The sequence below is a fragment of the Rhizorhapis sp. genome (assembly GCF_035276005.1).
Lineage (GTDB): Bacteria > Pseudomonadota > Alphaproteobacteria > Sphingomonadales > Sphingomonadaceae > Rhizorhapis.
In genome coordinates this window covers 1-56,374 of the sequence record NZ_DATEMB010000008.1, presented here as the reverse complement: position 1 = coordinate 56,374, position 56,374 = coordinate 1, and the positions used below count along the sequence as shown (strand labels likewise).

Here is a 56,374-nt window from a genome sequence, read left to right as displayed (position 1 = left end):
TGCTGTTGCAGGAAATAGACGGCATAGCTTTCCCGCTCGGAAAAGAGCGCGACCAGCACATTGGCTCCGGTCACCTCATCCTTGCCCGAGGATTGGACATGGAGGATCGCCCGCTGCACCACCCGCTGAAAGCCGCTGGTAGGGGACGGATCGGTGGCGCCCTCGACCTTCAGAGAGTCCAGTTCATTGTCGAGATAGACGGTCACTGCATCCTGTAGCTCACCCAGATCCACGCCGCAGGCCTGCATCACCTTCGACGCATGTTCGTCATCGATGAGCGCCAGGAGCAAGTGCTCCAGCGTCGCATATTCGTGACGGCGTTCCGATGCATGGGTCAGCGCATTGTGGAGAGTGGTTTCCAGCGCGGCAGCAAAAGAGGGCATTTCTATTCTACTCCTGACGGGCCAAGGCAGGCCCTGCCTGCTCCTAAAAGAGGAGCCTTTGGACCTAATGTCGGAACTGGCGGCCCTGCGATCAAGAACGGCAGAACCGTCACCGGGTTGCCCTCTGGCTTTGGCCTATGGGCAAAATCCGGCCGGCACAGGTTCATTTTCTGAATAACGCCTCGGCACTTGCCTTATGGTTAACGGCGTATTCAATTTTTTTCTTCGTACGGGAAATCTCCGCTTCCAGTGCAGCTACCCTCTCCCGGAGCTCCGAAACGGAGAATGGATCAAGGTCTTGCCGCTGAAGGGCGGCAATGGGATCATCAGCCTTCCGCGGCAGATTTTCGTCCATGTCCATGAGTCGAATGTTGACCCTCGAAAAGCATCTGTCAATAAGGGCTGCGTTCTTTTGTCGCAAAGACGGGCTGGCGCCAGGGAGAGCGGTTTTATGCCGGAAGAGTATCATATTCCCCGGACGATGACGGCCATCGGCTTCGATGCGCCCGGCAGCGCGGACGTGCTGCGGCCGGAGGTCCGGGAGGTGCCGCTTCCCGGTGAGAATGAGGTGCTGATCAAGGTCAGGGCCGCAGGGATCAACCGGCCCGACGTGCTGCAACGGCGCGGCTTCTATCCGCCGCCTGCCGGGGCTTCCGACATTCCGGGACTGGAGGTATCGGGCGTCATAGTGGGGCGCGGTCCCAATGTGGATGATGCGCTGATCGGGCGGCCTGTTTGCGCGCTCCTTCCCGGCGGAGGCTATGCCGAATATGCTGTCGCGCCGGTTGGACAGTGCCTGCCCGTGCCCGACGGCTATGACATTGTCGAGGCGGCGGCGTTGCCCGAGACGCTGTTTACCGTCTGGAGCAATCTGTTCGAGCGCGCCTATGTGATCGAAGGCGACACGGTGCTTGTGCATGGTGGCACAAGCGGGATTGGCACCATGGCCATCTCGCTTTGCGCGCTGTTCGGCATCACCGCCATTGTGACATGCGGCAGCGATTCCAAATGCGAAGCGGCGTTGAAGATCGGTGCGAGCCATGCGATCAATTATGCCACGACCGACTTTGTAGAGGCAGTCCGTGAAATCACGGAGGGCAGGGGCGTTCAGGCAGTGCTGGACATGGTGGGCGGGGACTATGTGCCCCGGAATCTCGCCTGCCTGGCAGAGGAAGGGCGGCATGTGTCGATCGCCACGCAGCGGGGCGTGACGGCGGAAATTCCGCTGGTTGCCATCATGCAGAAGCGGCTGACGCTTACCGGATCGACGCTGCGGCCACGCTCGGTGGGGTTCAAGACGCTGATTGCCGAAGAACTGGCACAGACCGTCTGGCCCTTTGTCGAACAGGGCAAGCTGCGTCCGGTGATGGACCGGACTTTCCCACTCGCCGAGGCCGGAGCGGCACACGCCAGAATGGAGGCTGGGGAGCACATGGGGAAGATCGTGCTGGTGGTTTAGGAGGCGCGAGGATTCAGCCCGGGGGCGGGGTGCAAATGCCGGCTTTCTGCACTTCCCCAAATTACGTGAACTGCTCGTTGGAGCTAATCATCCCCCTGCGGCTGTGGCAGCAGCAGGGCCAGCAGGATTGACCGGCATTCGCCGTCAATGATCCCGTCGATCATTTCGGGCCGATAGCGGCGCTGGAAGGCGCGAATGGCCGCCACCGGATCAGTGATGTCATAACCAAAGCGCTCCAACGCCAGAAGAAATCCGCCGTCGCTCCAATGCGGGTCCATCAGATTCTTCGTCGGCCGGGGCAGGGAAAGGCGCAGCCGGGCAAGGCGGTGCCATGGGAAAAGCTCGCCAGGGTCCTGCTTTCGCGCGGGCGCCACATCGGAATGTCCCACAATATTGCCCCGGGTGATGCCGTGGCGCTTCACTATATCGGCGACCAGCGGGATCAGCGCCGATATCTGCTCCTCGGGGAATGGCCGGTAACCCCATTCATGACCTGGATTAACGATCTCTATGCCGACGCTGGCGCTATTTACGTCTGTAACGCCCCGCCAATAGGCAAGGCCCGCATGCCAGGCGCGCTTGTCCTCATCGACCATCCGGATGACTTGCCCATCCTCGGTCACGCAATAATGCGCCGATACCTTGGAAGCGGGGTTCGTCATCCATTCAATGGCCGAAGCCGCATCCGGCATCCCGGTATAGTGCAAGACGAGCATCGTCACCGGCAGGGTGCGGTCATCGAAATTGGGAGACGGAGTATCGATCATTCCGGGCCTAAACTTCTTCTGCCTTCCTGGCGGTGCGCATGGTGACAATGGCTACCCCGGCCAGCACGATGATGCCCCCCAAAATCATCATTCCCGACACAGGAGTCTTGAAGACCAGGGCGGAGGCAATAACCGATACGACGGGAGCGAGCAGAGTGAAAGGGATTACGGCGCTGATCGGATGCCGCTGAAGCAGCCATGCCATGCCGCCCTGACCGATCAGCGTGGAGCAAATACCGGAAAAGGCAATCGCGACCCAGGCCGTTACCGGTACAGCACCCAGATTTTCCATCTGCTCCGGCTCGAAAATCATCGCGACAGGCGCGGTGAGGCTCGCCCCGATAAAGCCGACCCAGGCATAAATCACCTGGACGGGGACACCCGCCAGCTTGCGTTGAAGCAGTGACGATACCGCCCAGAGCAAGGAACCGCCCGCCGTCAGCAGCAAGGCCGGAATTTCGTGCAGCGCGGCGGGGTCAAAGGCAAGGAGAAACACCCCGCCAAAGGACATGACTATACCCGTAAGCCGGACCACACCGATGCGCTCGCCCAGGAAAACAACGGAAAGGATAAGGGCAAAGGGCGCACCGAGCTGGCCTGCAATGGCGATCGCCGCGGCATTGTCCGCGATCGACAGCGCCAGGTTGAGCGGAATGAAGAACCCTCCTGCAACCATGCCCAGGGCAAGCAATGTGGTCATTCGCCCCGGCACGATCCGCAGCCAGGGCAGGCACACCAGAAAAACCGTTGCCTGGCGCAGGAAGGCCGCGACAAAGGGCGATATGATGTCCACCGACAGCTTCACCGCAATGATATTGAAGCCCCACATCAGGTTGATGAGGAGAAGGACGGTGAGGTCGCCCGTGTCGAAACCCTCTGCCGGGGAACTTTTATGATCGCTCATGGTTGGGGTTGCTCGCGGCTGATCAATGGCCGGTGGGGCTGCTGGGGACGGCTTTTGCCTTTTCTTCGGCGATCAGTTCCCTGCGGCTCAGCTTCCCCACCATCGTCTTGGGAAGGAACTCGCGTATCTCCACCGCCACCACCCGTTCATGCTTTCCAAGCTGGGGATTGAGCCAGGCCTTCAGCGCCTCCCCATCGATGCGGGCGCCCTCCAGAAGAGTCACAAAGGCCTTCGGGCTTTCGCCGCGATAGCTGTCAGGAATGCCGATGACGAGCGCTTCCTTGACCGCGGGGTGCCGGTAAAGAATCTTCTCGATTTCGCTCGGAAATACCTTGAAGCCGCCGACGGCGATCATGTCCTTCAGCCGGTCGACGATACGGATATAGCCATCTTCATCGATCAGTCCCACGTCCCCGGTGCGCAGGAATTTGCCGAGAAACACCTTGGCGTCGGCGTCAGGGCGGTTCCAATAGCCGCACATGACCTGCGGCCCGGCAAACACGATCTCCCCCGGCTCCCCCGGCGGAGCCGGACGGGTGGGGTCCTCCTTGTCGACGAGCTTTACGAGGGTGGCGGGAATCGGCTGCCCGATGGTGCCGCCCTTGTTCAGGCTGGCATAGGGATTGGCGGACACCACCCCGCTGCTTTCGGTAAGGCCATAACCCTCCACGACAACGGCCCCTGTTGCTTCCTCGAACCGGTGTTTGAGCTCCAGCGGAAGCGGGGCGCCGCCCGATATGCAGTGCCGGACCGATGAGAAATCCGTGTCCTCCACCGCCGGATGGTCCAGCAGCGCCTGGAACATGGTCGGCACACCGGGCACGCTTGTGGGACGTGTGCGGGATATCGCCGCGAGCACCTGGCCAGAGTCAAAGCGCGGGAGCAAGATGATCTCGCCACCAGTGAAGATGGTCCGGTTCAGCACCACCGTATTGGCAAAGACGTGGAAAAAGGGCAGAGCTCCCAAAATCCGGTCCTCATGCGCGTTGCGGGGGTCCAGCATGTCGACCTGCCGCGCATTGGCGCTCAGATTCTGGTGTGACAGCATGGCCCCTTTGGGCCGCCCTGTCGTCCCCCCGGTATATTGCAGCAAAGCCAGGTCACGCTCCGGATCGATGGCTGGCGGCACGTGACTGCCATCATTGTGGATCAGCGTGGAAAAGGCGGTCACGCGGGGATCGCGCGGCCGCGTCACTGTCTCTTTCCGGCGGAACATGCGGTACAGAAGCGATTTCGCCATCGGCAGTGCTCCGGCCACCGATCCGACTATCAGCCGTTCGAGGCCGCTGTTCTCCAGTACCGTGAGCGCGGTAGGCAAAAGGGCGCTGGCGGACAGGGTGAAGAGGATCTTCGTGCCCGAATCCGCGACCTGATGCTCAAGTTCTTCGGCCGAATAAAGCGGCGAGAAATTGACCACGGTAGCGCCGATCGTCAGCGCGCCATAATAGGCCGCCACATAATGCGGCACATTGGGCAGGAACAGGCCGATGCGGTCGCCCTTCTGCACGCCCATGGCTTGCAATCCATGGGCCACCCGCCTGACCCCATCCCGGCACTCGGCATAGCTGAACTTGCGCCCCATGAAGTCGATGAGCGGCGCTTCCGGTTTGCGGGCTGCAGTCGCGAAGAACATATCAGGTAGCGACAGCGGTTCGAAATGCTGGTCCCAGGCGATGGGATGATTATATTTTTCATTCCAGATTATGTTCTCGTCCGCCATTGACCCAAACCTATGTCAATGGTTCGCCGGGCGCAATGGTCATGCAGGGCGAGGCATTTGCCTCTGGAGCCAATTCTGACACAGGGACGACTCTAGCCCCCTCCCTTGAGGGAGAGGGCTGGGTGAGGGTGTACAGCGCAATAGTTGGAACGGAACGTCCCCTAAAAAGGGAAATCCGCCACGAACAGTAGTGATTAGAAGCCCGGAAAGTTCCAGTTCACCTATTCTTCTTGCTGAACGGATCAATCCATTCCGCAACCTGTTCGATCGCCTGGGCCTCGACATGATGCGCCTCTTCGATCCGCCGTGCGGCATCGTCGCGCTCGCGGCGCAGTTCCTCGAGCAGGGCTTCCCTGTCTCCATCCAGCCTTGCATCGGCAGGCGCCTCGATCCCGGCCTTCTTCGCCGCGCGAGCCACGAGCGCGTCCAGTTCCCGCTGCGAGCAAAGCCCCAGCGTCACTGGGTCCTTGGGAACGATGTTGGAGATGTTCCAGTGGGAACGATCGCGAATGGCAGTGATCGTTGTGCGCGTGGTGCCGATCAGCTTGCTGATCGCGCCATCGGAAATCTCGGGATGATTGCGCAGGATCCAGGCAATGCCGTCCGGCTTGTCCTGCCGCTTGGAAACCGGGGTGTAGCGCGGTCCCTTTGTGCGGCGGACCTGCTCGGGCCCTTTCAGCATCTTCAATCGATAGTCGGAATCCTTTTGTCCCTTCTCGATCTCTTCCATGCTGAGTTCATGGGCGCGCACCGGATCGCGGCCGGTATATTTGATCGCCGCGGTGTCATCCGCAATCGCCTGTACCTCCAATATGTGAAGACCGCAAAACTCCGCGATCTGCTCGAACGACAGCGCGGTATTGTCGACAAGCCAACTGGCGGTCGCATGAGGCATGAGCGGCTGGGGCACGTTTACTCTCCAGTACAAATAATAAGGGCCGCCCCTCGCAGGACGGCCTTCGCGCGCCATGCTTAGTGCAAATGGCCGAGCCCGGCAAGGTCTATCGCATATATAGCGCTTTTGGCGAAGCCGTGAAAGTCAGGCGGCGTCGCGGACCAGTACGGCTTCAAAGGGTGCAAGGCCGTCCAGGAACTGCCGGGCGCTTGCTTCCCAGGTGAAGCTGCGGCCATAAGCGGCGCAAGCACCCCGGTCGAGCTGCAAGGCGGCGGCGATGGCCTCTTCCAGATTTTCCCGCATCGCTCCTGTCTCTGCCGACAAAATGTCGACGGGACCAGTCACGGGGTAGGCGGCCACCGGCGTGCCGCAAGCAAGCGCTTCGATGATGACGAGCCCGAAGGTATCGGTGCGGCTGGGAAAGACGAAGACATCCGCATTGGCATAAGCGGCGGCAAGGTTGCTTCCTGATAGAGCACCCAGGAAATGGGCGTCCGGATAACTGTTCTCGAGGTGCGTTCGGGCGGGGCCGTCGCCCACGATCACCTTGGTACCGGGATGGGACGTTGCAAGAAATGCCTCCAGATTCTTCTCCACCGCCACCCTTCCCACATAGAGCTGGACCGGGCGGGTCAATCCGGCAAATGCCTCCGGCGCCTGTGTCTCGGGATTGAAGCAGGCCAGGTCCACGCCTCTGCCCCAATGCCGCACCTGCGCAATCCCATGGGCGCGAAGGCTTTCCCTCACGGTCCGGGTGGAAACGAGCACGGCCTGTGCGGGTCCATGGAACCAGCGGATATAGCGCCACACCCATGCCGCAGGAAGGCCGGTCCGCTTCGCGACATAGTCGGGGAAGTGGGTATGATAGGCCGTGGTAAAGGGAATCTGGTTGCGCAGGCACCAGCGCCTGGCGGAAAGGCACAGCGGCCCTTCTGTCGCAAGATGGATGGCATCGGGCACAAACGCCTCGATGCGGCGGCCCACCGTAGTCGCCCTGGCGACCGCCAGCCGGATTTCGGGATAGGTGGGGCAGGGGAGCGAGCCGAATTGATCGGGCGAAATCAGCTCGACCTCATGACCCAGCGCTGCCAGTTCGCGGCGAACCGATTGCAATGTCCGCACTACGCCATTGACCTGCGGCAGCCAGGCGTCAGTGACGATCGCTATTCTCATGCAGCCATCTGCTTGCTGGAAACCGCCGGGGTGTCCCTTGCCGCGATCTCATCGGCCCAGTGGACTATCTCCATCCGGCCGTCCAGATGTTCGACCAGGGCCGTGCAGCCTTCGACCCAGTCCCCGTCATTATAATAATCGAGGCCCGCGATCTGCCGCATCTCGGCGGTGTGGATATGACCGCAAACCACGCCGTCGACCCCGCGTGTTGCCGCCTCATGCGCGACCACTTCTTCGAACTTGGATATGAACTCGACGGCGTTCTTGACCTTGTGCTTCGCCATTTTGGAAAGCGACCAGTAGGACATGCCGAAGCGGCTGCGCACCGCGTTCACCACGACATTGAGCCGCATGAGAAGCTCATAGGCGGCATCCCCTACGAAGGCGAGCCAGCGATGCGCCAGCATGATGGTGTCGAACTCGTCCCCGTGCAGCACCAGCAGCTTGCGCCCGTCGGCGGTCTCATGGATCGCCTTCCGCCTGATTTCAACACCGCCGAAATTAAGGCCGGTGAACTGGCGGAACATCTCGTCATGATTGCCCGGAATATAGACGATCCGGGTGCCGCGCTTCGCCCGTTTCAGGATGCGCCATACGATGTCATTATGGGAGGCAGGCCAGTAGAAGCGCTTTTTCAGCCGCCAGCCGTCAATAATGTCCCCCACCAGATACATGGTCTCGCTGTCGACATTGTCCAGGAAATCGATCAGCATCCGCGCATTGCATCCGCGCGTGCCCAGGTGAATGTCGGAGATCCAGATGGTCCGGTATTTTCTGCGTTCGCCCGAGACCGGCTCTGGATGGTGTGGCTCAGCCGTGGTGAAGTCCTCCACGTCGGCACCAAATGGCAGTCGCGTGATAGCGTTCATGCAAGCCCCCAAGAGCATATCATCTGGAGGGGGCGTGTAGCGCCGGTCTGTTACAATTTGAGTTGGAATATGACGGTTTTGCTACCGTTTGCGCCAGTCACGGGCGTCATGAGCGGAACTGTTTACCTTCCCCGTCCGCCTCGAGAGGCCAAATCCTACCTGTCCTTGCGGAGCGGAACGCCGGGCAGGTTCTTTGACGTGCGGATGGTGAGCGACGTCTTCACGCTCGCGACATTCGGGGCGGGGGTGAGTTGCGAGGTCAGGAACTGCTGAAAGCCCTGAAGGTCCTTCGCCACGACCTTGAGGATGAAGTCGATTTCGCCATTCAACATGTGGCATTCCCTGACTTCCGGGAGTCTCGCCACATGTTCCTCAAAGGCGCGGAGGTCCGCTTCCGCCTGGCTTTTCAGGCTTACCATCGCAAAGACAGTGATGCTGTAGCCCAGCGAGGGCGGGTCGATCATCGCATGATAGGACTTGATCGCCCCGCTATCTTCCAGCGACCGTACGCGGCGCAAGCAGGGTGGAGCGGTCAAGCCGACCTTCTTGGCCAACTCGACATTGGTCATGCGGCCCTCATCTTGCAGTTCCGCCAGAATCTGCAAGTCGATATCATCGATATTGGGACCAGCCATGAGCCTGAAATAACCTTTCCGCTTAATGCGCGGCATCATAATATTGTTTCAGGGAAATGCAATTGTCCCACTATGCGACGTACCAAAGTGGAATATTCCCATTGGCCTTGAAGGAGCATATTCCGAAAGCTTAACGATCCGTTAGGGTTTTGGAGTCGGACGTGCGTTTCAACGACCAGCTGCACACCATCTTGGCAGCGAAACCGCCTGGCGGCGGAGGGTCCGTTACGCGCTGGCGCCAGTGCGTGGACATATTGGCGCAATATGACCGGCCCATCCGGCTGGGGATCAGCGACGCCGATCGTGATGCAGTCATGGCGGAACTGGAAGCGTTGAGAGGCAAGGTCAGCGAAACGCAGCGGATATCCACCGTTGTCGACCTCGGCACACGCTTGCGGTCTCCGTCCCTGGTACGCTTCTTTGGAACGGACCGGCCCTCCATCTGCGCGGCGGCCATGGCGCGCGCGCATTTGCCCGACGGGATTTGGGCCGACCTCATCAGGGATCTTTCGCCAACCGCCCGGGGCGTGCTCCGGCACCGGGACGATATGGGGCCGCTCGCGAAACGGGCGCTGGCGAGCTTTGGATCGCACGATCTGGTGCTGACCAGCCCGGTCCCGCAGCCGATTGAAGAGGCCCCGGAAGAACAGCCTCATGAAGCACAGGAAAAGGCGGATGAGAGCCAGATCCGCAAGCTGGTCGACCGCATCGAGCGTTTCACGAGCGCCAGGCATGGAGCGCCCGCATCTGAAGAAAAGGATGAAGCGGAACCCGTCAAAGCCGCGCATCAGTCCGACCCGGAAGTCCGGGAGTTCAGCTTTGAAACGGATGTCGATGGCATCATCCATTGGGTGAAGGGCGCGCCGCGCGGGCAACTGATCGGCATGTCCATTTCCCAGCCGCCGCCCTTTGCCAATGCCGGCCCCGACGGACATGTCGCCGGCGCCTTCAGGCACCGCAGCGCGTTCCGCAATGCGCGTTTCACCATAGAGGCGGGCCGGCTTGCAGGGGAGTGGCGCATGTCGGCCATCCCCTATTTTCATCAGCAGACCGGGCGTTTCCTGGGCTACAGGGGCAATGCCCGCCGGCCGCATCTGCATGAGGTAACCGCGACAGGGGCGCTGCCGGAGGGTCTCTATGGCTCAACCATGCCGGGCGAGTCGCTCCGGGAACTAATTCACGAGCTTCGGACGCCGCTCAATGCCATTTTGGGCTTTGCGGAGATCATTGATCACCAGCTTTTCGGCCCCGTGAGCGCGCAATATCGCGCCTTGGCGCAGGACATTGTGGGCGATGCCAAGCAGTTGCTCGGTACGTTCGACGATCTGGACATGGCGACCAGGGTGGAACGGGGGGAACTGGAAGGCCGTCCCATCGCCGTCGATCCGGCGGAGCTGGTGCTTGGCCTCGCGGCGCGCTTCAGCGGCCATGGCGCTGCGGGCAGGCTCGACATTGTGGCCGATGAGGACTTGCCATGCCTCAGGCTCGACCGGGTGCAGGCGGAGCGCATGTTCCAGCATTTGTTGCGTACAGTGCTTTCAGTGGCCGAGCCTGGCGAGCAGATCCACGGGCATTGCTGGTATGGCTCAGGGCGTCCCTACCACGCGATCGTCTTTGAAATAGACCGCCCCGCGGCGCTGCGCGGCATGGAAGAGGCTGAGCTGTTCGATCCGGGCTATGGTCCGGATGGCGAGTGGCCCGACGCACCGCTTCTGGGCATCGGCTTTTCGTTAAGGCTTGTCCGCAATCTCGCCCGCAGCGGCAATGGCAATTTCCATATCGAGGATGATCGTTTCAGGCTGGTCCTGCCCGCCATGGTCGAAGCGGACGAAAGCGGCACCGGCGCAAAGTAAGCTTTCCCCGGCCTGGTTAACCAAATTTTCGATCGCCTGCCGCATCTTGCCGCCCTGAATGATTCGGTCGGGTAACGGACAGGGAATGAGCGCTTCTCAGATACAGGCACGCTTGCCGGCGGAAGATGGCGCTTTCAGCCGCCAACCCGCTGCTGAAGACCTGATCGAACTGGCGCCGGAATTCGGCACGCGCTTCACCCTGTTCATCGATACGGAGGAGGAGTTTGACTGGCACAAGCCGTTTTCCCGCACCGGCCACGGCGTGAACAGCCTGAAGGGGCTGGCTGAAGGACAGGCGTTCCTCAACCAGGCGGGCATCAGGCCGTTGCATCTGGTCGATTACCCGGTCCTGGAAAGCCCCGCAGCCGTGAAACTGATGAAGGCATGGCTGGACAACGGGCTTTGCGACATCGGCGCTCAACTGCATCCCTGGGTCAATCCCCCGCATGAGGAGGAGGTGACGCTCGCCAACAGCTATGTGGGCACGCTTCCCGAAACGCTTGAGCGCGCGAAGATAAGGGCGCTGCGGGACCGCATCGTCCAGGAAACCGGCAGGAAGCCCATCAGTTTCCGCGCGGGCCGCTATGGCGTTGGCCCGAACAGCGCCCGGCTACTGGAGGAGGAGGGTTTTCTGCTCGACAGTTCGGTCCGCTCGCTTTTCGACTATCGCGAGCAAATGGGGCCGGATTTCTATCATCTCCCTCTTGGTCCCTATTGGGCGGGGCCAGGGCGCAGGCTGGTGGAACTGCCGCTATCGACCACATTCACCGGTCACCTCCGCTCCTTCGGACGGCCGCTGTACACGCTGGCGCGGCAGTTCGGACCGCTGCCCGGAGCGCTTTCGAAACTGGGCATGCTGACGCGCGTTGCTCTGACGCCCGAGGGCATCCCGGCGAACGATGCAGTGGAAGCCATCGACCGGATGCTCGACGATGGCCTGCGGGTATTGAACCTCTCCTTCCATTCGCCTTCGCTCGAGCCGGGCCACACCCCCTATGTGCGCGACGAGGCGGATCTGCGTGCATTCTACCGCTGGTGGGATGTGGTTCTGGATCATATGGCCCGGCGCGGCGTGCGTGCTGCATCCTTGGATGAGTTTCTGGAGGCTGTGCCGGGACGGGGGTGAGGGCGGTTTGGGTTAAATGAGACGTTCAATCCGACCTTATTTCCGTCGTCCCTGCGCAGGCAGGGACCCCGCTTCTCTTTGGCAGGGTTGCAGAAACAGCAGGGGCCCTGCCTGCGGCTGAAAGCCGCAGTCTATCCTGAGCGCCCTCCCGGCGGGCAATCGAAGGGCAGCAGCGACGGCTCAGTATTTCCTCAACGGCAGCTTCGACCCACGCCCGCCCCGGCCGAAATTGCATAATCACTTGCATTGGCCAGCGCCCCTCCGCTATCGGACGGACCACCGGTGGGGGCCTGTAGCTCAACGGTAGAGCCGGCCGCTCATAACGGCTAGGTTGGGGGTTCGAATCCCTCCGGGCCCACCAAGGTCATTATTCAGGTAAAGACCTTTTCAGTTGCCATCCGGCCAGCGCCGGGGCTAAGGCGCTCATCGGCCTTCGGGGAGTAGCGCAGTCTGGTAGCGCATCTGCTTTGGGAGCAGAGGGTCGCAGGTTCGAATCCTGTCTCCCCGACCAGCCCTTCAGCCGCCCTATCCCTTGACGGGGCACTTACGAACCGAAACGGGATCACCACCGCCGTTCGGGCTGAGCTTGTCGAAGCCCATTCCTTTCTTTGTGCCGTGCCCTAAATCGTCTGTGCCCGGTTCTCATCCCGGTGCTTTTTCAGATAGCGCATGAACGGCGTGCCCCCGGTTCCGACATCCGTGTCATTTCCAGCACTCGCAGCGGCCTGCTTGTTGATGTAGCTCGCCGCATATTCCAGATGCCGGGTGCGGAAGCGGGCGATCTGTTCGACGCAGGCGTTGAACGCGGCTTTGATTTCGGCGCTGCCCTCGGCCACGCAAAAGGCGCGGAGGGTGCTGTCGAGCGCCATGTCCTCGATGAACCGGCGGTGGAGCGGGGGCCGATAGGCGTGCAGTTCCTTCAGGAATTCGCGCAAGGCGTCATTCTCGTGGGTGACGCCAAAAAGCGCATCCATGGCGGGAACGATGGAGCTTTGTGATCCGGTCTGTCCACAAAAGGCCTGCGGCTTACCGCTAAAGCGCTCGACGCCTTCATAAATCAGGCCCGCGCCCAAGGCCGGATTATTCTTCCAGCCATGGATATAGGGCCGCACCCTTTGGAAATAGATATAGGGATCGCACCGCTCGGGCATGCGGTCGAACAGGGCGTTGATGCGTTCCCAAACGCCGTTCATTTCGATCAGCAGGCCGATGACCTTGCGGGCGTCTCCTGCGGCTGAGGCTTCGACAAGCTGGACGCCGTGATCGAGCGCCTGACCGGCCTGCGCCTCGATGGCGACATGCACCAGCACGAACCAGTTCTCATCCTGTCCGCCAAGGAAATTCTGCACCATGCGGATATTGTCAAGCGCGATGGGGCCGCCCTTGTCGATCCTCGACCAATTATCGAGCACATAGGCCGAATAGGGGAGGAGGGGATGCTGTCCCAGCGCGTCGGCGAGCGCCACTATGGGGACGGCCAGATTGGCGGGGAGGGCAGCGGGTGGCTCCTTCTCCCCCCAGACATAGGCCTGCACCAAGAAGGAATAGCGGACCATGGCGACGCGGACCTGCGCCTCATCCGCCTCCGCAATGAATTGCCGAAGGTCAAGCAGGGGAAGAGCAGAGAGCCAATGCCTGACGCGCCCGGTTGTGAGCAGGCCGGAAAGGCTGCCTGCCGCCTCGGCCATGGGCTCCAGCAAAGGAGGAAGCTGCACCCCGTCCGCTTCGAAGGAGGAAAGGAAGCCCCGTTCGGCGCTGAGGCCATAATGGCTGAGAGGTTTCAGGGCCGTAACCATCCATTCCTCTAATCTGTTATTTTAATACGCATTTTTAGCATATTAAAACATCGCGGGAAATGGCTCCGGCCATCCCTCATGCCGGGCCGAATGGCAATATTCCTTCATAATGGGACAGCGGAGGAGCGCCCGGGACCCTTGCTCCATTGCGCAGCAGGAAGATGTGCCGGATGATTTCCGCCTGCTGCTCCAGCCCATAGCGTTCGAGGGTCCATCCCGGTTTCAGGCTGTAGTCATAGCGGCAGAAAGGGTGGCGGCGAAGGATGAGGCTGATCCCTCGCTGGTGCTGCCACACATGGGTCATTTCATGGATGAACAGCCCCTGCCTTTGGATATGCGTTCCGCAGAAATCCTCGCAGAAGAGATTGCCCTTGGGATGAAACCACAAATGGCCGTCCGGCGCCATGGCGACATGCCGGGGCTGGAACCAGAACCATTTGCGGTTGTGCAATATCACCCGCTCATAATCGATCGCACTGCCGAAGATGGAGGCGGCGAGGGCGCGTTCGGCGGCAGTGAGCGGGCGGGAGGTCAATGGCCTTTATGCTCGTCCTTTGGAGCAGGAGCAGCTTCGCTGGCCCCAGGTTGCCGGAGCACGGCGTCATAGATGATCCGGTCGCCATTGGAAAAGATGAAGGTCAGGGGCAGCTTGCCCTGCTTCCGGATGGCGGGATTGATTCCCCAGATCATGAGGTGCTTGCCCCCGGGGCCAAAGACCACATCGGTGCGGGCCGGAATGTCCACGCCGTTCACTGGCTCCATCGACATCATCCCGTTCTTTTCCAGGCTTTGATGCAGTTCGATGCGGAGCACGGTGGGCGAAATGACGGACAGCAGCCGAACATCCTCTTCACCGCCATGCACAGTGAAATAGCCTCCCGAAGGGGTGTCCTGATTGGCGGAAAGCCTGACCCAGGCCTGGTCCACATAGAGTATCTTTTGCTGTCCGCATGCGGCGAGCATCAGGCTCAATCCGACAAGGAAAATAGCGGGCAGGCGCTGGGCGGTATGCGGGATCATGAAGCCTCCGGATCGTTTCATTTCAAGTCGCTGCAATCCTAATCGCCGTAAATCCTTGTGCCAAGGAAAAGCGCTCCTATATCCGCTGGCGAAACGGCCCTTCTTCGGCGCGCACTGCGGGGAGGGGCTTCGGGACCGCTGTTAAAATTCTGGGGTAAAAGAGGACAATATGGGTAAAGTCATTGGTATCGATCTTGGCACGACCAACAGCTGCGTCGCCGTAATGGAAGGCAGCAAGCCCAAGGTCATCGAAAATGCGGAAGGTGCGCGTACCACCCCTTCGATCGTTGCCTTCACCAAGGACGGTGAGCGCCTGATCGGGCAGCCTGCCAAGCGTCAGGCGGTGACCAACCCGGACAACACGATCTTCGCGGTGAAGCGCCTTATTGGCCGCCGCTTCGACGATCCCATGACCAAGAAGGACATGGAACTCGTCCCCTACAGCATCACGAAGGGCGGCAATGGCGACGCATGGGTGAAGGCCGGGGGAGAGGATTACAGCCCTTCGCAGATTTCCGCCTTCATCCTCCAGAAGATGAAGGAAACGGCCGAGAGCTATCTGGGTGAGACCGTCACCCAGGCGGTGATCACTGTTCCCGCCTATTTCAACGACGCCCAGCGCCAGGCGACCAAGGACGCGGGCAAGATCGCCGGTCTTGAGGTGCTGCGCATCATCAACGAGCCGACGGCGGCCGCGCTTGCCTATGGCCTGGAGAGGCAGGACGGCAAGACCATCGCCGTCTATGACCTTGGCGGCGGCACCTTCGACATTTCGATCCTTGAGATCGGCGATGGCGTGTTCGAGGTGAAGTCGACCAATGGCGACACCTTCCTTGGCGGCGAGGACTTCGACTCAAAGGTCGTTGAATTTCTGGCGGACGACTTCAAGAAAGCCGAAGGCATCGACCTGCGTGGCGACAAGCTCGCGCTTCAGCGCCTGAAGGAAGCGGCTGAAAAGGCGAAGATCGAGCTGTCCTCCGCGCAGACGACCGAGGTCAACCTGCCCTTCATCACTGCTGACCAGAACGGCCCCAAGCACCTCGTCAAGACGATCAGCCGCGCCGACCTTGAACGTCTGGTGGCTGACCTTATCCAGCGTACGCTGGAGCCCTGCCGCAAGGCGCTGGCCGATGCCGGGCACAAGGCTTCGGACATTCATGAGGTCGTGCTGGTCGGCGGCATGACCCGCATGCCGCGCGTGCGCGAAGTCGTGAAGGAGTTCTTCGGCAAGGAACCGCATGTCGGCGTGAACCCTGATGAAGTGGTCGCCATGGGCGCCGCCATTCAGGCAGGCGTTCTGCAGGGCGATGTCAAGGATGTGCTGCTGCTCGACGTGACGCCGCTGTCGCTGGGTATCGAGACGTTGGGCGGGGTGTTCACTCGGATGATCGACCGCAACACGACGATCCCGACCAAGAAGAGCCAGGTCTATTCGACCGCTGACGACAATCAGCAGGCGGTGACCATTCGCGTTTTCCAGGGCGAGCGCGAAATGGCGGCGGACAACAAGCTGCTTGGCCAGTTCGACCTGGTCGGCATCCCGCCCGCTCCGCGTGGCGTGCCGCAGATCGAGGTGACGTTCGACATCGACGCCAACGGTATCGTCAACGTCCATGCGAAGGACAAGGGCACGGGCAAGGAGCAGCAGATCAAGATCCAGGCATCGGGCGGCCTTTCCGAGGGCGACATCGACCAGATGGTGAAGGATGCCGAACGCTTCGCCGAGGAAGACAAGAAACGCCGCGAGGCCGCCGAAGCCAAGAACAGCGCTGAAAGCCTGATCCACACGACTGAGCGCCAGTTGCAGGAACATGGTGACAAGGTCGATGCTTCGCTCAAGTCTGAGATCGAGACGGCGATCGCATCTGCAAAGACCGCCGTTGAAAGCGGCAATGTCGATGAGATGAAGAGCCAGACCGAGGCGCTTGCCCAGTCCGCGATGAAGCTCGGCCAGGCGATCTACGAAAAGGAACAGGCCGCTGCGGCTTCCCCCGAGGGCGCCGGTTCTGAGCAGGCCAAGACCGACGACAATGTCGTTGACGCCGAGTTTTCGGAAGTGGATGAAGACAACAAGGCGTAAGAAATGATCGAGGTCCGTCATTCCCGCCTAGGTGGGAATCCATCTCCCGGCCGTTTCGCCAAGTGCAACTCTCTGGAGATGGACCCCCGCCTTCGCGGGGGTGACGTTCTCCTTGTTTCGCCGGGGGTGGCATGAGTAGCGAAGTCGACTATTATGAACTTCTCGGCGTAGAGCGGACCGCCGATGACAAGACGATCAAGTCGGCATACCGCCGCCTTGCCATGCAATATCATCCGGACAAGAATGCCGGATGCAAGGACATGGAGGGCAAGTTCAAGGCGATCAATGAAGCCTATGATTGCCTGAAGGACCCCCAGAAGCGTGCGGCCTATGACCGCTTTGGCCATGAGGCCTTCAAAAATGGAGGCAATGGCGGCGGATTCGCTGGCGGAGGCGGCTTTTCCGATCTGGGCGACATTTTTGAAACCATCTTTGGCGGGAACGGCTTTGGCGGCGGCGGGCGGCAGCAGACCCGCCGTGGCGCGGACCTCCGCTACGACATGGAAATCACGCTGGAGGAGGCCTATCTGGGCAAATCCACGGAAATCCGCGTTGAGGTGTCCGCTTCGTGCGAGACCTGCGACGGTTCGGGCGCGGAGCCCGGAACGGGCGTCAAGAGCTGCAATCAGTGCCACGGTCACGGCAAGGTACGGGCGCAACAGGGCTTTTTCATTGTCGAACGTACCTGCCCAAGCTGCCATGGCGCCGGGCAGGTGATCGAAAAGCCGTGCCGCTCCTGCCGTGGCGAAGGGCGGGTGGACAAGGAAAAGAAGCTCACCGTCAATATCCCCGCCGGCGTCGACGAAGGCACGCGCATTCGCTTGTCGGGCGAAGGGGAGGCGGGGGCACGCGGCGCGCCTGCGGGTGACCTCTATATTTTCCTGCATTTAAGACGGCACAAGATTTTCGAGCGCGAAGGCACGACGCTTTTCTGCCGCGCGCCGATCAGTTTCACAACCGCGGCGCTCGGCGGCACCATTACCGTCCCGGGCCTCGATCGCACGGAACATAAGATCGCCATCCCGGCCGGGATTCAGTCCGGCAAGCAACTCCGCCAGCGCGGAGCGGGCATGCCCATCCTCAACGGGCGCGGCTTCGGCGATATGGTGGTCCAGATCGATGTCGAAACGCCCACGAGCCTGACACCCCGCCAACGCGAATTGCTGGAGGAGTTCCGGGAGACGGAAACCGGGGCCGAATGTCCGCAGTCGACAGGTTTTTTTAGTAAAATCAAAGAGATGTGGGACGATCTGACGGACTGATCCGATGCGCTGGGGCCGCACATTTCGTAGCACTCCGCAGGGGCGAGGGTGATATGAAAGACCTCAGGCAGTGGAAAGAACTCCCCGCTCGCGGAACCTTGCCAAAAACCGGCGAAGGGCTCATAGGGCGGGTCTCATTTTACAGGAGTGCGTGACGTGGCGGCGAATTGGACGCCTGAAGGCTGGCGGAGCCATGAAGGGCGGCAGATGCCCGAATACAGGGACGCGGAGGCGTTGGCCGCCGCGGAGAAGCAGCTTGGCACCTTTCCGCCCCTCGTCTTTGCCGGAGAAGCGCGCAATCTGAAGGCAGAACTGGCGGAGGTCGCCGCCGGCAAGTCTTTCCTGCTCCAGGGCGGCGATTGCGCCGAATCCTTCGCGGAATTCCATCCGAACAACATCCGCGACACTTTCCGCGTGCTGCTGCAAATGGCGGTGGTGCTGACCTATGCGTCAAAGCTTCCGATCGTGAAGGTCGGACGCATGGCGGGCCAGTTCGCCAAGCCCCGCTCTGCTCCGACCGAGGAACTGGGCGGCAGGGAACTGCCTAGCTATCGCGGCGATATCATCAACGACATCGCCTTTGAGGAGGCCGGGCGCGAGCCCGACCCGCAGCGGATGGTCCGCGCCTATAATCAGGCGGCGGCAACGCTCAACCTGCTGCGCGCCTTTTCCCAGGGCGGCTATGCGAACCTGCACCAGGTCCATGCCTGGACGCTGGATTTTATGGGGCGCAGCCCCTGGGCCAAGAAGTTCGGCGAAATGGCGGACCGGATCGGCGATGCGCTCGACTTCATGGAAGCATGCGGAATCAGCCCCGACACCGTGCCGCAGCTCAAGGCGACCAGCTTCTATACCAGCCATGAGGCGCTGCTTCTCCCTTATGAGCAGGCGTTGACCCGCCAGGATTCCCTGACTGGCCAATGGTACGACACCAGCGCGCATATGCTCTGGATCGGTGATCGCACGCGATTTGAAGGCTCTGCGCATGTCGAGTTCCTGCGCGGCATCGGCAACCCCATCGGCATGAAGTGCGGTCCTAGCCTGGAGCCGGACGCGCTGCTGCGCATGCTGGATATTCTTAATCCCGCACGGGAGCCTGGCCGGATGACCCTCATCACGCGCTACGGCCATGACAAGATCGAGGCGGGACTGCCAAAGCTCGTCCGGGCCGTCCAGCGTGAAGGACATCCGGTGATATGGTCCTGCGACCCGATGCACGGCAACGTCGTCAAGGCCGCCAATGGCTACAAGACCCGGCCTTTCGAGCGCATTCTGGGCGAGGTCCGAGGCTTCTTCGCGGTGCACCGCGCCGAAGGCAGCTTCGCAGGCGGCATCCATGCCGAGATGACCGGGCAGAATGTGACGGAATGCACGGGCGGCGCCATCGCCATTACCGACGAGGGGCTGGCAGACCGTTATCACACCCATTGCGATCCGCGCTTGAACGCGGCTCAGTCGCTGGAACTCGCATTCCTGCTGGCGGAGATGCTGAACGACGAACTAGCCGACCGGCGCAAGTCAGCCGCTTGACCTGATTGGGGTGAGAAGTGGTCATAGCCCCTCCCCTTTAGGGGAGGGGGTGGGGTGGGACCTGTAAGGACCCTAAAATGGTTGACGCCAGCCATTGCTTTGCAATGGCACCCACCCCTTCTCCCTTGAAAGGGAGGGGCTGAACGGCAGCAATGACCCATGACCCAATCATAAACCCAACGTCGCGCCGAACTTACCGCTCGTTACGGCAGCTTCCGCAGACGAGGCCCCGGCCAAAGACCTTGTCAGGCCCCCGCTTCCCCAGATCCTTTGCTTCGGCGTTGAGCTTGCGAAGCGCAACGCCCATGTCCGCACCCTGAAGATTCCGGTACAGCCTGCCCGCGACAAAAGGGGCCGCGAAAGAGGTTCCTCGTACCCGGGCGGCCTCGCCATTGATATTGGCGGCGACCATGTCCGCTCCCGGCGCAGCATAATCGAGATGAAGGGCGCGGCCCGCCTCGATCAGGGCGCGGTCCTTTCTGTCCACCCCGGTGACAGCGACGACGCCGTCATAGGAGGCGGGAAAGGCCGGGGGAGCGGCGGGGCCGTCATTGCCGACGGCCGCAACCACGATCATTCCCTTGCGCCGCGCAGCGGCAACCGCTCCAGCGAGCAGCGGATTATCCGGTCCCACCAGGCTGATCGTCACGATCCGTACACCGCCAGCCGCCAGCCACCCCAGCGCCCGCGCGATGGCGATTGCATTGCCGCCCGCCGGGTCTCGTCCGTAAATATCGGCCACCATCAGGGGAGCGCCCGGGGCAGCCCCTTTGACCGCTCCATTTCCAATGATGAGCGACGCCACTGCCGTCCCATGCCCGCTTGGCGCAGGAGCACCCTTCGCAAATCCGCGCTGCTGGATGCGGCTGTCAAGCGAAGGGTGCTGACCCACTCCGCCGTCGATTAGGCCAATGGCCCGGCCCGCTGCGCCCTGGCTGGCGGCAAGCGTTCCCGCCCCCGCCGGCATGTTGCCGCCGCTTTGAAAATAGATGGGATTGCTGCCAATCCTGGCGTCTGGCGCTATTTTCCGAGCCTCACGGATGGCTTTGGCCAGACTTTTGCCTTGAGGAACCTGGAGACGCCGGAAACTCACATCCAGCCCTTCGACCTGTTCATCCTGGACATCGAATCCGGCTTGGCGAAGCTGCTCGACTTGCGGATCAGACAGGCCGGTAGCGACGATCATGCCCCTGACTGCCGGATATTGCCGGTCGTCAAATTCGACCGCCTGCGGATTTTCCCGAACGAGGCTTGTGAGGCGGAGGGCGCGGGCATCCAGCAGCGCTTTCGCGGCCTGAAGCGGGGGAAGGGCGGCAATGTCCCGTACCGGCAGGCGGTCTGTGACGCGATCTACGGTTCCGCCGACGTCGGGCAAACCCAGGCCGCGGGGCAGGCTCAGTTGCGCCGAGCCGGCGACGCCTGCAAGAGCGAAGGCCAGCAAGGCAGCTATATAAAGCATGCGGCGCATGCAACGGTCCTTTTCATTTCGCTTTCAACGCATAGGATGCCACAAAAATCCTGTCTCATGGATTAAACGGCCGAGGGCGTCCGTTTCATCCTCAGGAACAAAATGGAGTCCGGATGGCCTTCGAAAATGAATTGCTTGCTCTTCTGCCTCGTCTCCGCCGGTTCGCAGCCAGCCTTTCGCGAAACGCGGCCGATGGTGACGATCTGTGCCAGGCTGCCCTGGAGCGGGCGCTCAAGTCGCGGCATTTATGGGAAGAAGGCACCAGGCTCGACAGTTGGATGTACAGGATAATGCGCAATATCTGGATTGATGAGGCCAGGGCAAGACAGCGGCGGGCGAAGACCTTTGCTCCAGAGGAGGAGGGCGATCATGTGGGCGACCGCAGCGACCGGCAGATGGAGGCCATTGCCGAGCTTTCGTCAGTGGACCGGGCGCTTTCTCGCCTTCCCGACGAGCAGCGGGAGGTGATCGCGCTGGTCCTGGTGGAAGGGCTCGCTTATAAGGAAGCTGCTGAGATTCTGGACATTCCCATTGGCACATTGACGTCCCGCCTGGTCAGGGGCCGCAGTGCCCTGCTGGCGGAATTGGGAGAAGCGGCGTGAAGATTACTGAGGAAATGCTGGTCGCTTTTGCCGATGGCGAACTGGATGCCAAGGATCGGGAGGCGGTCATGCGCGCTGTCGCGGCCGATCCGGAGCTGCGGCAGAAGCTGGCCGCGCATCAGCGTTTGCGGGAAACATTGTCGAGCCGTTTTGCTGGGGTCGCTGAGGAGCCGGTGCCGGAAAGGCTAAGAGCAATACTCGTGGAGCGTCAGGAGAGTGGCAATGACAATGTCGTAAGCTTGGCGGCTGTGCGCGCGGGCAGGAGGGAGAGAGCGGAACAGGCGCCGAGACGCCGCTGGCTTCCCGCCTGGGGAAATCTGGTTGCGATTGCAGCGACGCTGGTTCTGGGACTCGCCATCGGCCGTACCATGAATGATGGCAGTCCGGTCGGCGTCAGCGGTCCGGCCATGATTGCGCGTGGCGAATTGGCAAAGACACTGGATAGGCAGCTCGCGTCGGCTCAGAGTGACAGCCAGGAGATGCGCATCGGCCTTACCTTCCGGAACAAGGACGGAGAGATTTGCCGCACCTTCGATGGCAAGGCGATGGCGGGACTTGCCTGCCGCGGTGGTGCCGAATGGCGACTGCAGCAGCTATTGCCTGGTTCCGCCGCACCCAGCAGCTATCGCCAGGCATCAGCAGGCGATCCGCGCCTGGCGGCCAGTGTTCAGGACATGATCGCTGGCGCTCCCTTCGACGCAAAGGCCGAGAAGAACGCGCGCGACGAAGGGTGGAAATAGGCTCTACCGGACGGTGAACGCGTTGCCGGGCGCCCGATAACGCTGACCGCCCGCTTATCGAAGGACAGGTCAGGGCAGGGCCAAGGAAAGTTACCGCCGGGAAGATATCTTGCAAACAGAGGTGCTGGCCGGTCGACCGATCGGTGCTCATGACAGCCTAACAGTATTTCCGGATGAAACTCCGTAAGCTGTCCTATATGGCAAGAGAGAATCAAATGTATGGCATTGGGAAGGAGCCGGTTTTGAAGAAGATCGCGGTAATCGGTGCGGGGCAGATGGGGGCGGGTATTGCCCAGGTGGCGGCGCAGGCTGGGCTTTCTGTCTATTTGTCTGACCTGTCGCGGGAAATTGCCGAAAAGGGTAAGGCCGGGATTATGCGGCAGCTTGGCAAGCAAGTGGAGAAGGGCAAGCTGGAGCAGGGCGCAGTTGATGCGGCGCTTGCCAACCTTCTGCCGGTAGCGGGCTATGCCGATATGGCGGATGCCGAACTTGTCATTGAGGCGGCTACCGAACGCGAGGACATTAAGCGGCAAATCTTCGGCGAGGTCGGCAAGATCCTGGCGCCCGGCGCGATCCTCGCTTCCAACACCTCATCCATCTCGATTACTCGCCTGGCTCAGGCGTCGGCGGACCCGTCCCGTTTTATCGGGCTGCATTTCTTCAATCCCGTGCCGCTGATGCCGTTGCTGGAAATCATTCGCGGCATCGCAACCAGCGATGCCACGGCTGCAACCGCCCAAGCATTTGGCGCGGCGATCGGCAAGCAGACCATCGTTGCGCAAGATTCTCCGGGATTCGTCGTCAATCGTATCCTGCTACCGCTGCTCAATGAGGCGTTTTTTGCGGTGGGGGAAGGGCTTGCGTCCATTCCGGACATCGACAAGGGCGTGAAGCTTGGCCTGGGCCACCCCATGGGTCCGCTGATGCTGGCGGACATGATCGGTCTCGATACGTTGCTGAATGTGCTTAAGGTTTTTCAGCAGGATACCGGCGATCCCAAATACCGGCCCGCGCCGATCCTGCTGAAATATGTGGAGGCCGGATGGCTCGGGCGCAAAACGGGACGCGGATTCTATGACTATTCCGGGCCGGAGCCTGTTCCCACCCGGTAGGGAGCCTGCAGTCAGCCGGGTCGCTGCCGGGGGTTCGCCAGCGCCGCGAGGACCCCCCGCAGCGTTCGGATTTCCAGGCTGTTCCAACCGGGCTTGGTAAGCAGGTTGCGAAGCGTGCGCTTGGTCGCGGGTACGCGGTCGGGCGGAAAGAAATAGCCGGCGTCGTCCAGCATGGCATCAATCTGCGCAATCATCCCGTCCAGCTCGGCCTGCGGGGCCGGGGGATCGATTTCGGTTACTGTTGGGCTGGCAAGTGGCTGATATTTTGACCATTCATAGCTGCACAGAATGACGGCCTGCGCCAAATTCAGCGATCCGAATTCAGGATTGATCGGCACGGTCAGGATCTTGCGGGCAAGCGCTACATCATCGGTTTCGAGCCCCGACCGCTCAGGCCCGAAAACGATAGCGCTACGGCCCTGCTGGGCATGAATCTCTCGCGCAGCTTCTTCGGGACTGACGACCGGCTTGGTAACACCGCGCTTGCGTACGGTGGTGGCATAGACATGCTGACAATCCGCGACCGCGTCGGCCAGGCTGTCATAGACCTGGGCCTGCTCCAGCACGACGTCCGCACCCGCTGCGGCCGGACCGGCATCGGGATTGGGCCAGCCGTCGCGGGGCGCCACAAGGCGCATTTCGGTGAGCCCGAAATTCAGCATGGCGCGCGCAGCCTTGCCGATATTTTCGCCCAGTTGCGGGCGGACTAGGACGATGAGGGGAGGATGCTGGGACATCTGCTTATCCTGAGCAGAGCCGGGAGATGAGGAACTGGCACTCATCCGCCGCTATTCCCGTCCGACTTCCTTCACCGAACCGGCGAAATCCTCAAAATCCTTTGCCTCGCGAAAATCCTTATAGACGCTGGCGAAGCGGATATAGGCGACGCTGTCGAGGCCCTTCAGGCCTTCCATGACCATTTCGCCAATCACCTGCGCCGGGACTTCGCTCTCGCCCGCAGTTTCCAATTGCCGCTGAATGCCCGAGACGAGCTTTTCGATGCGAACCGGATCGATGGCGCGCTTGCGGCAGGCGATGTCGACCGAACGGGCAAGCTTTTCCCGGTCGAAGGGCTCGCGGCGGCCCTCGCTCTTCACCACCCACACATCACGCAGTTGAATGCGTTCGAAGGTGGTGAAGCGGGCGCCGCAGCCTTCGCATTGCCGCCGCCTGCGAATTGCCGCGCCGTCTTCGGTCGGGCGGCTGTCCTTTACCTGGCTGTCCTCATGGCCGCAAAAGGGGCAGCGCAATGATCAGACCTCCGGGTAGATCGGGAAGCGTGCGGTCAGAGCCAGGACCCGTTCGCGCACATGGGCCTCCACTTGGCCGTCGCCTTCCTCGCCATTACGCCGCAGGCCTTCCACGACCTGCGCGATCAGGCTGCCGATCTCGCGAAACTCCGCCTCGCCAAAGCCCCGCGTGGTGCCCGCCGGAGCGCCAAGGCGAATGCCGGAGGTGACAAAGGGGCTGGCGGTATCGAACGGCACATTATTCTTGTTGCAGGTGATGAAAGCGCGGTCGAGAGCCTTTTCCGCTGCCTTGCCCGTCGTGTTCTTCGAACGCAGATCGACGAGCATCAGATGGTTGTCGGTGCCGCCCGAGACGATGCTTACGCCTTCCTTTTGCAGTGTTTCGGCGAGCGCCCGCGCATTGGCCACGACCTGATGTGCATAAGCCTTGAACTCGGGCTGAAGAGCTTCCTTGAAGGCCACAGCCTTGGCGGCGATGATGTGCATCAGGGGGCCGCCCTGAAGGCCGGGGAAGATCGCGCTGTTGAGCTTCTTCGCAATGGCCTCATCGTTGCAGAGGATGACGCCGCTGCGGGGACCGCGAAGCGACTTGTGGGTCGTGGTGGTGGTGACATGGGCATAAGGGACCGGGCTCGGATGAGCGCCACCAGCCACGAGGCCGGAGAAATGCGACATGTCGGCGAGCAGATAGGCGCCCACTTCATCGGCGATCTCGCGGAAACGCTTGAAATCCCAGATGCGCGAATAGGCGGTGCCGCCGCAGATGATGAGCTTTGGCTTGTTCTCCCGCGCGATGCGGGCGACTTCATCCATATCAATGAGATGGTCGTCCTGCCGCACGCCATAGGGGACCGGCTTGAACCATTTGCCCGACATGTTGACGGGCGATCCGTGGGTCAGGTGTCCGCCCGCCGCAAGATCGAGGCCCATGAAGCTGTCGCCGGGCTGCAGAAGCGCCAGGAACACCGCCTGGTTCATCTGGCTGCCGGAATTGGGTTGAACATTGGCAAAATTGCAACCGAAGAGCTGCTTGGCGCGCTCGATCGCCAGCGTCTCGATTACGTCCACATATTCGCAGCCGCCATAATAGCGCTTGCCGGGATAACCTTCCGCATATTTGTTGGTGAGGATCGAACCCTGCGCCTCAAGTACCGCCTTTGAGGCGATATTCTCCGAAGCGATCAGTTCGATCTTGTCCTGCTGGCGCTTCAGTTCCCCCCGGATCGCCTCGAAGACTTCGGAATCGGAATCCGCCAGGCCGCGGGAAAAGAAACCTTCCGCACGGATGTCATTGGCAGCGTTTGCAACAGGGGCTGAGCTCATGCTTGGGAGGTCCTTTCGGGATCAGAGCGCGGGATTGGAGAGTTTGTCGACGCGGCGCTGGTGCCGTTCGCCGCCGAAACCTGTGTTGAGGAAGGCGCCGATGCAAGCCTTGGCCATTTCAATGCCCACAAGGCGAGCGCCCATGGCGAGCACATTCGCGTCATTATGTTCACGGGCAAGAAGCGCGGAAAGCGGCTCCGACACCAGCGCGCAGCGGCAGGCGGGATTGCGGTTGATGGCAATCGAAATGCCGATGCCCGATCCGCAAAGAGCAATACCGCGATCCGCCGAGCCCGTTGCGATGGCTTTGGCCAGCTTATAGCCGTAATCGGGATAATCGACGCTGTCCGCGCCTTCGGGCCCAAGGTCGTCGACCTCATGCTCCTGGTCGCGAAGCCATTGGATGAGGGTAGACTTCAGCTCAACGGCCGCGTGATCGGAAGCGATGGCGATGCGCATGGTGGCGATCCTGTGTCCAAAAGGAGAGTCGGGTCTCGCGCGGCTCATAGTATCAGTGGCGGCGAAAGGCCACCACCCATTGCGGCGCTGCGTCATATTTGCGCAATATATATTGCTTTGCGGCTACAAGCGGCCCTATCGGCGGCCGCAACGGAGGATTTTCGTGAGCGACCTTGTACTTTCAATCATCATGCTGGCGGGCCTGATGCTGCTGGGCGGCGGCCTTTGGATGATTTTCAAACGGCGGGACCAGAAGCGCGGGCTGCTCATGCTGATCGCGGCGCTTGTCATGTTCGCCAATGTGGCGGTCTGGCTGGTGCCGGTGAAGGGCGGCTAATCCCCGTCATTTTCGCGAAAGCGGGAACCCTTCTGTCCCTCTTGGCGCAAGGCAAGGGATCGTGATGAGTTGGGTTCCCGCTTTTTGCTGGAATGACGAAGATTGGATCAAGCGGCAGCGGTGCTTTATTTGATCGGCGAATCCGGCGCCAGCCGCATGTCGAGATAATTGTCCACCGACTTCATCAACTGTTCGAGTTCATGTTCGAAGAAATGATTGGCGCGCGGGATTTCGTCGTGGTGGATGGTGATGTGCTTTTGGGTGCGCAACTTGTCCACCAGCTTTTGCACGGCGCCGGCCGTCACAACCTCATCCGAGGCGCCCTGGACGATGATCCCGGAAGAAGGGCAGGGGGCGAGAAAGCTGAAGTCATACATGTTCGCGGGCGGAGCGACCGAAATGAAGCCGCGGATTTCCGGCCGCCGCATCAGAAGCTGCATGCCGATCCACGCGCCGAAGCTGAATCCGGCAATCCAGGTGGTCTGCGCTTCAGGATGGAAGCTCTGTACCCAGTCCAGGGCGGCGGCAGCGTCCGAAAGCTCCCCCACGCCATTGTCGAACGTGCCCTGGCTTCTTCCAACGCCGCGGAAATTGAAGCGCAGAGTAGCAAATCCCCGGCGCTGGAATGTCTTGTAGAGCGCCTGGGTAATGCGGTCGTTCATCGTTCCTCCACCCTGCGGATGCGGGTGCAGGATCATCGCCACGGGGGCGCGAGCGCGAGGGGCGGGGCTGAAGCGGCCTTCAAGGCGGCCTTCGGGACCAGGGAAAATGACTGCGGGCATTAGAACCTTACTGGCAAAATGTGTGCGCCGGCACCTCGGCCCAAGCTTTGGGGTGCGCGCGCGAAGTTATGCCCTATATAGAAATTCGGTTTCGTTTCGCAATAAATGAGTTTTGCAGGTGTCAGAACGCCTCTACCTTGATCATGCTGCCACCACGCCCGTCCTGCCGGAGGCGCGGGCGGCGGTGCAGCGCGGGCTGGAAATCTGGGCCAATCCATCCTCTCCGCATGCAAATGGCCGCGCGGCTCGCGCTGCTCTGGAAGAGGCGAGGGAGCGGATCAGGAAGGCGCTTGCCTGGGACGGGCATGTCATCTTCACCAGCGGGGCGACCGAAGCAATCGCCATCGGTCTGGGCAGGACGAAAGCTGACCGCGTCGCAACATCGCCGATCGAACATGACGCGGTGCTCCGAGTGACGAAGAGCGCCGAACGATTGGCCGTGGATGCCGGGGGGGTACTGGGCTTCCTGCCTGACGGTCCCGGCCTCTGGGTGGTCCAGCACGTCAATAATGAGACTGGAGTGATCCAGCCGCTGGCGGAGATCGGCCAAAAGGCACGCATGCAAGGCGCCATTCTCTTTGCCGATTGCGCCCAGTCGGCGGGGAAGCTGCCGCTGCCCGACGCCGATATGATCGCGGTGAGCGCCCATAAATTTGGCGGCCCCCCGGGCGTCGGCGCCCTGATGGTGAAGGATCTGACGCTGCTTCACCCCAGCGGAGGACAGGAGCAGGGCTATCGCGCGGGGACAGAAAACCTGCCGGGCATCCTTGCGATGGCCGCTGCGTTGGAGATGGGACAGGGCTGGATGGAAGAGGCTCGCAGCCTGCGGAAAATGCTCGACGCCGCCATTGAGAATGCGGGGGGAGAGGTGGTTGCCAAGGACAGCCCGCGCTCGCCCGCCATCGCCAGCTATCGCATGCCGGGGGTTGCCTCTTCGGCGCAGCTTATCCAGTTCGACATGGTGGGCATATCCGTATCCGCAGGCAGCGCCTGTTCATCGGGAACCATCAAGGCCAGCCATGTGCTGACCGCCATGGGATGGGACGCAAGGGCGGCGGGAGAGATCATACGGGTAAGCTTTGGCGCTACGACCAGCGCTGCCGATGTCGAGCGGTTCATTGGCGCCTGGACAGATATATTCGGCAGGGCGCGAAGCTGATGGGGCGGCCGATCTATCTCGACTATCAGGCAACGACGCCCCTTGCGCCCGAAGTTTTCGAGGCAATGCTGCCCTGGCTGCGCGACCAGTTCGCCAATCCGCACAGCGCGCACCGGCCTGGCCGTGCGGCTGCGGCTGCGGTGGAGACGGCGCGAGGGCAAGTGCTGCAACTGCTCGGCAATCATGGGAAACTGGTGTTCACGTCGGGCGCTACCGAGGCCATCAATATGGGGCTTTTCGGTGGAGCCAGACTGATGCGGGCGAGGGATGCTGGGCGCACCCGCATTGTCACGATCGACACCGAGCATGCTGCTGTTCGCGATACCGTGCTCGCTTTGGAGGATCAGGGGTTCGAGGCCATATTGCTGCCTGTTGAACCCGACGGACTGGTGAACCTGGAGCGCGCGAGAGCGGCAATTGATGCACGCACTGCTTTAGTGGCGGCTATGCTGGTCAATAATGAGATCGGGGTCATTCATCCGGTGGGCACGCTCTATGATCTTGCGGAAGAGGCGGGGGCGCTCTTCCTGTGCGATGCCGTGCAAGGCTATGGCCGGGTGCCGCTGCCTCCGGTGGCGGACATGATCGCGATCAGCGGGCACAAGATTTACGGACCAAAGGGTATCGGCGCCTTGTGGCTGCGCGACGGACTTGATCTGCCGCCGCTGATGTTCGGAGGCGGACAGGAACAGGGCATGCGGTCGGGAACGCTTTCGCCGGGGCTCTGCGTGGGATTTGGCCAGGCCGCAAAGCTGATGCGGGAAAGGTTCGAGACGGACGCTGTCCATGTCGGCGCGCTTTGGGAACGGGCAGTGGAGTTGTTCGCCGGCTGGAACATCAACGGCTCCACCGCCCGCCGCTACCATGGCAATCTGAATATCCGCCGAGAGGGGCTGGACGCGGGGCGTCTCATGTCGGAATGCCGGGATATCGCATTTTCGCTCGGCAGCGCCTGTGCGAGCGGGTCGGGGCGATCCAGCCATGTGTTGCGTGCGCTGGGGATTGGCGAAAAAGCGGCGCGTTCCTCTATCAGGATCGGCTTTGGCCGCTATACGACATTGGACGAATTGGAAGAGGCCGCAGCGGCGATCAACATGGCGGCGGATCGGCAATAGATATGACCAGAGTGACCTTCATCAGTGCTGACGGGCAGGACCGGACGATCGTGGATGCTCCGGCGGGCGAATGCCTGCTGGACGTGGCGCAAGCACATGGGCAGCCTTTGGAAGGCACCTGCGAAGGACAGATGGCCTGTTCGACCTGCCATGTCATCGTGGACCCTGAGGATTTTGGCAAACTGCCGCAGGCAAGTGAAAGCGAAGAAGACATGCTGGACCTGGCAGCCGGGGCTACCCGGACCAGCCGCTTGTCCTGTCAGATCAGGCTTGAGGATTGGCTGGAAAGCCTGACAGTGCGGATGCCACAGGAGAGCCGCAACATGCAGGGAGTTTAGCCAGCCAAGTTCGGTCGCCCCTCTATTTCCGTTCGTGTCGAGCGAAGTCGAGACACATTTGCGTCCAGCGATGTCCCTGGACTGCGCTCGCGGCGAACCGGGAATGAACGAATGAAGAGGAAACGCTTTGTCTCAGCCTCTTCCGATCAATTTTTTCGCCATGGCATCGGCAACGTCAGAGGCCGGAACGCCGCTGTTTTCGCTTTCCTGCCAGATGCCGGTAAGGCGACCGGGAATCTGTTCGATGCGGCTGTTCACCTCTGCCCGGTCGCCTTGGCCGAGATATTCGAGCGCAACATTGATGATGCCGCCCGCATTGATGACATAGTCGGGGGCATAGAGAATGCCGCGGTCAAGCACCCTTTCCCCGTCTGCGCGAGTCGCGAGCTGATTGTTCGCGCCTCCCGCGATGATGCGGGCCTTGATCTGGTCGATGCTGTCCTTGTTGATGACTGCACCCAGGGCATTGGGACTGAAGACGTCCGCATCGGTCTCCATGATCTGCTCGGGGGCGACAGCGGTTGCTCCGATTTCCTTTGCCATCGCCTTGGCGCGATCAGCATTGACGTCGGTGATGGTCAGCCTGGCGCCCTCCGCCGCAAGATAGCGCGCGAGGCCGCCGCCGACGCTGCCGACGCCCTGAATGGCGATGCGGACATCCTTCGCGCTATCGGTGCCCAGCCGGTATTTGATCGCTGCCTTCACCCCAAGGAAAACGCCATAAGCCGTGGAGGGGCCCGGGTCCCCACCAGCGCCGCCATCCTTCGGCGGCAGGCCAGAGACATAGCTGGTGGATTGCGAGATGGCGATCATGTCCGCTTCGCTGATGCCGACGTCCTGCGCGGTGATGTAGCGTCCGCCAAGCGACTCGACCGCCTCGGCGAAGGCAGCGAGCAGATCCTGCGTTTTCTTCCGGTCCTCGCTCGCCAGTATGACGCCCTTGCCGCCCCCCATCGGAAGCCCGGCCATGGCGTTCTTGTAGCTCATGCCGCGCGACAGGCGGAGAGCGTCGGTGATCGCTGCATTCTTGTCCGAATAATGCCAGAAGCGAACGCCGCCCGCCGCCGGGCCAAGATAGGTGGAGTGAACCGCAATGATCGCGGTGAGACCGGCATTGGGATCTCGAAAGAGGTGGACGCCCTCATGGTCGTCAAAATCGGGCAGGTCCCAGAGAGCAGGCATTACTTCGTTCCTCGCAATAATATTGCGGGGGATAGTAATCTTATTAGCCTGAGAAGGCCAGCCCCATATTGCTCAATGCCGGGAAAATGGGGCGATCGACGGGATCCGAACCCGCGACCTCTGGTACCACAAACCAGCGCTCTAACCAACTGAGCTACGATCGCCACAAAGCGCCAGGCCGAAAGATGACCAGCGCGGAGGAGGCACATAATGGCGGGGGTGCCCCAGCGTCAAGCGCTGTTGTGGAAATGAGGCGAAAAAGCGGGCGGGTCAGGCTGTGCCTTGCGCCGTTTCAAGGATAATGCTCCCGCAAAGTGCAGGCGAAGTGGCGACCGGGTGGGCTTGCACCCGAGGCGGTTTTCAAGTTTGTTGGACGTCCACCGCTTGCGGGTGCGGGGCGCCGCTATGAGCTGAGGTCAAGATTTTTCACGGCAGAGGCAAGCTCAGCCATTTCCATGCCGATCTTTTCAAGTACGCCTGGCGGTGATGTCTGGGTGCGACCGAAGCAAAGGTCGCCGCGTAGTTTCTCGTGGCTTTCAGCCATCCGAAGAACCGCATAGGCGATAGCAAACTGACCGTCTCCCGCACGTGCGCGGTCTTCAAACTCATCTAAGATATGCTTCGTCATGCCTTGCGCCCCATGAGATTGGCGGACAGGGTGGGATTCGAACCCACGGTGGGCTTGCACCCACGGCGGTTTTCAAGACCGCTGCCTTAAACCACTCGGCCACCTGTCCGCGCCTGCCGGCGGGTCAGACCTCTTATCGGCGATGTTGGCAAATCGGAAGGGCAAAATTCCCATAAAGGGGATTCACCTGCCGGGCGGTCTGTGTCACAACCATGAGCAGCATTTTGATTAAACAAGAATATGCAGGTCAGGGATATGCGATTTCTTGCGATAGCCGCCTTGCTGATGGGCACGTCGACCTCCGCCCAGGTGCCGATGAGCGTGCCGGCGCCACAGGTTCAGGTTCAGGAGGTGGCGGGGTTTCAGGCTTATCTTATGTCGCTCCGGCCCAAGGCGCGGGCTATAGGGGTGAGCGACGCGACGCTGGACAATGTGCTGCCGACGCTGACCTTCAATCCGCGCGTCATTCAACTCGATCAAACGCAGCCGGGCGGCTCCTTTGATTCTCCTATCCCGAATTTCGAGCCCTACCGGCTCCAGCATGTCGACGCGGAGCGGATCGGCCGGGGAAGGATCGCCTATCGGGTCAATCGCGACAAGCTGCGGGCGATCGAGCAACAGACCGGCGTCCCTGAATCGATCATGGTCGCCATTTACGGGCATGAGACCAATTATGGCTCCTTCATCGGGGACTTCGATCTCGTCCGGTCGCTGGCGAGTTTGTCGTTCGAAGGACGGCGACGGGCGCTGTTCGAGCCGGAGCTGCTTGCGGCACTGAAGATGCTGGATGAAGGTGTTCCGCGGTCCCGGCTGGTTGGAAGCTGGGCCGGGGCTACAGGCTATCCGCAATTCCTGCCGTCGGTCTATCTGCGCGTAGCCAAGGATGGCGATGGTGATGGCAAGGCGGATATCTGGTCCAGCGAGGCAGACGCGCTCGCCTCCATCGCCAATTATTTTGTCGATGCTGGCTGGCGCAGAAATGTCCCCTGGGGCGTAGCCGTCACGGTGCCGTCGAACCTCAATCGGGAAGCGATCGCAAACCGCACGGCCGCCATGCGCTGCCCGCGCGTTTTCGAGCGGCACAGCATGTGGAAGAGCATGGCGGAATGGCGGCAATTGGGGCTGGTGCCTCTAGCCGCGGCCTGGCCGGGCGACACGGTGATGGCGACGCTGCTGGAGCCGGACGGGCAGGGGAAGACGGCCTATCTGCTGACCAGCAATTATCGTGTGATCCTGGATTATAACTGCTCGAATTTCTATGGCTTGTCAGTGGGGCTTCTGGCTGATGCGGTGGACGATTAGGCAGGCATTGATCCCGGGGGCGGCCATGCTGCTCGCGGGATGCGGCATGGTGGATGGCAGGGGAGACAACCGGCTGCCCGGCCCGCCCCGGCGCAACGCGGCGCGGCCCGTAGCCGATTATCCGGTGAAGATCGGCCAGCCTTATCAGGTGAACGGCATCACCTACACGCCTGCCGACGTGCCCGGTCATGATGAGGTCGGCTATGCAAGCTGGTATGGCGGCGATCATGAGGGAAAGCCGACGGCCAATGGCGAAAATTTTCGCTCCGAGGGCATTTCGGCCGCGCACAAGACCTTGCCCTTGCCCTCTTATGTGGAGGTGACTTCGCTGGAGACTGGGCGGACGATCCTGGTTCGGGTGAATGATCGGGGTCCGTTCGTGAATGGCCGGGTCATCGACCTGTCAAGTGGTGCCGCCCGGCAGCTCGGCATGCGCCGCAATGGCATTGCGCCGGTGCGCGTGCGCCGTGTCAACCCGCACGAGCAGGAACGTGCGGCGTTGCGGGCGGGCAGGCAGGCGGTAGAACGCTTGGCCGCGCCCGAACCGCTGCTGGCGGCGCTTCGTCAGAGGCTCGGTGGGCCGCAACGGCCGGCAGCGCCCGTCCAGTTGGCCTCGGCGGCGCCGGATGCGGGGGTGACCTATGCCGTGCCGCTGTCCTCGGAGCCATCAGCGGCCCGCGGGGCTTATGTCGTGCAGGCGGGGGCCTTTGCCAGCCGCGAGCGGGCCGATGGCCTCGCGGCGCAGATCGGGGGCTGGGTAGCGCATAGCAATGGCCTCTGGCGCGTGCGATACGGCCCCTATTCCAGCGAAGCCGCCGCACGTCATGGCGTTGAGAAAGCGGTAGCGAAAGGCTATTCCAATGCCCGCATTATGACTAATGACGTCAGATAATCCGCCTTGCGAATCCCATAGAGAGACCGAATGAAAACCCTTCTGACATCCGTCCTTGCTCTTGCCCTGGCCGCCACTCCCGTTGCTGCGGCCGCGCCGCCCTATAATACGGAAGCGCCGATCGCCTATATGCAGGACTTGTCGTCGGGTGCGGTGCTCTATTCCAAAAATGCGGACCACCGGATGCCCCCCGCCTCCATGGCGAAGATGATGACCACGCATATCGCCTTTCGCTTGATCCAGAGGGGCGAGTTGAAGCTGGATCAGAAATTCGTGGTACGCCCTGAAACCTGGAAGCAATGGCATGGACCGCAGGCGGGTTCCACCATGTTCCTCTCGCCGGGCGAGGAAGTGAGCGTCGAGAATCTGCTGCATGGCATAGTGACGCTTTCCGGAAATGATGCATGCGTCGTGCTGGCAGAGGGGATTGCCGGAACGGAACAGGCCTTCGTCGCGCTGATGAATGAAGAGGCCAAGCGGCTGGGCATGAGCAACAGCCATTTTGGAAACAGCAATGGCTGGCCGGATGAGGGTATCACCTATACCACCGCGAAGGACCTTACCCGGCTGGCGCGGGCGACCGTTGAGGAAACGCCGGACCTTTACAAGCAATTCTACGGCACGCGCGAATTTACCTGGGGCAAGACCATGGGCGGCGCCGCCATTACACAGGGCAACCGTAACCCCTTGCTCGGCAGGGTGGAGGGCGCGGATGGACTGAAGACGGGCCATACCGAGGAAGCGGGCTATGGCTTTACAGGTTCCGCTGAACAGAATGGCCGCCGCCTGATCATGGTGGTGGCGGGACTCGATAGCTTCAGCGGCCGCATTGCTGAATCGGTCCGCTTCATGGATTGGGGCTTCCGTGCCTGGAAGGCGCAGCCGCTGTTCAAAAAGGGGCAGGAAGTCGAAAAAGCGCCTGTGCAGCTCGGCAGTGAAAGCGAGGTCGGGCTTGTCGCTCCCAAGAATCTGGCGGTGACGCTGCCGCGTGGGGCAAGTGCCAATATGACGGTAAAGCTGGTCTATGACGGACCAATCAAGGCGCCGATCAAGAAAGGCGACAAGATCGCGCAACTTGTTGTGTCGACACCCGACACTGCGCCGCAGGTGATGCCGCTGGTAGCTGCCAATGATGTGGAAGAAGCCGGCATTTTCGGCCGCCTGTGGAACGGCTTCATGTCGCTGTTCGGGTGACCGGCCGGTTCATCACACTGGAGGGTGGAGAGGGCGCGGGGAAGTCGACCCAGCTCAAGGCATTGGCCGCCGCGCTGTCGGCCCACGGCCTTGAGGTGGTCACGACCCGGGAGCCCGGTGGGAGCGCCGGGGCCGAGGTGATCCGCAAGCTGCTGCTCAAGGGCGAAGGCGACCGCTGGAATCCGCGGGCCGAAGCGCTGCTTTTTGCCGCTGCACGGGCCGATCATGTGGAAAAGACGATCCGCCCGGCTCTGGCCGCGGGAAAATGGGTGATCTGCGATCGTTTCCTCGACAGCAGCCGCGCCTATCAGAGCGAGGGCAGCGGCCTCGATGATGCCGACATACTGGCTCTGCATCGCTTTGGAAGCGAAGGGCTCCTGCCGGATCGCACGCTGGTCCTGAAGCTACCGCAAAAGGAAGCCGAAGTTCGGGCGGCCGTGCGCGATGGGGGCGAGACGGACCGTTTCAGCGCGCGGGACAGGGCTTTTCACCGGAAGGTTGCTGAAGCCTTTGAACGCTACGCGGTGTTGGAGCCCCAACGCTTTCGTCTGATCGACGCATCCGGCGGTGCCGAAACGGTGACAGTGCGACTGATGGGCGCGCTTTCGGACCTTCTGACATGAGCAGCCTCGTGGGTCAGGAGGCGCAAGTGCAGGCCTTCCTGGCGGCAAATGCCGGGCGGATGCATCATGGCTGGATATTGGCGGGCCCCAAAGGGCTGGGAAAGGCCAGCTTCGCCCGCGCCGCAGCAACCCGGCTGCTCGCCGAAGCCGCCGGGCCGCCACCTGGCAGTGAAGGGCTGTTCGTCGCTGGAGGGCACCCGATCCGCTCCCTGATCGAGGCGGGAACGCATCCAGATTTCAAATATCTCACTCGTCTCGAACGGGAATCAGGAGACCTCGCCCGCAACATCGGCGTCGATCAGATCCGGTCGCTGCAGCGTCTGTTCAGCAATGCCCCTTCGCTTTCCAGCCGCCGGGTGATCATCATTGACGCGGCCGATGACTTGGAACGCGGGGCGGCCAACGCGCTCCTCAAGAATCTGGAGGAGCCTCCTCCGGGTACGCTGTTCCTCCTCGTCAGTCATGCGCCGGGGCGCCTGTTGCCGACGATCCGTTCCCGCTGCCGGTTGCTGCGCTTTTCTGCTTTGGATGACAAGCAGATGGAAGCGGTTTTGAGGAAGGAACTTCCGCAGGCGGTCGCGCAAGAGATTGCCACACTGATAAAGGTTGGGGAGGGCTCCCCCGGCAAGGCGCTGAGCTTTGCGGGCCTGGATTTGGCGGGAATTGAAAAGAGTTTGGAGGTAATCATCCGGGATGGGGATCCCTCCAACGAGGAACGGCTGGCATTGTCGCGCGCGCTTTCCACCAAGGCGGGGCGCTCGCGTTATGAAGCCTTTCTGGAACGCGCACCTGCTTTTATCGCGGCGCAAGCGAGGGCCGGAAAGGCCGCAACGCTCCCGGCCGCGATCAAGGCCTGGGAAGAGGCGCGACAGCTCTCCGCCAGCGCGATTCCGCTGTCGCTCGATCCAGCAACGGTGGTGTTCGAGATGTGCGGATATGTTGCAGAGGCTGGGCGGCCAGAGGGGTGAAACTGGCTTCTCTTGAAATGTTTAACAAAGAAAATCGTCGTCCCTGGGGAGGCAGGGACCCCGCTTCTATTTCGGAACGACAGCGGAAAAGCTGGGTCCCTGCCTTCGCAGGAACGACTGATTCGGCTTGGTAGAAAAGCCAGACATCCTTTCCCCTTTCCAGAATCGCCTCCCCTCCCTAGGTTCCTTCCATGCCGCACACCTCCTTCGTCCCCCTTCGGATTTTCTCCTCTTACACCATGCTTGAAGGCGCGATTGAGCCGAAGGGCATCGCCAAGCAGGCGAAGAAGCTGGGCTTTCCCGCGGCTGCGCTTACCGACCGGAACGGGCTTTATGCAGCAATGGCCTTTTCCGACGCATGCAAGGGCGACGGCGTGCAGCCCGTCATCGGCACGATGCTGTGCGTCGCCAGGCCTGGCCGGCCTGACAATGCCGTGCCCGTTTACGACTGGCTGGCACTCTATGCCCAGGATGCGGCCGGCTATGACAATCTGTGCGCGCTTGTATCGATGGCGCACCTTGAACGGCCCATCGAGGAACAGGCGCATGTGTCATTCAGCGCGCTTGCGGGACGGACGGATGGTCTCATAGCGCTGACGGCAGCGGGAGAGGGTGGTCTTGCGCGGCTATTTGCCGAGGATCAGCCCGACGCCGCCCGCGCCTATGCCGGGCAACTTGAAGTGCTGTTCCCAGGCAGGCTCTATGTCGAAATCGCCCGGCGCAACGATCCGGTTGAGGAAAAGGCGGAGGCAGCACTGATCGATCTCGCATATGCGCGGGATCTGCCGCTCGTCGCCACCAATCCTTGCTGCTATGCCGAGCCGGATTTCCATTTGGCCCACGACACCATGCTCTGTATCGCGCAATCGTCCTATGTGGACAGCGACGATCGCCTGAAGAGCTCTCCCGATGCCTGGATGAAGCCTGCGGCGGACATGGAGCGGCTGTTCGAGGACTTGCCCGAGGCGCTTGCCAATACACTGGTCGTGGCGCAGCGCTGCGCCGTGATGGCGCCCAAGCGCAAGCCCATTCTGCCGAGCCTTGCCGGTGACCGGGAAGGAGAAGAACGGCAGCTTCGGGCGGACGCAACAGCGGGGCTTGAGATGCGGCTTGAAAAGCTCGGCATTACCGATCCCGACAAGCGCAGGGAATATTTCGACCGCTTGGAATTCGAGCTGGGCATCATCATCCAGATGGGCTTTCCCGGCTATTTCCTGATCGTTGCCGATTTTATCAAATGGGCGAAGGAGCATGACATTCCGGTCGGGCCCGGACGTGGTTCGGGCGCGGGATCGGTGGTCGCCTGGGCGCTTACCATCACTGACCTCGATCCGCTGGCGCTTGGTTTGCTGTTCGAGCGTTTCCTGAACCCTGAACGCGTGTCCATGCCGGATTTCGACATCGACTTCTGCGAAACCCGGCGGGGCGAGGTGATCCGCTACGTCCAGAACAAATATGGCGCCGACCATGTGGCGCAGATCATCACCTTCGGAAAGCTGAAAGCGCGGGCGGTTCTGAAGGACACCGGCCGCGTGCTGCAGATGAGCTACGGCCAGGTGGACCGGCTCGCAAAGCTGGTACCCAATCATCCGACCGATCCCTGGACCCTGGAACGCGCCATGAACGGCGTCATGGAACTGGAGCAGGAGTATCAGCGCGACGCACAGGTCAAGCGCCTCATTGACCTAGCCCGGAAGCTGGAGGGCTTTCCGCGTCATAGTTCCACCCATGCGGCGGGCGTCGTGATTGGCGACCGGCCCTTGTCGAAGCTCGTCCCGCTCTATCGTGATCCGCGGTCCGACATGCCGGTCACGCAATTCGACATGAAATATGTCGAAGGTGCTGGCCTTGTGAAGTTCGACTTCCTGGGCCTCAAGACCTTGTCCGTCCTGCAAAAGGGCGTGCAGCTATTGAAGAAGCGCGGTGTTGAGGTGGATCTCGATCTCCTCAAATGGGATGATCCGGCGGTTTATGAACTGCTCCAGCGTGGTGACACAGTGGGCGTGTTCCAGCTCGAATCAGAGGGCATGCGCAAGACGCTGGCGCAGGTGCGACCGACAAATTTTGGGGACATCATCGCGCTCGTCTCGCTCTACCGGCCGGGGCCGATGGACAATATTCCGATGTTCGGACGCCGCAAGAACGGTCAGGAAGTGATTGAATATCCTCATGAACTCCTGTCCGGCATTCTTTCGGAAACCTATGGAATCTTCGTCTATCAGGAACAGGTAATGCAGGCAGCGCAGATCCTGGCGGGCTATTCGCTGGGCGACGCCGATCTTCTTCGCCGCGCCATGGGCAAGAAGATCAAGGCCGAGATGGACGCACAGCGTGAACGCTTTGTGAAGGGCTGTGCGGAAAACAGCGCTATTCCGGCGGCCAAGGCCAATGAACTGTTCGACTTGATCGACAAGTTCGCTGGCTATGGCTTCAACAAGTCGCATGCTGCGGCCTATGCTCTGCTCGCATATCAAACAGCATGGCTAAAGGCTTATTATCCGGCAGAATTTTACGCTGCATCCATGTGTTTCGACATGCATCAGACCGACAAGCTCTGCATCTTCGTGGACGATATGCGGCGGATGGAACTTGCCTGTCTGGCCCCCTGCATCAATGCCAGCGAGGCGGAGTTCTCCGTCGAGCCGCACGGAGATGGCTTTGCCGTTCGCTATGCCTTGGGCGGCCTGAAGGGCGTGGGTGAAAAGGCGATGGAGACCCTGGTCGCTGAGCGGCATGGGAAGGGGGCGTTCCGCAGCCTCGACGATTTCGCCAACCGCGTAGAGCCGCGCCTCCTTAACCGGCGGCAGTTGGAAAGCCTGGCGGCCGGAGGCGCTTTTGACAGCATCCACCCCGACCGGGCGGGGGTATATGCGGCCGCCGAAACCATTTTGGCGGTTGCCGCAAGCGCCGCTGATGCCCGAACCAGTGGGCAGGGCGGACTTTTTGGCGCTGACGAGGTGAAGCAGCCGGATATCCAGATCCCATCCAATGTGGACTGGTCACTGTCGGAACGGATGGCGCAGGAAAAGGACGCCTTCGGCTTTTATTTCTCTGCGCATCCGGTGGACCGGTTCCGCCCCATTGCCGATGCGAACGGCGCCAAGAGCTTCGGCCTGTTGTGCAGCCAGCCCGCTAGTGCCGACGGAGGCCGCGCCGGAGCGGTTATGGCAGCCCTGGTCGAAGAGGTCCGCTGGCGTGATACCAAGCGCGGCAGGCGTTATGTCTCGGCAACTCTGTCTGACAGCAGCGGGCAGTTTCAGGCGAGCTGTTTCGACGAGGATGTCTGCAAGCAGATCGACGAACTCGGCAAGGAGGGGGATTGCGCGCTGCTGACCGTTGAACTGGAGCGCCAGCCGGGAGAAGAAACACCGCGTGTCACGATAAGAGCAGTTCAGGCTTTTTCCCGACTTTCCAATCAGGCACGCCTTGTGCTTCAGCTTGACATTGAAGATGCAGCGGCGGTCAGCGCAGTCGCGAGGCTGGTCGCGAACAGCAGGGGCGGACGGAGCGAGATCATTCTCAGGGCGCGTCTTGAAGACAGCCGCATCGTGCGCGTGCGCCTTGGCCGTGATTTCATGGTGGAAGCTGAACTTGCCGCCCGTATCGGCAATCTGCCGGGCGTTGTTCATCATGAATTGAAGGCCGCGGAGTCGCCAAGACTTGCCCTGGTGTCCTGATCAGCCAAGTCAGTTCCATTAGAACAATTCCATTTGATCTCCGGGCGGTGGGCGAAAAAGGTCGGTTCGGAGACGCAGCCGCTCGGCCATATTGAGCCCATACCGGATGCAGGCTTTGCGAAACCGGGTTTTCAGCAGTTCCGCCCAGACGCCGTGCCCCCGCATTCGCGATCCGAATTGAGGATCATTGTCACGACCGCCGCGTATATCGTTGATAATAGCCATGACCTTGGCGTTCCGGTCCGGAAAATGCTCCTCCAACCAAGCTCTGAACAGCGGCGCCACTTCGTACGGCAACCGGACAATGATGAAGGACGCGCTACTGGCTCCTGCCAGAGCGGCGGCTTCCAATATATTTTCCATCTCATGATCGGTGATGGCGGGGATCACTGGAGCCACATTGACATGGGCGGGTATGCCGGCAGCCGCGATCTGCCGTATGGCTTCCAGCCTTTTTGCGGGGCGGGGCGCGCGTGGTTCAAGGGTTCGGGCAATGCGCGGGTCGAGAGATGTCACCGAAATACCGATTGCGACCAGGCCGTCCTTCGCCATGTCGCTGAGCAGGTCGAGGTCCCGAAGCACGCGATCCGACTTGGTTGTGATGATCAACGGATGACGGCAATCCCGCAAGATGCTGATGCAATCGCGGGTGATCCGCCAGTCCTTCTCGATTGGCTGATAGGGATCGGTATTGGTGCCCATGGCGATGGGAGCGGGGCGATATCCGCGCTTCGAAAGTTCAGCCCGTAGCAGCTTTGGCGCATCGGGCTTGGCGAACAGCTTGCTTTCAAAATCGATGCCAGGTGAAAGGTCATGAAAGGCATGGGTCGGCCGGGCAAAACAGTAGATGCAGCCATGCTCGCACCCGCGATAGGCGTTGATCGACCGGTCGAAGGCGATGTCGGGGGAGCCGTTGCGGGCAAGGATGGTCTTGGGATGCTCAATCATTACGGTCGTGCGGAGCTTGGGCGGAGAACCATCAACGTCCTCCCGCGCGTCCAGCCAATCACCGTCCTGTTCCCGCTCAGGAAGGCCAAATCTCGTGCTGGTCCCGTTGCGAGTCGCACCGCGTCCGTCAATTCTCGCCATGGGAGCAATAGAACATATAGAGAACATTTTGGCAAGGGATAGGGCTTGGGATAGGGTTGTTGGTCTTTTCTTCCCTTGAAAAATGACGCGTCGTTCCTGCGCGGGCAGGTGGCCCGCTATTTCTCAAAACCCTGTCGAAGAGAAGCGGGTCCCTGCCTGCGCAGGGACGATGGGGATGAGTCGTTGCAGGGTCTTATGGACCCTATTATTTCCAGGAGATGCGCCAGCAGCGTATCGCCATTGGCTTGCCAGGTAAAGCGGAGGGCGCTTGCTCTTGCTGCCGATGGATCGGGAGGATCGCGGAGCAACTCGCCTATGGCGTCGGCGATGGCTTTGGGCTCTCGCGCCACGATGCGGCCCGCCGCCGGACGATCCACGAGCTCTTTCGCGCCGCCCGCGTCGCTGATTACGAGGGGCGTGCCGCAGGCGAGCGCTTCCACCCAGGCGTTCGCGAGCCCTTCGGAGGATGAGGGAAGCGCCATCACGTCTGCGGCTGCCAGAAGCTGCGGCAATTTTTCGTGCGGAACGCTACCAAGAAAGCGGACGCGACCGGCTACGTTCAACTGATGAGCCAGTTGCTCATAGCCCTTCCGCGCAGGGCCTTCGCCCGCCAGCAGCAGCGTTACGCTCGGCAGCAACGGGAGAGCGCGGATCAGCAGGCCCTGCCCCTTTCGCGGGATGAGAGCGCCCACGCTGATGACCACGTCGGCGGAAAGGCCCAGTCCCGCCTTCGCCGCGATCCTGTCCGGCGTGGGAAAGAAGCGGTCAAGATCGACGCCTGTATAGTGCACCTTGATCTTCGCTCCATCCATGCCGATGGCGATCATGTCATTGCGGAGCGCCTGCGACACGGCGAGGAGACCCGACGCGGCATCGGCGGCGGCACGGATCATCGGCGCGGTGGATCGCTTGCGCGCCCAATGATGGATGTCCGCTCCGCGCGCCTTGATGGAAAAGGGAATGGAAAGGGCGCGCGCCAGCATCATGGCTGCGGGGCCATCGGGATAAAAGAAGCTGGCGTCGATCACATCAAAGGGCCGTACCTCATGAAGGCTGCGGACTAATGGCAGGACGGACCGGGCAATGCTGCCTGGATGAAAACGGCCGCCAATGACTGGGATGATCGGGAAGCGAGGGCGATAAAGCTGCAGCCCCCGCCATTCTTCTTGCTGGGGAAGCTTTGCCAATGGAGCGTAGCGGCGGAGGGCCGAAAATGGCGCGGGCGGAAGTCCGAGCGGTGCCACAACTGTCAGCTCGACCTCTGGCCGAATCGCCAGTTCACGGGTCTGACGCTCCACGAAGATACCGAAATTGGGCCGGCTAGTGTCCGGGAACAATGTCGAAAGGGTAAGGACCCGCAGAACTAAAGCCCCCGCACCAATTTCGTAGCGACACCCATCCAAGCGGGGTCCGTGATCACCTGCTGCCGCATGCCGCCACCCAGGGGCACCACGTGCAGCTTGCTGTCCTCGCGGCCGACCAGGCGGCCGAACAGGAAGCGCCCGGCCGGACGGGGAAGCAGGACATCGCGGTTAAGTGCATTTACAAAGGCTTCGGGCTGGATGCGTTCGCACCAGATTTCGTCGCCGCTGCGATAATCGCCAATGCCGCTCGTCACCCGGACGGCGATAAGGCCTGGAGAGGGCAGCGGCGGAATGACCTCTGACGCCTTGGTCGGAGCATGAGCGCCCTTTTGCCCCAGCAAGGCGGCGACCGGTATGGTCTTCTGGTCTGGAAGGCGGACGAGATCGGCCGATTGCACGCCCAAGGCGTCTGCAATGCGATTGAGCCAACCGACGGACACTGTGCGGGTGCCCGTTTCGAGTCGCCCAATGGTCTGGGCGGTCGTGGGCGGATCGCATCGCTGCGCCACATCCTCTAGCGTCAGGCCCTTCGCCTTGCGGATTTCGCGGATGCAAGTGATCATGTCGCGCTCCATGTAACCAAATTGGTTTTAGGCTTTCCTACATATTTGCCGTTGTGGCAAGTGCGTTGTGCGCACCCATTGGAGGAAACGGCATGACGCAATTGATCCAGGCACCTGAACAGACGTCTCAATATGTGGAGCAGATATTGAAAGACGGTGACGGTATCGCCCGCAAGGTGATGGTGCACCTGGGCGAATCCCCGCTGCTCTGGCTGCGTTCGCGCAAGCTCCTGACCGACAGGCAGTTCCTCGCCGGAGAGACGCTGAGGCGGGATTGGGAGATGGCGGGCCTTGGTCCTCGCGTCACCATGCGCTGGGATGCGTCGCCGCCGGCGGGCGGCCGTAGGGGGGCGCACGGCATGCCCGATCCCACCGTGGCGCAGCTATCGGCGCGGGAGAGGTTTCATGGCGCGCTTCGCGATGCAGGGCCAGGGCTTTCCGATATCCTGTGGCGCGTGGTTTGCGCCGGAGAAGGCATTGGCCATGCCGAAAAGGCGCTGCAATGGCCCAGCAGGGCAGGTAAGCTGGTGTTGACGCTGGCATTGGACCGGGTTGCGGGCTTTTACTGGATCAGGTGAGATAGGAGACGTGTAGCGCAGCGTGGCCCTGAACTTGTCGAAGAGCTTACTTCCTCTACAGAAGGAGCTTCGACAGGCTCAGCCCTTAGGGTTTACTGAACCCCCAATGCGCTGCCCGCGATGTAACCGGGCATTTTCGCCTGTCCGCTCGGATTGACGCCCTGGAGGAAAATGCAGAGGATTGCCCCCACCGCAATGGCCACACCATAGGGGATGGGGCCGCGCCGGTCGAAGATCGCCCATTCCAGCCTGTCCCTCATGCCTGCAGGAACGGTCCGCCGCACGAGCGCCAGGATCACCGTCAGCGCGGCGCCCGACATGGTGACGTAAAAAACCAGTGGGACGATGCCGGAAAAGTCGAACCAGAGGGCAATAGCGGCAAACAGTTTCACATCGCCGCCACCCAGCCATTGCATGGCGAAGAGGACAAGGCCGACAATGAGGATTATCAGGAAGTTGACGCCGTTCATCCAAACATCGGCTTCAGGTCCCGCTACCGCCACCCAGGCGGGAAAGAGCAGCACGACCAATATCGGAAAGATGTTGGCTATGGTCAGCTTTGCAATGTCCTGACATGCGGCGACGGCCAGCAGAGCTGAAAGCAGATATAATATGATTTGCGACACCATGCTTATTCTCCGGTAATCGCGGAGAGGTTGGCGCTCGCCCGCTGATTGAAGCTGTCACTCGCATGCAGCGAGCGGCTGAAATAGGCTTTTGCCTCATCGGTCCTGCCGGCCAGGAGTGAGGCATAGCCCGCATTGTTGAGACGCCGCGCCCGTTCTGTCGGCTCTTCGGCATCGCGGCTCGACAATGGCTGACCAGCCATGGTTCGGGCGATGTCGGCATTATTGGCGTAACGTTCGTTCCGGGGATCGGCCTTCCGGGCCGCCTCAAACAGCCGCGTCGCTTCGGTAAAACGGCGCTGAAGCAGGAGAGAAAAGCCGTAATTGTTCATGACCGAAGCGCGATCACCGGTTAGGCGGAAGGCGGTTTCATAGCCTTTCGCGCTGCCCTCCCAATCCCTTGCGAGATCGAGCGCAATGGCGAGCGCGTTCCAGGTGCGCCAATTCTCGGGACATTTCTCCGCGGCCTCGCGAAGGTGTGGCAGGGCGTCGGCGGCATAATGCTGGCGCATCAGTGCGGTGCCAAGACCCGCCTGTGCGCGGCAGTCGGCAATGCCTCGCTTGTCGAGATCGGCAAAGGCGGCGAGGGCCTCTGCATCCCGATGCTCGGCCAGCGCCAATTCGGCGCTCGCAATATCGAATTCAGTGCTGACGGCATTCCCCTCAGCAAGGCGCCTGCTGCCCAGCATGGCGCGCGCCTGGACCAGACGTCCTCCCTCAATCGCCTCGCGAATGAGGACATAGTCGGTGGTGGCGGTCTCATCCTGCGCAATGGCCGGGGAGGCCAGCAGCACCGCGAGCAAAATGCCATATCCTGCACGCATCAGGCGGCACCGTCCTCCCCGGTCCAATCGAACCATAATGCGCTGACGAGCAGTTCATTGCTCACGGGTGCATTGGCCCAATGGAGCGCGCAGGCGCCGCTGTTCTGTTCCTTTTCATCCCCGACAGGCAGGTTCGCCGACGCTGGGTAGAGCAGGGGCAGGTCGATGGCATTTCCACGGGCCCCAAGCCGCCGCGGTGCGAAATCGCCGGTGAACACCTTCATGCTTCCGCCGGTCGAAACAAGATCGAATTCGCTGACCGGGCGAAGGGGAGCCGCACTGGGGCATGGCTGCGGTAAGTCCGTGGGTGGCGTAAATGCCAGTTCCATAAGCTCACCAGAATCCGCAGCCGCGGCCAGCATCAGGCTCGAAATGTCGAGGCGAGGCTCGAGCGGCCGGTTCGTGGCGAGGGTCGCGACGGGGACGTCGGTAGGGCGTTCATCGGACTGAACAGCGTTATTCTGGGCGCCCTTCTGGGCGACTTCGCGAGTGCCCTCCGGAACGGCGGCAGGTATGGCGACCGTGACGGAATGTCCCGGACGGGCAGCGAGCTCAGCTTCCTGCTCCTCCTTATCCGGGGCAGGGATCGGCACGGTGATCGACCGCCCTGGCTTTTGGGGAGCATTGCTGGACGTCGCCAGGAGCACTTCCCCCAGGGACAGCCGTTCCAGCCGGGGACCGACGAACCCTGCAACCGCATCGGCAAAAGCCGACGCTTTTTCGCCGGCGATCTGCGCGAGGGAGCGGAGCCCACTTGCTTGGCGTGCCGCCGCGGGGGCATTGCCTTGGTCAAGCTCAGCCAATATTCTGGCGGCCTCGTTCTTCAGCCCCTGCCGCTCAAGCGAACGGGCGAGGTTCCGGTAATATTTCGTTTCATGAGGCGCATGGGCCAGCGCCATCTCATAATTGCGGCGGCTGAGGTCATGCCGGCCAAGCTGGTCATAAGCAATGGCCAGACCGTTATAGGCGGCAGCACTGGCAGGATCGAGGCGGACAGCCTTGCGATAGGCATCCACCGCCAGAGCATATTCGCCCCGGCTAAGCAGCAATTGGGCCTTTGCGAGGCTGGCGGGCGCCGTCTGCACGGCCTGCTCGCCCACTGCCGTGATGCGCAACTCGCCTTTTTGAGCGCAACCGGCCACCAGCACCGCTAAGGATGCTCCAAGAAGAAAAGCCTTCATTTCTCCCCCCTCATTCCCCCTAATGCGACATATATGGCATGACATCGCGCAGGATGCGGATCACTGCGGGCAGCATCAGCACGCCGATCATCACCGGCAGCATGCAGGTGACGAGCGGAATGGACAGCAGCACGGGCAGCCTGTGCGCCTTCTCTTCAGCGCGGAGCCGCCGCTTCTCCCGCATTTCCGAGGCATAGACGCGCAACGTCTGGCCAATGCTGGACCCCAATTTCTCGGACTGGATCAGCAGCGTCGAAAAGGCCCGGATCTCATCCACCTGAATGCGATCGGCCATGCGCCGCAAGGCTTCTTCCCTTGCCCGGCCCGCGCGCATTTCCAGCACGACCGCGCCCAGCATGTCCGCCACCAGCGGCTGCGGCAGCGACATTTCGCGTCCCACCCGGTCGAATGCTGCTTCCAGCCCCAGGCCCGCCTCGACACAGACCAGCATCAGGTCCAGCGCATCGGGAAAGCCGTTGACGATCGCTTCCCGGCGCCGCGCGATCTTGGCCGAGATGAAGAGGTTGGGGAAATAAAGCCCCATGACCGCTAGGGCCGCCCCAAAGAAATAAAGCTTCATGAGACTGGGCGGTTCACTGCTGAGCAGCGACGAGATCACCAGCACGGCAGGAAAGAGCAGCGTGGTCACCAGGCGGATCAGGGTGAAGATGCGTGGCGCTTCCTTCGACGTATACCCCGCCGCGATCATTTTCGCGCGCAGGCTGTCCTGATTGGTGTCGACGAGCGAAATGCCCTGCTTCTCGATATGGTCGACAAGCTTTGCCCAGGCGCTGTTGCTTTTCTGCGTCCGCAGCGATCCGCCCTGGATCAGGGCCGCAGCCCCGGTTTCGGCGATGCTGTCCAGCCGCCTGCGGACCGCAGCCCGGTTCACGACGATGCTGTTCACCAGCACGACCACCATCATCACCACCAGGAAGATGATGGTAAGGAAGGCCATGCGGGATAGACCGGTCAGTGGGATGTCAAACATGGCCTAAACCTTCAGATCAATCATGCGGCGGATGGCGATGAAGCCGATGGCATAGAGGGCGAGCAGCCCTGCGAACCCCGCCACAAAAGCTGGCTCGCCCGCTACATCGAGATAGAATTTGGGGTTGAGCAGGAACAGGCCCGTAAAGGCCATGACGGGTAGGGCGGTCAGGATGATGGCCGTCATTCGCCCTTCCGAACTCAGCGCCCGGACTTTCATGAACAGGTTCGCCCGCTCGCGAATGACTTGGGACAGATTTTCGAGGATTTCGGCGAGATTGCCGCCGGTTTCGCTCTGTACGGACAGGCAGACCACGAACATATGCATGTCCTCAAGCCCCCAGCGGTCCGCCATCCGCTGCAGCGCGTCGCGGAGGTCCGCGCCATAGGTGACCTCGTCCACGACAATGCCGAACTCGCTGCCGATGGGATCCTGCATCTCGACGGTAAGCAGTTCGAGGGCCGCCGCGATCGGGTGCCCGGCGCGAAGGCCGCGGACGAACACATCAAGGGCGATCGGGAACTGTTCCTGAATCTTCTTGCGCCGGTTCTGCGCCAGCCGCGATAGCACCATCAGGGGCAGGCCCATGCCCAGGCAGAAGGAAAAGGCCAGCACCATGAGGACGACGCCAATGCCCAGCGTGTAGCCGCCAAGGCTCGCCAGCAAGATGGTGACAAGGAAGATAAGGAGCGTAGCGCCGATGATTCCCACCAGCACGGCACGCGCCGGAACGCCAAGGCCGGTCGCGTGCAATATGCGCTCGATCTTCATGCCGAGCTTGCCGATCGGACCCAGTTGCAGGAACAGGTCGTCGCCAAGATCCCGGCGCAGCTTGGACAGTACCACGCCACGGTCAATGCCGCTCGCGATCATTTTCAGGCGCTTGTTGATGGCTTGACCCGTGCCGCGCCGATGGCTGATCCAACTCACCAGCCCCTCGACCGCCAGCATCACGGCGGCAAAGATCAGCACCAGCAGCAGGAAGCGGATGAATATCGGGCTCATCTCTGATCCTCCCCCAATTCCTGGCGGCAGTCCATCGTCCCTGCGAAGGCAGGGACCCAGCTATTCTTCAACGGTGTCCCAAAGGAAGCGGGGTCCCTGCCTTCGCAGGGACGACAAATATATGCTCCCTTTGACCCGCGGATCGTTCTCGATCCGACCGTGCCGGCCAAGACCGCCTTATCCCCCCCGCCCAGCATCATTCGATCCTTGCGTCAGGCCGGAACAGGTCCGCAGGCAGATAAATGCCCCGGTCCGCCAGCTCATTCATGAATTTGGGACGAATGCCCGTGGCTTCGAAGTGGCCCAGAACCGTTCCATCTTCGGAGCGGCCGGTCATGCGGAAGCGGAAGATTTCCTGCATGGTGATGACTTCGCCTTCCATGCCGGTGATTTCCGAGAGGCTCACCAGCTTGCGCCGTCCGTCCGCGATGCGCTGAACCTGGACCACGACATTGAGTGCCGAGGCGATCTGTCCGCGCGAGGATTTGGATGAGATGTCGATGCCGCTCATGCCGATCATCTGTTCGACGCGGGACAGGGCATCACGTGGGGTGTTGGCGTGCACCGTGGTCATGGAGCCGTCATGGCCGGTATTCATCGCCTGAAGCATGTCGAATGCCTCACCAGCGCGAACCTCGCCCACGATGATGCGGTCGGGCCGCATGCGCAGGGCATTCTTGACCAGGTCCCGCTGCGTCACTTCGCCCTTGCCCTCGATATTGGGCGGGCGGGTTTCGAGACGGGCGACGTGCCGCTGCTGAAGCTGCAATTCGGCCGAGTCCTCGATGGTGACGATCCGTTCGGCATCATCGATATAGGCCGACATGGCATTGAGCAGGGTTGTCTTGCCCGAACCTGTGCCGCCGGAAATCAGCACATTGCGCCGCGCCGCGACAACCGCCTTCAGCACTTCCGCCATCGGGGCGGGAACGCTGCCCAATTCCCCGAGGCGCGCCATGCTGATCGGCACCTTCGCGAATTTACGAATGGAGAGCAGCGCCCCGTCAACCGCGAGCGGCGGGATGATGGCATTGACGCGGGATCCGTCGGCAAGCCGGGCGTCCACATAGGGAGAGGATTCATCGATGCGGCGGCCAACCGCACCCACAATCTTCTGAATGATGCGCAGCAGGTGCCTTTCATCCTTGAAGCGGGTGGGGGTTTCCTCCAGCCGGCCGTGGCGTTCGACAAATACCTGGTCGTGCGTGTTGACCAGAATGTCCGTTATGCTGTGGTCCTTCAGCAGCGGTTCGAGCGGCCCCAGGCCCAGCAGTTCGTCCAGGACGTCGGAGACCAGCCGCTTGCGCTCCTCATGATTGAGGGCGTGCTTTTGCAGGGCGAGCTGCTCATGAACGATCTCGCCGACCTCGACCTCGACCTGCTGATGCGACATGCCGTCGAGCGCGGAAAGATTGATGAGGTCCAGCAGGCGCTTGTGCAATTCGACCTTCAGGTCGGTATTGCGGTCGATCATCGTGCCGTCGGCGATGTCCGCACCCTCCAGGCTGGCGCGTTCCGCTCCGGTCGCCAATTTGCGCGCTGACCCGTTTCTGTTGATCTGCCACATGGCCTATTCCCCGCCTTCCAGCAATTGCTTGCAGCCATCGACGATGGTGCGGAAATCCTTGGAAACCTTGCTTTTTGATTTAAGGTCGTCGATCAGCACGCCCTGATCCAGCGCTGCATTCACCAGCGGAAAATCGTTCGCGATCGTGAAGGCGATGGGATGGCCAAGCGCCTCCTGCGCCTCATCAAGGCCGATGGAGCGGAACAGCTTCTTTTCCACACGGTTCGCCACCACCTGTATATGCGTTCCGTCAATGTCCTGGCTGCGCAGCAGCGATAGCTGCCTCCGGGCCTGGCGCAGGCTGGGGATGGTAAGTTCCACCACCAGCAGCACCACCTGCGAGCGTGCCACCAGCGAGAGCGACCAGTTGGTCCAGTTGCCGGGCAGGTCGAGCCACACCGTATCGAACTCCCGCGTGGCAAGATCGATCACCCGGTAGATCTGCTCGGGATTGACCGCCTCTATCGGGAAAATATCCTCCGGCGCCGGCACCAGGTGCAGCCCGCTCGGCGTTTCCAGTGTGACCGAGCGGAGCAGGTCCGCATCCACACGGTTCCCCGCTTCCAGCAGGTCCGTCAGGGTAAGGGGCGACGTCAGGCCAAGGAAGGTTGTCGCGTTGCCGAACTGGAGGTCGAGGTCGAACAGGCAAACCTGCTCCCCCGACTGCTTGCCCTGCCGCGCTTCCAGGCTGGCCGCCTGCGTCGCCAGCGTCGTCGCGCCCACCCCGCCGACGCTTTTTATAACAGAAATCAGCCGCCCCGCCTTTGCTTCATGCGCATGAAGATGGGCGATCCTCTCCCTTGTCTCGGTCAGCGCCGCCGTCAGCTCCCGCGAGGAGAGGGGGAGGGAGATGACGTCCTCGATCCCGGCCTTTAGCAGGGCTCGCACAACCGACAGTTCCGGATCGCGCACGGCGGCGATGATCGGCAGCTTGGGATAGTCCTCCCGAAGCGCGGAGAGCCGCCGCAAGGACGCCTCCATGCCCGGCTGCACCTCCACAACCACGCCCTTCGCCTTGGCGAGCAGGTCTGAAGGCACTGCCGATCCCGCGCCCAGCATGGTAAGCGCCACCGAAAAGCCCGCGACTTCCCCCACGGGCACATCCGCCGCCGCAATCTCCGCCTCGGAAAGGATCAGGTGAACGCAACGCTCACCCACATTAAGGATCCAGTCGCCCGCCGGTTGATCAGCTTTCATGACTACGCCCATGGGGTGTTCCTTTAGTTCGAGACATTGCCTTGCCCGTCTTCCATCGTCAGGGCGGCGCTGAAATCCGGCAGAGTGATGGTTCCGTTGAACAGCATGAATGTAATGGGGTGGAAGGTCATGTTTTGAAGGCTGACCTTGACTAATGGCGACACGTCAGCTCCGTTTGGGTCGCCTGCAAAACCAAGACCGATGTTCTTATATTCGATGACGACATTGTCGGTTTCGATTTCCGGAAACAAAGCCTGCATCCGGGTTACCAAACCATCGAATGCATTAGTATCAAGCACTGCTTCTATCTCTGAACAGGCGCTACCCTCGCAAGCCGGAGTTCCATCAGCTAAGTCGTCCGTGCAGTCGTTTTCTTCAGTACATATCAGGTAGTCAAAAGTAGTACTCGGGACAGCATCTCCTTGCGAAACGCCACCGTCGACAGTAAAGCGATAGTCGAATAATTCTCCTGAAACCATGCTTGTCGCGACGGCATAACGCACGCCTGCTTGAGTTGCCTTTTCTGCCTTGTTCCAGGTCCACATCAATCGGCCAACGTCGAGCATGCCGAGCAAGAATATTAGCAGTAGTGGCAGAACCATTGCGAACTCAGCCGCTGAGGCAGCCTTTTTATCGCGTCCCAGGTGAATGAGAATATTTGTCATATACCCATCACCACTGATTGCGCCTCGGCATTAAGCGACAAAGTACTGCTCTCGAAACCTAGATCGGTAAATAATGAACTATAAGGAACAGAGGCAGCTACAGTAACGACCGGCACATTGTCCAAACCATCATAAATTCCTGAGTAAGCCGGGCTAGCGCTGTCCGAAGCCACGCAGTCATATGTTATCGTGACTGTGGTTATGCCATCGGTCCATCCGGAGAGCCGTGCGGTTCCTCCATCATCAATTTGGCCGGTTCGAACAAGATTCTGTGTGTCTTGTTCTACCGTCCCTCCCGGGATGTTGTCAGGTGAAGCTGCGGTGCAGGGATAGTTTGTAAGATTTAATCGGGCCGCATACCGTGCTCCATCCCGAACGGCTTTCACCACCACATGTTCGCTCAAGAAATAGTTTCCCAATTCAAAGGCGCCGAACATCAACACGATAAGAAACGGCGTCACGAGCGCCATTTCGGCCGCTGCTGTTCCGTTTCGACAAGAAGCGAACCTAAAGAGACTGGCCGGTTTCATGCAATCACCGGATCAGATACGGAACGTCGCGGCGTATCACCTGCGAACCCGTACTTTCGTTGCCAACGACAGTATTGTTGGCTACCACTTCGAAATAGACGTCTGTGCCTGTAGCTCCGTTTCCACGGTTAAATGCTGGCTCTACAAGGAACATGTCCACCCATTTACCTATCTGGGCGGGAACCGATGTTCCACTAAGTTGTGCGCAATTGTCGACAATAGCTACGGTAACCAACCTACGGTCACGGTCGGCGTCCAGTGTTCCGCTAGAACATTGGGGCGCGCCATATTGTCGTAAGGTGCCCCCCGCACTGACATTATTGGGAAGGTTGCTGGGCGTGGCGGACTCCAGTTCCCAAAGATAAGTTTCATAGCGGGTCATGGTCTGCCAACCGCTGGGTTTGGTTGAATTATGGTATTTTGTGAAATAATCCTGACGGGCCCAATTGCCGTCTCCAATACGCTGCTCGTCAGCGTTTGCACCCGGGCAATTTTGACTGTAGCTGGTATAGTGGCAATTGTCTCTCGGCAAACCCATAGCATCGACGCCGTTGGTGTCCATTTGCGTGTTGACAGTTTGACTGGCACTGTAAGCTTGCGGCGAGAACTGGTTTGAAGGCAACTGCCAACCTTGGTTGTGCAGTTTGCAGCCTTGGCCCGTATTATTGGCGTTTTGTGGACGAACAAGATCCTTAACAACGTTTGCGGCTGCTGGGCAAGATCCACTCCAGCAGGCACCCAAGGTTGATCCTTGTCCGGAACCAAAGTTGTAAATATCGAAGCGAGTGTTGATTGCGTCGAAGGCGGGTGCGGTAACGCCTGGATCAACATCATTGCTCTCGACATTCAAGCAATCCAGGGTGGGGTCCTGATAGGCCAGTGCCGAAAGCAAATCCGGCGCGCCAACATCATCCTGACCTACATCAAGGAAGCCGAAGTTCCCGGGTGCCCAGGCATTGCCTGATTGACCGACGACTTGAATGCCGAAGCCACGAAGAGAGTTGTTCGCATTGAATTCCGTGTTTGGCTTCGGATTGCAGATCATCAAAGGAGGAACTTTACAGATTGCTCGACCAAGCCCGGCGGCAGCCGACGCCGTTATTTCGCCAGAACTAATGGCGTCGACCAGCGGCGTCAGTGCGTAGAAGGCTTCTCGTCCCTCTACGGTCACCTGTACGACCCGAGCATCCTCGTCGTCCGTTGTGACGTCACCAAATTCGTCATTTTCCTGATCATAGCTTTCGTAAAACGTCAGTGTTGGCACACCGATGGCAGTGCCATCTTCATGACCATCATTGGCAAAGCGCGTATCGTTGGCGATAAGTTCTTGGGCTGCCGCTGTTGCTCGCGCGATCGCATCGTCTTCGCCGTCCAACTGCGTCACCGCCGCCAGTGCCGCCTGGTCGGCCGCATTCTGCAACTCGCTGTCCATTGCCGCCAGCCGCGCATAGTCGAACGCGATGCCGCCTACGCCGATGAGCGCAAATAACGACAGGCCGATTGTCGGCGCTACTGCGGCGCGTTCGGCCTTCAGTAATCGGCGAAGCAAGCTGCCCGGCATGTCACGCCTCCCTTATCTTGAGCTACCGCCGCTGCCGCCGCTGATCCCGCTGGTGGTGCGGATGGTCTTGACCTTCTTGACCTTGTCGGTGCGGTAGCGTTCCACCGCTCCCTTGGCGAGGTCACCTGAGCCGCCCTCATTGGGCGTGCCTGCATATTGCGGATCGGGGTCGATCACTTGCAGCGCATAATTGTGCCGGATCGAGCCGCCCAGGGTCGGGTCGTTGGGAGTGCAGGCGGTGAGGAGGGTGGCGCCCAACCCTACTGCCGTCATCCCTAGGCCCACTTTCGTCATCCCCGCGAAGGCGGGGATCCATCCCCTGGGCCGTCCGCTTGACGTGATGTTGGGAGATGGGTTCCCGCCTTCGCGGGAATGACGAGTGAATTTGAATGCTTCGGTCATCACCATCTCTCCCTTAAAGCTCATAGCCATTGGGGCCGGAAAAGCCCGTCCCCGGTTCGCCCGCCTTGGGTGCGGGAGCCGCCGGGGCCTTGGGCGCTTCGGGCGGCATTGCGTCGGGGTTCAGCGGATTGATCCCCACCGCCTTGTCCGTCCGGCCCATCAGGAACAGGTCCAGCTCATGCGGCGGCAGCACGCGGTCGGTGGGCAGGCTCACCTGATCCGCCTTCATCGGCTGGACGAGGCGCGGGGTCACGATGATGACCAGCTCGGTCTCAGCCTTTTGAAAGCCGGTGGAGCGGAACAGCGACCCAATGATCGGGATCGAGCCCAGGATCGGGAATTGCCGTACCGTGTCCTGGAAATCCTTTCGCAACAGGCCCGCAATCGCAAAGGACTGCCCATCGCGCAGCTCCAGCGTGGTGCTGGCGCGGCGGGTCTGCAGGCCGGGGATGACCAGGCCGCCCACGGTCACCGAAGCGGACGGATCGATGGAGCTGACCTCCGGTTCGACCACCAGGTTGATGATGCCGTCCTCCAGCACCGTCGGCGTAAACCCTAAGCTGACGCCGAAGGGCTTGAACTCGACGGTGATCGTGCGGCCATTACCACCGCCGCTGCCGGAGCCACCATCCTGCGCTACCGGGATCGGGAACTCGCCGCCCGCCAGGAAGGATGCCGTCTCACCCGAAAGCGCGACCAGCGTCGGTTCGGCAAGGGTCGTTACGACCCCTTTCTTTTCCAGCGCGTCGAGAACGGTGGTGATATTCAGCTTGCCGATGTCAAAGGAGCCTCTGACGATTCCAAAACTATCGAGTATCTCGGCGAAATTGATGACGCCGTTGCCATTCTCGTCGGCGAGGAGCGAGACATTGCCGGTGCCCCCGTCAAATTTCAGGCTGTCGCTGAAGAAGGAATTGTTGATGCCGATCTGCTTGGCGGCGCTTCGCGTGACTTCGGAAAAGCGCACTTCCAGCATCACCTGCTGGGACGCACCGACCGACAGCATGTTGACGATCTTGTCCCCGGCATAGGTATGCGCGATCTGCACCGCCCGGTCGACCGCCGGAGCGCTCGACACGGTGCCGGTCAGCACCACTGCCTCATTGGACATGCGGGCACCGATCTTTTCGCTCGGCATCAGTTCGGAAAGCTGGCGGCGGAGGCCCACCACGTCCGGCCCGACGGCGATATCGACCACCGCGATCAGATTGCCCTTGTTGTCATACAGCGTCAGGCTGGTCGTGCCCATCTTCTTGCCCAGCACATAGAGCGAGCGGTTGCTCATGGGCAGGATGTCGGCAATCTCCTGATTGCCTACCAGCGCCTTGGTGAAGGGGCGGTCAACGGTCAGGATCTGGCTCTTGTTGAGCGGAACGTCGAGTTGCCCGCCATGCATCGCGTTGTTGACCGAAAGCGCGGCGCTTGAAGCATTCTGCGCCAGGGCCGGAGCGGGCAGGGCGGCTGTGGTGCCCGCGAGGAGGAGGGCCAGGGCGGCTGCCTTCAGCTCCTCCCCGGTACGGGGAGGGGGACCGCGACGCGAAGCGGCGTGGTGGAGGGGGGTCCCCTCTTGATGTTGCGTCTGGAGGGAAGCCCCCTCCACCACCCTGC

General features: G+C 61.2%; 54 protein-coding genes, 4 tRNA genes and 1 pseudogene (1 of these 59 cut by a window edge). 22 read left to right on the top strand and 37 right to left on the bottom strand.

The genetic code is table 11. The annotated features are described in order from the left end of the window. Together clpA and VJS46_RS02750 are read right to left on the bottom strand one after the other, a co-directional pair. Window positions 1-383, bottom strand: partial view of an ATP-dependent Clp protease ATP-binding subunit ClpA gene (gene clpA / locus VJS46_RS02755; protein ID WP_324057810.1) — the 5' end (the start) only. The gene continues 1,942 nt to the left of window position 1, outside the view; the window shows 383 of its 2,325 coding nt (coding positions 1-383); it begins with the start codon at window positions 381-383; the stop codon falls past the left edge of the window. Window positions 384-546: 163 nt separating this feature from the next. Then, window positions 547-744: a DUF1192 domain-containing protein gene (locus tag VJS46_RS02750; protein WP_324057809.1), complete on the bottom strand. Its 198-nt coding sequence runs from the start codon at window positions 742-744 to the stop codon at window positions 547-549. A gap of 90 nt (window positions 745-834) precedes the next feature. On the opposite strand from VJS46_RS02750, the gene VJS46_RS02745 reads away from it, so the two are divergent. Then, the gene (locus tag VJS46_RS02745) at window positions 835-1,842 is read left to right on the top strand and encodes an NAD(P)H-quinone oxidoreductase (protein ID WP_324057808.1); all 1,008 of its coding nucleotides are present in this window, start codon (window positions 835-837) and stop codon (window positions 1,840-1,842) included. An 83-nt stretch (window positions 1,843-1,925) separates the two neighbouring features. On the opposite strand, the gene VJS46_RS02740 is transcribed toward VJS46_RS02745, so the two are convergent. The 7 genes from VJS46_RS02740 to VJS46_RS02710 all read right to left on the bottom strand — a co-directional run bounded on the left by VJS46_RS02740 (window position 1,926) and on the right by VJS46_RS02710 (window position 8,805). After that, window positions 1,926-2,609, bottom strand: coding sequence for an N-acetylmuramoyl-L-alanine amidase (locus tag VJS46_RS02740; protein ID WP_324057807.1), 684 nt, complete (start codon window positions 2,607-2,609; stop codon window positions 1,926-1,928). Window positions 2,610-2,616: 7 nt separating this feature from the next. Continuing rightward, window positions 2,617-3,513, bottom strand: coding sequence for a DMT family transporter (locus VJS46_RS02735; RefSeq protein WP_324057806.1), 897 nt, complete (start codon window positions 3,511-3,513; stop codon window positions 2,617-2,619). Window positions 3,514-3,535: 22 nt separating this feature from the next. Further along, complete coding sequence (locus VJS46_RS02730) at window positions 3,536-5,233, bottom strand: long-chain fatty acid--CoA ligase (RefSeq protein ID WP_324057805.1); 1,698 nt, start codon at window positions 5,231-5,233, stop codon at window positions 3,536-3,538. Between the two features lie 217 nt (window positions 5,234-5,450). Beyond that, a complete protein-coding gene (locus VJS46_RS02725) occupies window positions 5,451-6,128 on the bottom strand; it encodes a DUF1013 domain-containing protein (protein WP_324057901.1) in 678 nt (225 codons plus the stop codon). A 144-nt stretch (window positions 6,129-6,272) separates the two neighbouring features. Further along, window positions 6,273-7,301: a glycosyltransferase family 1 protein gene (locus tag VJS46_RS02720; protein ID WP_324057804.1), complete on the bottom strand. Its 1,029-nt coding sequence runs from the start codon at window positions 7,299-7,301 to the stop codon at window positions 6,273-6,275. Then, a complete protein-coding gene (locus VJS46_RS02715; protein WP_324057803.1) occupies window positions 7,298-8,170 on the bottom strand; it encodes a UDP-2,3-diacylglucosamine diphosphatase in 873 nt (290 codons plus the stop codon). The genes VJS46_RS02720 and VJS46_RS02715 overlap by 4 nt, the downstream gene beginning before the upstream one ends. A 155-nt stretch (window positions 8,171-8,325) precedes the next feature. Next, on the bottom strand, window positions 8,326-8,805 hold the full coding sequence (locus VJS46_RS02710; protein WP_324057900.1) for an Lrp/AsnC family transcriptional regulator: 480 nt from the start codon (window positions 8,803-8,805) through the stop codon (window positions 8,326-8,328). 161 nt (window positions 8,806-8,966) lie between these two features. Here VJS46_RS02710 and VJS46_RS02705 point away from each other — a divergent pair, with 161 nt between their 5' ends. The 4 genes from VJS46_RS02705 (at window position 8,967) to VJS46_RS02690 (ending at window position 12,295) form a co-directional block, all read left to right on the top strand. Then, a complete protein-coding gene (locus VJS46_RS02705) occupies window positions 8,967-10,658 on the top strand; it encodes a HAMP domain-containing sensor histidine kinase (RefSeq protein ID WP_324057802.1) in 1,692 nt (563 codons plus the stop codon). Window positions 10,659-10,743: 85 nt separating this feature from the next. After that, window positions 10,744-11,784, top strand: a complete 1,041-nt coding sequence (locus tag VJS46_RS02700) for a polysaccharide deacetylase family protein (protein ID WP_324057801.1) — start codon at window positions 10,744-10,746, stop codon at window positions 11,782-11,784. Window positions 11,785-12,070: 286 nt separating this feature from the next. Continuing rightward, a tRNA-Ile gene (locus tag VJS46_RS02695) sits at window positions 12,071-12,145 on the top strand. Between the two features lie 73 nt (window positions 12,146-12,218). Further along, window positions 12,219-12,295 (top strand) — tRNA-Pro (locus VJS46_RS02690). A 109-nt stretch (window positions 12,296-12,404) separates the two neighbouring features. On the opposite strand, the gene VJS46_RS02685 is transcribed toward VJS46_RS02690, so the two are convergent. The 3 genes from VJS46_RS02685 to VJS46_RS02675 form a co-directional block, all read right to left on the bottom strand. Further along, entirely contained in the window at window positions 12,405-13,580 is a 1,176-nt protein-coding gene (locus VJS46_RS02685) for an indoleamine 2,3-dioxygenase (protein ID WP_324057800.1), read from the bottom strand. A gap of 76 nt (window positions 13,581-13,656) precedes the next feature. Then, window positions 13,657-14,115: a vgr related protein gene (locus tag VJS46_RS02680; protein WP_324057799.1), complete on the bottom strand. Its 459-nt coding sequence runs from the start codon at window positions 14,113-14,115 to the stop codon at window positions 13,657-13,659. Then, on the bottom strand, window positions 14,112-14,600 hold the full coding sequence (locus VJS46_RS02675) for a copper chaperone PCu(A)C (protein ID WP_324057798.1): 489 nt from the start codon (window positions 14,598-14,600) through the stop codon (window positions 14,112-14,114). Before VJS46_RS02675 ends, VJS46_RS02680 begins: the two co-directional genes overlap by 4 nt. A gap of 169 nt (window positions 14,601-14,769) precedes the next feature. Here VJS46_RS02675 and dnaK point away from each other — a divergent pair, with 169 nt between their 5' ends. The 3 genes from dnaK to VJS46_RS02660 all read left to right on the top strand — a co-directional run bounded on the left by dnaK (window position 14,770) and on the right by VJS46_RS02660 (window position 19,472). Further along, window positions 14,770-16,680, top strand: coding sequence for a molecular chaperone DnaK (dnaK, locus tag VJS46_RS02670; protein WP_324057797.1), 1,911 nt, complete (start codon window positions 14,770-14,772; stop codon window positions 16,678-16,680). 131 nt (window positions 16,681-16,811) lie between these two features. Further along, window positions 16,812-17,942, top strand: coding sequence for a molecular chaperone DnaJ (gene dnaJ / locus VJS46_RS02665; protein ID WP_324057796.1), 1,131 nt, complete (start codon window positions 16,812-16,814; stop codon window positions 17,940-17,942). 156 nt (window positions 17,943-18,098) lie between these two features. Further along, window positions 18,099-19,472, top strand: a complete 1,374-nt coding sequence (locus tag VJS46_RS02660) for a class II 3-deoxy-7-phosphoheptulonate synthase (protein ID WP_324057795.1) — start codon at window positions 18,099-18,101, stop codon at window positions 19,470-19,472. A 193-nt stretch (window positions 19,473-19,665) separates the two neighbouring features. On the opposite strand, the gene VJS46_RS02655 is transcribed toward VJS46_RS02660, so the two are convergent. Next, complete coding sequence (locus tag VJS46_RS02655; RefSeq protein WP_324057794.1) at window positions 19,666-20,940, bottom strand: S8 family serine peptidase; 1,275 nt, start codon at window positions 20,938-20,940, stop codon at window positions 19,666-19,668. Between the two features lie 113 nt (window positions 20,941-21,053). On the opposite strand from VJS46_RS02655, the gene VJS46_RS02650 reads away from it, so the two are divergent. The 3 genes from VJS46_RS02650 to VJS46_RS02640 all read left to right on the top strand — a co-directional run bounded on the left by VJS46_RS02650 (window position 21,054) and on the right by VJS46_RS02640 (window position 23,394). Next, window positions 21,054-21,542, top strand: a complete 489-nt coding sequence (locus VJS46_RS02650; RefSeq protein ID WP_324057793.1) for an RNA polymerase sigma factor — start codon at window positions 21,054-21,056, stop codon at window positions 21,540-21,542. Further along, complete coding sequence (locus VJS46_RS02645; protein ID WP_324057792.1) at window positions 21,539-22,282, top strand: anti-sigma factor; 744 nt, start codon at window positions 21,539-21,541, stop codon at window positions 22,280-22,282. The genes VJS46_RS02650 and VJS46_RS02645 overlap by 4 nt, the downstream gene beginning before the upstream one ends. Window positions 22,283-22,524: 242 nt before the next feature. Beyond that, window positions 22,525-23,394 carry a 3-hydroxyacyl-CoA dehydrogenase family protein gene (locus VJS46_RS02640; protein WP_324057791.1) on the top strand — a complete coding sequence of 290 codons (870 nt, stop codon included), beginning with the start codon at window positions 22,525-22,527 and terminating at the stop codon, window positions 23,392-23,394. 11 nt (window positions 23,395-23,405) lie between these two features. Here the strand turns inward: VJS46_RS02640 and VJS46_RS02635 are convergent. The 4 genes and pseudogenes from VJS46_RS02635 to rpiB all read right to left on the bottom strand — a co-directional run. Further along, a pseudogene (locus tag VJS46_RS02635) lies at window positions 23,406-24,119 on the bottom strand (RNA methyltransferase); the annotation flags it as partial. Window positions 24,120-24,182: 63 nt separating this feature from the next. Then, window positions 24,183-24,644 carry a transcriptional regulator NrdR gene (gene nrdR, locus VJS46_RS02630; protein WP_324057790.1) on the bottom strand — a complete coding sequence of 154 codons (462 nt, stop codon included), beginning with the start codon at window positions 24,642-24,644 and terminating at the stop codon, window positions 24,183-24,185. 3 nt (window positions 24,645-24,647) lie between these two features. After that, a complete protein-coding gene (glyA, locus tag VJS46_RS02625; RefSeq protein ID WP_324057789.1) occupies window positions 24,648-25,967 on the bottom strand; it encodes a serine hydroxymethyltransferase in 1,320 nt (439 codons plus the stop codon). Window positions 25,968-25,988: 21 nt separating this feature from the next. Then, window positions 25,989-26,426, bottom strand: coding sequence for a ribose 5-phosphate isomerase B (rpiB, locus tag VJS46_RS02620; protein WP_324057788.1), 438 nt, complete (start codon window positions 26,424-26,426; stop codon window positions 25,989-25,991). A gap of 163 nt (window positions 26,427-26,589) precedes the next feature. Between rpiB and VJS46_RS02615 the strand changes: the two genes are divergently transcribed. Next, on the top strand, window positions 26,590-26,763 hold the full coding sequence (locus VJS46_RS02615) for an LPXTG cell wall anchor domain-containing protein (protein ID WP_324057787.1): 174 nt from the start codon (window positions 26,590-26,592) through the stop codon (window positions 26,761-26,763). A 125-nt stretch (window positions 26,764-26,888) separates the two neighbouring features. Here VJS46_RS02615 and VJS46_RS02610 read toward each other — a convergent pair whose 3' ends face one another. Continuing rightward, entirely contained in the window at window positions 26,889-27,545 is a 657-nt protein-coding gene (locus VJS46_RS02610; protein WP_324057786.1) for an alpha/beta hydrolase, read from the bottom strand. Between the two features lie 112 nt (window positions 27,546-27,657). Here VJS46_RS02610 and VJS46_RS02605 point away from each other — a divergent pair, with 112 nt between their 5' ends. From VJS46_RS02605 to VJS46_RS02595, 3 genes are read left to right on the top strand one after another with little or no spacing between them, the layout of a single operon-like run. Continuing rightward, window positions 27,658-28,704, top strand: a complete 1,047-nt coding sequence (locus VJS46_RS02605; RefSeq protein ID WP_414707955.1) for a cysteine desulfurase family protein — start codon at window positions 27,658-27,660, stop codon at window positions 28,702-28,704. Then, the gene (locus VJS46_RS02600) at window positions 28,704-29,819 is read left to right on the top strand and encodes a cysteine desulfurase family protein (protein ID WP_324057784.1); all 1,116 of its coding nucleotides are present in this window, start codon (window positions 28,704-28,706) and stop codon (window positions 29,817-29,819) included. Before VJS46_RS02605 ends, VJS46_RS02600 begins: the two co-directional genes overlap by 1 nt. Before the next feature lie 2 nt (window positions 29,820-29,821). Continuing rightward, window positions 29,822-30,157 (top strand): 2Fe-2S iron-sulfur cluster-binding protein, encoded by a 336-nt coding sequence (locus VJS46_RS02595; protein WP_324057783.1) that lies wholly within the window; start codon window positions 29,822-29,824, stop codon window positions 30,155-30,157. A gap of 132 nt (window positions 30,158-30,289) precedes the next feature. Here VJS46_RS02595 and VJS46_RS02590 read toward each other — a convergent pair whose 3' ends face one another. The 4 genes from VJS46_RS02590 to VJS46_RS02575 form a co-directional block, all read right to left on the bottom strand. Continuing rightward, on the bottom strand, window positions 30,290-31,339 hold the full coding sequence (locus tag VJS46_RS02590; protein WP_324057782.1) for a Leu/Phe/Val dehydrogenase: 1,050 nt from the start codon (window positions 31,337-31,339) through the stop codon (window positions 30,290-30,292). Window positions 31,340-31,426: 87 nt separating this feature from the next. After that, a tRNA-His gene (locus VJS46_RS02585) sits at window positions 31,427-31,503 on the bottom strand. A gap of 239 nt (window positions 31,504-31,742) precedes the next feature. Further along, on the bottom strand, window positions 31,743-31,967 hold the full coding sequence (locus tag VJS46_RS02580; RefSeq protein ID WP_324057781.1) for a hypothetical protein: 225 nt from the start codon (window positions 31,965-31,967) through the stop codon (window positions 31,743-31,745). A 19-nt stretch (window positions 31,968-31,986) separates the two neighbouring features. Then, window positions 31,987-32,076 (bottom strand) — tRNA-Ser (locus VJS46_RS02575). 176 nt (window positions 32,077-32,252) lie between these two features. Here VJS46_RS02575 and VJS46_RS02570 point away from each other — a divergent pair. The 6 genes from VJS46_RS02570 (at window position 32,253) to dnaE (ending at window position 40,623) form a co-directional block, all read left to right on the top strand. Then, window positions 32,253-33,269: a lytic murein transglycosylase gene (locus VJS46_RS02570; protein WP_414707957.1), complete on the top strand. Its 1,017-nt coding sequence runs from the start codon at window positions 32,253-32,255 to the stop codon at window positions 33,267-33,269. Continuing rightward, window positions 33,253-34,161, top strand: coding sequence for a septal ring lytic transglycosylase RlpA family protein (locus tag VJS46_RS02565; RefSeq protein WP_324057780.1), 909 nt, complete (start codon window positions 33,253-33,255; stop codon window positions 34,159-34,161). The genes VJS46_RS02570 and VJS46_RS02565 overlap by 17 nt, the downstream gene beginning before the upstream one ends. A 30-nt stretch (window positions 34,162-34,191) precedes the next feature. Further along, window positions 34,192-35,355 carry a D-alanyl-D-alanine carboxypeptidase family protein gene (locus VJS46_RS02560; protein ID WP_324057779.1) on the top strand — a complete coding sequence of 388 codons (1,164 nt, stop codon included), beginning with the start codon at window positions 34,192-34,194 and terminating at the stop codon, window positions 35,353-35,355. Further along, the gene (tmk, locus tag VJS46_RS02555; protein ID WP_324057778.1) at window positions 35,325-35,978 is read left to right on the top strand and encodes a dTMP kinase; all 654 of its coding nucleotides are present in this window, start codon (window positions 35,325-35,327) and stop codon (window positions 35,976-35,978) included. Before VJS46_RS02560 ends, tmk begins: the two co-directional genes overlap by 31 nt. Beyond that, window positions 35,975-36,946 carry an AAA family ATPase gene (locus VJS46_RS02550; RefSeq protein WP_324057777.1) on the top strand — a complete coding sequence of 324 codons (972 nt, stop codon included), beginning with the start codon at window positions 35,975-35,977 and terminating at the stop codon, window positions 36,944-36,946. The genes tmk and VJS46_RS02550 overlap by 4 nt, the downstream gene beginning before the upstream one ends. Before the next feature lie 191 nt (window positions 36,947-37,137). Continuing rightward, window positions 37,138-40,623: a DNA polymerase III subunit alpha gene (gene dnaE / locus VJS46_RS02545; RefSeq protein WP_324057776.1), complete on the top strand. Its 3,486-nt coding sequence runs from the start codon at window positions 37,138-37,140 to the stop codon at window positions 40,621-40,623. Between the two features lie 18 nt (window positions 40,624-40,641). On the opposite strand, the gene VJS46_RS02540 is transcribed toward dnaE, so the two are convergent. From VJS46_RS02540 to VJS46_RS02530, 3 genes are all read right to left on the bottom strand, one after another. Further along, entirely contained in the window at window positions 40,642-41,712 is a 1,071-nt protein-coding gene (locus VJS46_RS02540; protein WP_324057775.1) for a PA0069 family radical SAM protein, read from the bottom strand. Between the two features lie 116 nt (window positions 41,713-41,828). Then, window positions 41,829-43,094 (bottom strand): glycosyltransferase, encoded by a 1,266-nt coding sequence (locus tag VJS46_RS02535; protein ID WP_324057898.1) that lies wholly within the window; start codon window positions 43,092-43,094, stop codon window positions 41,829-41,831. Beyond that, window positions 43,076-43,639 (bottom strand): helix-turn-helix transcriptional regulator, encoded by a 564-nt coding sequence (locus tag VJS46_RS02530; protein ID WP_324057774.1) that lies wholly within the window; start codon window positions 43,637-43,639, stop codon window positions 43,076-43,078. The genes VJS46_RS02535 and VJS46_RS02530 overlap by 19 nt, the downstream gene beginning before the upstream one ends. A 92-nt stretch (window positions 43,640-43,731) precedes the next feature. Between VJS46_RS02530 and VJS46_RS02525 the strand changes: the two genes are divergently transcribed. After that, entirely contained in the window at window positions 43,732-44,217 is a 486-nt protein-coding gene (locus VJS46_RS02525; protein ID WP_324057773.1) for a DUF6456 domain-containing protein, read from the top strand. Window positions 44,218-44,309: 92 nt separating this feature from the next. Here the strand turns inward: VJS46_RS02525 and VJS46_RS02520 are convergent, their stop codons facing one another. From VJS46_RS02520 to VJS46_RS02465, 12 genes are all read right to left on the bottom strand, one after another. Next, a complete protein-coding gene (locus VJS46_RS02520) occupies window positions 44,310-44,846 on the bottom strand; it encodes an A24 family peptidase (protein WP_324057772.1) in 537 nt (178 codons plus the stop codon). Window positions 44,847-44,848: 2 nt separating this feature from the next. Then, a complete protein-coding gene (locus VJS46_RS02515; protein WP_324057771.1) occupies window positions 44,849-45,667 on the bottom strand; it encodes a hypothetical protein in 819 nt (272 codons plus the stop codon). Further along, entirely contained in the window at window positions 45,667-46,848 is a 1,182-nt protein-coding gene (locus VJS46_RS02510) for a tetratricopeptide repeat protein (protein ID WP_324057770.1), read from the bottom strand. Before VJS46_RS02510 ends, VJS46_RS02515 begins: the two co-directional genes overlap by 1 nt. A gap of 19 nt (window positions 46,849-46,867) precedes the next feature. Further along, complete coding sequence (locus VJS46_RS02505; RefSeq protein WP_324057769.1) at window positions 46,868-47,839, bottom strand: type II secretion system F family protein; 972 nt, start codon at window positions 47,837-47,839, stop codon at window positions 46,868-46,870. A gap of 3 nt (window positions 47,840-47,842) precedes the next feature. After that, window positions 47,843-48,844, bottom strand: a complete 1,002-nt coding sequence (locus VJS46_RS02500; protein WP_324057768.1) for a type II secretion system F family protein — start codon at window positions 48,842-48,844, stop codon at window positions 47,843-47,845. A gap of 196 nt (window positions 48,845-49,040) precedes the next feature. Beyond that, window positions 49,041-50,318, bottom strand: coding sequence for a CpaF family protein (locus VJS46_RS02495; protein WP_414707956.1), 1,278 nt, complete (start codon window positions 50,316-50,318; stop codon window positions 49,041-49,043). Between the two features lie 96 nt (window positions 50,319-50,414). Continuing rightward, window positions 50,415-51,608: an AAA family ATPase gene (locus VJS46_RS02490; RefSeq protein ID WP_324057766.1), complete on the bottom strand. Its 1,194-nt coding sequence runs from the start codon at window positions 51,606-51,608 to the stop codon at window positions 50,415-50,417. Between the two features lie 23 nt (window positions 51,609-51,631). Next, window positions 51,632-52,273, bottom strand: a complete 642-nt coding sequence (locus VJS46_RS02485) for a TadE/TadG family type IV pilus assembly protein (protein ID WP_324057765.1) — start codon at window positions 52,271-52,273, stop codon at window positions 51,632-51,634. Further along, entirely contained in the window at window positions 52,270-52,803 is a 534-nt protein-coding gene (locus tag VJS46_RS02480; protein WP_324057764.1) for a TadE/TadG family type IV pilus assembly protein, read from the bottom strand. Before VJS46_RS02480 ends, VJS46_RS02485 begins: the two co-directional genes overlap by 4 nt. Before the next feature lie 4 nt (window positions 52,804-52,807). Next, entirely contained in the window at window positions 52,808-54,364 is a 1,557-nt protein-coding gene (locus VJS46_RS02475) for a pilus assembly protein TadG-related protein (RefSeq protein ID WP_324057763.1), read from the bottom strand. 12 nt (window positions 54,365-54,376) lie between these two features. Further along, the gene (locus tag VJS46_RS02470) at window positions 54,377-54,766 is read right to left on the bottom strand and encodes a hypothetical protein (protein WP_324057762.1); all 390 of its coding nucleotides are present in this window, start codon (window positions 54,764-54,766) and stop codon (window positions 54,377-54,379) included. Window positions 54,767-54,779: 13 nt separating this feature from the next. Beyond that, window positions 54,780-56,369, bottom strand: a complete 1,590-nt coding sequence (locus VJS46_RS02465; RefSeq protein ID WP_324057897.1) for a type II and III secretion system protein family protein — start codon at window positions 56,367-56,369, stop codon at window positions 54,780-54,782. Between the last annotated feature and the right edge of the window lie 5 nt (window positions 56,370-56,374).

Coding starts and splice junctions, on each gene's coding strand:
- VJS46_RS02700 (WP_324057801.1), top strand. CDS start 10,744: ATGAGCGCTTCTCAGATACAGGCACGCTTGCCGGCGGAAGATGGCGCT.
- VJS46_RS02565 (WP_324057780.1), top strand. CDS start 33,253: ATGCGGTGGACGATTAGGCAGGCATTGATCCCGGGGGCGGCCATGCTG.
- VJS46_RS02715 (WP_324057803.1), bottom strand. CDS start 8,170: ATGAACGCTATCACGCGACTGCCATTTGGTGCCGACGTGGAGGACTTC.
- VJS46_RS02520 (WP_324057772.1), bottom strand. CDS start 44,846: ATGGTGTCGCAAATCATATTATATCTGCTTTCAGCTCTGCTGGCCGTC.
- VJS46_RS02750 (WP_324057809.1), bottom strand. CDS start 744: ATGGACATGGACGAAAATCTGCCGCGGAAGGCTGATGATCCCATTGCC.
- VJS46_RS02720 (WP_324057804.1), bottom strand. CDS start 7,301: ATGAGAATAGCGATCGTCACTGACGCCTGGCTGCCGCAGGTCAATGGC.
- VJS46_RS02735 (WP_324057806.1), bottom strand. CDS start 3,513: ATGAGCGATCATAAAAGTTCCCCGGCAGAGGGTTTCGACACGGGCGAC.
- VJS46_RS02595 (WP_324057783.1), top strand. CDS start 29,822: ATGACCAGAGTGACCTTCATCAGTGCTGACGGGCAGGACCGGACGATC.
- VJS46_RS02495 (WP_414707956.1), bottom strand. CDS start 50,318: ATGATCGACCGCAATACCGACCTGAAGGTCGAATTGCACAAGCGCCTG.
- VJS46_RS02590 (WP_324057782.1), bottom strand. CDS start 31,339: ATGCCTGCTCTCTGGGACCTGCCCGATTTTGACGACCATGAGGGCGTC.
- VJS46_RS02485 (WP_324057765.1), bottom strand. CDS start 52,273: ATGACAAATATTCTCATTCACCTGGGACGCGATAAAAAGGCTGCCTCA.
- VJS46_RS02610 (WP_324057786.1), bottom strand. CDS start 27,545: ATGCCCGCAGTCATTTTCCCTGGTCCCGAAGGCCGCCTTGAAGGCCGC.
- VJS46_RS02515 (WP_324057771.1), bottom strand. CDS start 45,667: ATGCGTGCAGGATATGGCATTTTGCTCGCGGTGCTGCTGGCCTCCCCG.
- glyA (WP_324057789.1), bottom strand. CDS start 25,967: ATGAGCTCAGCCCCTGTTGCAAACGCTGCCAATGACATCCGTGCGGAA.
- VJS46_RS02600 (WP_324057784.1), top strand. CDS start 28,704: ATGGGGCGGCCGATCTATCTCGACTATCAGGCAACGACGCCCCTTGCG.
- VJS46_RS02655 (WP_324057794.1), bottom strand. CDS start 20,940: ATGCGCCGCATGCTTTATATAGCTGCCTTGCTGGCCTTCGCTCTTGCA.
- VJS46_RS02475 (WP_324057763.1), bottom strand. CDS start 54,364: ATGCCGGGCAGCTTGCTTCGCCGATTACTGAAGGCCGAACGCGCCGCA.
- VJS46_RS02540 (WP_324057775.1), bottom strand. CDS start 41,712: ATGGCGAGAATTGACGGACGCGGTGCGACTCGCAACGGGACCAGCACG.
- VJS46_RS02500 (WP_324057768.1), bottom strand. CDS start 48,844: ATGAGCCCGATATTCATCCGCTTCCTGCTGCTGGTGCTGATCTTTGCC.
- VJS46_RS02685 (WP_324057800.1), bottom strand. CDS start 13,580: ATGGTTACGGCCCTGAAACCTCTCAGCCATTATGGCCTCAGCGCCGAA.
- VJS46_RS02550 (WP_324057777.1), top strand. CDS start 35,975: ATGAGCAGCCTCGTGGGTCAGGAGGCGCAAGTGCAGGCCTTCCTGGCG.
- VJS46_RS02725 (WP_324057901.1), bottom strand. CDS start 6,128: ATGCCTCATGCGACCGCCAGTTGGCTTGTCGACAATACCGCGCTGTCG.
- dnaJ (WP_324057796.1), top strand. CDS start 16,812: ATGAGTAGCGAAGTCGACTATTATGAACTTCTCGGCGTAGAGCGGACC.
- VJS46_RS02530 (WP_324057774.1), bottom strand. CDS start 43,639: ATGATCACTTGCATCCGCGAAATCCGCAAGGCGAAGGGCCTGACGCTA.
- dnaE (WP_324057776.1), top strand. CDS start 37,138: ATGCCGCACACCTCCTTCGTCCCCCTTCGGATTTTCTCCTCTTACACC.
- VJS46_RS02580 (WP_324057781.1), bottom strand. CDS start 31,967: ATGACGAAGCATATCTTAGATGAGTTTGAAGACCGCGCACGTGCGGGA.
- VJS46_RS02745 (WP_324057808.1), top strand. CDS start 835: ATGCCGGAAGAGTATCATATTCCCCGGACGATGACGGCCATCGGCTTC.
- VJS46_RS02650 (WP_324057793.1), top strand. CDS start 21,054: ATGGCCTTCGAAAATGAATTGCTTGCTCTTCTGCCTCGTCTCCGCCGG.
- VJS46_RS02730 (WP_324057805.1), bottom strand. CDS start 5,233: ATGGCGGACGAGAACATAATCTGGAATGAAAAATATAATCATCCCATC.
- VJS46_RS02510 (WP_324057770.1), bottom strand. CDS start 46,848: ATGAAGGCTTTTCTTCTTGGAGCATCCTTAGCGGTGCTGGTGGCCGGT.
- VJS46_RS02470 (WP_324057762.1), bottom strand. CDS start 54,766: ATGACCGAAGCATTCAAATTCACTCGTCATTCCCGCGAAGGCGGGAAC.
- VJS46_RS02490 (WP_324057766.1), bottom strand. CDS start 51,608: ATGAAAGCTGATCAACCGGCGGGCGACTGGATCCTTAATGTGGGTGAG.
- VJS46_RS02480 (WP_324057764.1), bottom strand. CDS start 52,803: ATGAAACCGGCCAGTCTCTTTAGGTTCGCTTCTTGTCGAAACGGAACA.
- rpiB (WP_324057788.1), bottom strand. CDS start 26,426: ATGCGCATCGCCATCGCTTCCGATCACGCGGCCGTTGAGCTGAAGTCT.
- VJS46_RS02740 (WP_324057807.1), bottom strand. CDS start 2,609: ATGATCGATACTCCGTCTCCCAATTTCGATGACCGCACCCTGCCGGTG.
- VJS46_RS02525 (WP_324057773.1), top strand. CDS start 43,732: ATGACGCAATTGATCCAGGCACCTGAACAGACGTCTCAATATGTGGAG.
- VJS46_RS02570 (WP_414707957.1), top strand. CDS start 32,253: ATGGGCACGTCGACCTCCGCCCAGGTGCCGATGAGCGTGCCGGCGCCA.
- VJS46_RS02710 (WP_324057900.1), bottom strand. CDS start 8,805: ATGGCTGGTCCCAATATCGATGATATCGACTTGCAGATTCTGGCGGAA.
- VJS46_RS02560 (WP_324057779.1), top strand. CDS start 34,192: ATGAAAACCCTTCTGACATCCGTCCTTGCTCTTGCCCTGGCCGCCACT.
- VJS46_RS02675 (WP_324057798.1), bottom strand. CDS start 14,600: ATGATCCCGCATACCGCCCAGCGCCTGCCCGCTATTTTCCTTGTCGGA.
- VJS46_RS02505 (WP_324057769.1), bottom strand. CDS start 47,839: ATGTTTGACATCCCACTGACCGGTCTATCCCGCATGGCCTTCCTTACC.
- dnaK (WP_324057797.1), top strand. CDS start 14,770: ATGGGTAAAGTCATTGGTATCGATCTTGGCACGACCAACAGCTGCGTC.